The following is a 55,160-nucleotide window of genomic DNA, read 5'->3' as shown; positions in this document are numbered from 1 at the left end:
TGGTGTTTTCCCGGAAATTGGTGCGCTCGACCAGCAGCTTCAAGCCTCGCCACGCCGATTCCAGACTCTGGAATTGCGGGTGGTGAAGAATCTCATCCATTTGTTGGCTGAGTTTGCCGTCGATGGCGGCAATCATCCGGTCGACCAGGGCTTTCTTTACCGGTTCTTGGGCGTTGTGCGGTTGGAGCAACTCGGCGATGAAGGCCGACACGCCACGCTTGGCGATGTCGTAGGCTTCGTCATCCGGAGTCAGCTGGGTTTCGGCGATGATGCGGTCGAGAATGCCGGGTTCGGTGGTGCTGCGACTGGTGGCTGCGGCGGCACGAGTGCTCATGATGTTCTTCCTTGTCGGTGAATTCAGACGTCCGGGTCTTGTTGGGCCAGGCCCAGTTCGGCGAGCACGTGCTCACGTGAGTCGTCGGCGGCGAGCACGCTTTCAATCGCCTTGCGGAACGCCGGGGCATTACCCAACGGGCCTTTCAGGGCCACCAGCGCATCGCGCAATTCCATCAGCTTCTGCAGCTCTGGCACCTGGGCGACCAGGCTCGCTGGGTTGAAGTCCTTCATCGAATTGATGCGCAGCTGCACAGCCAGGTCGGCATCGCTGTGCTCGTCTTGCAGGCGATTGGGTACCGCGAAACTCAGGCCCAGCTCCTGTTTGGCGAGGACTTCATCGAAGCTGTTCTGGTCGATGCTGATCGGCTTGCGCTCCTCCAGCTTGCGGTCATCGGCGCGCTGGGTGAAATCGCCGAGCACCAGCAGTTTCAACGGCAGTTCGACTTCCTCCTGAACATTGCCGGTGGCGGGTTTGAAGGTGACGTTGATGCGTTCCTTGGGGGCTACCACGCCTTCTTTGGCCATGGGTGTTTCTCCTTGACGGTTAATCCAGCACCACTTCGAGATCGAGGTGGCACAACCTGCGGTAGATCTGTTCCTTGTGCTCGCGCACTGTGGGGTTTTGCGTCAGTAATTCGCAGCAGCTGTGCAGCAGGCGCAGAACCTGCAGCGCCAGCTCGGGCTCCCAGACGGCGAGGTTGTGTGCCTCCAGCGTCTGGTCGAGCAGCTCGAGTTGGGCTTTTGCCAGTTCATATTTCTTCGCGCTGAAGCACAGGCGCGCCAGGTTGAGCTGCCAGTGGAAACGCTCGCGGCTATCGCGGGCTTGGGCGAGGCCTACTTTGAGCTGTTGCACCGCGGCTTTCAGGCCACGCTGGCGCAGCACGGACAGGCTGTCCTGCAATCCACTTTCCCAGGCGGCTGCCGCGTGATTGGTGCCGGCGTTGGCTGGGACGCCGGGATTGTCGCGGGCCGCTGGTTGCAGATGAGGAAGTACCTGGCTGCTCAGCCAGGCGCGGGTCTCGGCGCTGGCGAACGGGCTGCCGTCATGAAAGTGCAGGGCTTCCAAGCCGCTAAGGCGCTGCAGAAAGAACGCCAGCTGGGTCTCCACTTCACGCATCGCCTGGTGGGCATCCAGCGCTTGCAGGCACTGCCAGACCAGATACTGGCCATCCAGCCAGAACGGCGCGCGGGCGATGCTGGTTTCCAGATCGAGCAGCAAGTCGGCATACAGGCCTTGCTGCAGACGGTCGCGGTAATCGGCCAGCTTGTCGGCGGGCACGCCACGCAGGGCAGTGATGTGTTCGTTGTTGCGTTCCGGCAGCCCTTCGATCGGCAGCCAGAGCAGCGTGCGGGACAGCTTCAAGGCGCGCAGGTCGCAGGCCTGCTGTTTGAGCCAATAGAGGCACAGCGGACGGGCTTGCTCCTGCAAGTGGCGCAATTGCTTGTGGGCGGCTTTTTCACTGTCCAGCGGCGTACCGGGCGAGAGCAGTTGGCTGGCGACGTGCTTGACCTCGGCCAGCGCGGCGCCGACCGAACCCGGCTCCGGCTGGCCTCTGCTGGCGCGCTGGAGGAGATCATCGAGACGTCGACAGAGCGGCAACAACAGTGGTGCTTCGTCGCCGAGTTGGCTGGACAGGCAGGCTTCCAGTCCAAACAGTTGTTCGGCCAGTTGGCGAAACAGCGGCAGTTGCTCGGCGATCGGTACGGATGCGCCTAGCGCCTGCTCCACGCGGGGGATCAGCCAGGCGATGGCGGCACTACGCGTACGGGATTTAAGTGGGTGCAGGTTAGGCCAATACTCGACGCAGAGGTGGCGTAGCAGGCTCAAGCCGGCATGCAGGCCGGCGAAGGATTCGCGTTGGTACAGGCCCCAGACCAACCAGCTGGCGACGCGCAAATCTTTGGATTGCTGGCTGAGCAATTGCTCGCAACCTTCACGCAGCTTTTGCCAATCGATCAGCGTCGTGGCGTGTAGCGACGTGGCTTTATTCAGTTCGTTTTCGAGCCACTCATATTCGGCGGAATAGCGAACATCCATCCCGGAAAAGTTATCCGGGCTGATCGGGAGATTGGCTATTTCGAGATAACGAGTTGCCAGCTTGTTTGAATAGGTCATTCCATGACTCGATTAATAAGTTTCAACTCTTTAGCTGCGTATATATGCAGCTATCAGACTATCGCTTTGAGTTGAGCAACTTATTGCGCACTTCCATGTGCAACTACTGGCGCAGGTTCCATATTGCGCTGGGCATGCTAGTGAGGGCTTTGCAGGGCAACAATACCCAGAAGGGTAATGACCGGAAAACAACAAGGGGATGCTTAGTTTGTTTTGGTACGTGAGTTCTGAATTATTGAGAGGTTTATCGACTTATGATTCTTAGAGTTAATTAATGTCGTCAAATTTCTGTCGGGTGATTTATTAACTTCAATTAACGCAATAGCGTTATTAATGTTGATAACTGCTGCGCACACTTGGATTTAATAAATCCGAAGTTCTGTCTCAATTCACCAGTGGCTCGGCCCATAAGGTGAAGGCCAGGCTTTTTTGTTCGCCGGGTCGCAGGTGCAGCGCATCGTCGAGGACATTGGCGGTTTCGATACACAGCATGCGCTGCCAAGCGTCTGGAGCGAACTGGGACAGGCGCAGGGACTTGTCGATCCATGGGTTCCATACCACCGCCGAGCGCGAACCACTGCTCTGCAGGTGGACCCGGCGCTGCCAGGCCGGATCGACGATGCTCAGTCGATCGGGGATATCCAGGTAGATGCGGTCGGTCTCGCCTTCGAATATCACCTCGCCGTGCTGGGTGCGTTCCTGCCAGTCGTGCAGGGTTTCGATGTAGTGCGTACCGGCCAGCCCGTCGAGTTGCACCTGGCGGATGTCGCTGACGGCGAAATAGCTGTGTAGGGCCTGGGTCAGAACGACCGACTGATGGCCACGGTTGTGACTGCTGAGGCTGATGTGCAGGCGTTCGTCGAGGTGAATGTGCAGGTGCAGGTCGACGTTATGCGGCCAGTTCGGCCAGCCTTGCTGGGGCTGAAGAAGGGCGAACTGTAGATTGACAGCATCCTGGCTGGCATCGATCTCCAGCAGTTGCCAGTCGAGCGCACGGGCCAGGCCGTGGGCCGGGGCGGGGTCGTTACCGAGGTACAGGGCCTGTACGGCCTGTGGGTTACGCGCCAGATCACCGAACCATGGCCAGCACACCGGTATTCCGCCACGTACCGATTGGCCCTGATGATAGCTCGCCTGCTCGCTGAGCCAGATCAACGGCTGGTCGCCATTGCGCCGATAGCTCAGCACCTGCGCGCCTTGCTGGGCGATCAGCAGTTCGGCGCTGGAGGTCCGCACTCGCCAGCAGACCAGTTCATCCAGCTCGATGCGTTCGACTTGCGGGGCGTGGGTGGCGGTATTCATGGCGGAATGCTCCGGGCGGCTGATAGTGTATTGGACCTCAGCTTCGGCCGTAGGCCAACCGGTGGAGTTTCGGAGCGCGAAAAAAACAACGCCGGCAAGCGCCGGCGTTGGTGAGAACAGGTGTTCAGCCGCGGCGCGGTGGAACCGGGCGAGTGCGGCCACTGCCATCGATGGCGACGAACACGAATATCGCCTCGGTGACTTTGCGCCATTCGCTGGACAGCGGGTCGTCGCTCCACACTTCCACGAGCATCTGGATCGAGCTGCGCCCGACTTGCACCGTCTGGGTATAGAAGGACAGCTGCGCGCCTACCGCCACCGGCACCAGGAAGGCCATGCGGTCGATGGCTACGGTGGATACGCGACCACCGGCGACTTTGCTGGCCATGGCGCTGCCGGCGAGATCCATCTGAGAGACCAGCCAACCGCCATAAATGTCGCCGAAACCATTGGTTTCCCGCGGCAGGGCGATGATTTGCAGGGCCAGGTCGCCTTGCGGAGTAAGGTTTTCGTCTTCGATGTCGATCATGCCGAAGGGCCTCGGACCCGTTGTTATTAGTACTTGGGCAGATTGTCGGGTATACGGGCAAAGGCGCGAGAGTGTCGCCACTGCACAAATAAACTATCCCCGGCCGCTCTAGCTCGCGTACTACCCCGACTCGGGCGGCTTTCAGGGCGCAGTATATCGAGGCTTGTGCCGGGCGACGACCATTGCCGGGCAGATTCGCCGGCACGGGCCGCGGCTGTGCGCTGGGAAGCAATTTGCTATCGTGCCGCACCTGCTGTTTTCACCTCCCTGACGAGAGCTCCGCCGCCATGTCCTCCGTGTTTATCAGCGCTGCCCCTGATGCTCGGCCGCTGACCCGCAACGACTACAAAACTTTGTCGCTGTCCGCCCTCGGGGGCGCGTTGGAGTTCTACGATTTCGTTATCTTCGTGTTCTTCGCCGCCGTAGTCGGCAAGCTGTTTTTCCCCGCCGACATGCCCGAGTGGCTGCGCCAGATGCAGACCTTCGGGATATTCGCCGCGGGTTATCTGGCCCGGCCGCTGGGCGGCATCGTTATGGCCCATTTCGGCGATCTGCTCGGTCGCAAGCGCATGTTCACCTTGAGCATTTTCCTGATGGCGGTGCCGACCCTGCTGATGGGGCTGCTGCCGACCTATGCGCAGATCGGCATTTGGGCACCGATCATTCTGTTGTTGTTGCGCGTGGTCCAGGGCGCGGCGATTGGCGGTGAGGTGCCGGGCGCCTGGGTGTTCGTCTCCGAGCATGTGCCGGCGCGGCACATCGGTTACGCCTGTGGCACGTTGACCTCGGGACTGACCGCGGGGATTCTGCTCGGCTCGCTGATGGCCACCCTGATCAACACCGTGTATTCCGCCGAAGAGGTGCTGGCCTGGGCCTGGCGTTTGCCGTTCCTGCTCGGCGGCGTATTCGGCCTGCTCGCCGTGTACTTGCGCCAGTGGCTGCATGAGACGCCGGTGTTCGCCGAGTTGCAGCTACGCAAGGAGTTGGCCGCGGAACTGCCGCTGAAGACCGTGATTCGCGAGCACCGTGGCGCGGTGGTGCTGTCGATGCTGCTGACCTGGGTGCTCACCGCCGGAATCGTGGTGGTGATCCTGATGACGCCGACGCTACTGCAAAGCCAGTACGGCTTCACGGCGGCGACGGCGTTGAAGGCCAACAGCCTGGCCATCGTGTTTCTCAGTATTGGCTGTGTGGCCGCCGGGGTGCTGGCCGATCGCTTCGGCGCCGGTCGTGTGCTGGTGTTCGGTGGTCTATTGCTGGCGGCGGTTTCCTGGACCTTCTACAGCAGTCTCAAGGCGCACCCGGACTGGTTGTTCCCGCTGTATGCGCTGACCGGTCTGTGCGTCGGCATGATCGGCGCGGTGCCTTACGTCATGGTCAAGGCCTTCCCGGCAGTGGTGCGGTTTTCCGGGCTGTCGTTTTCCTACAACCTGGCCTACGCGATCTTCGGCGGCCTGACGCCGATCCTGGTGGCACTGCTGCTCAAGGCCGATCCGCTTGGTCCGGCCTATTACGTGGTGGCGTTGTGCGGGATGGGGCTGTTGACTGGCCTGTATCTGATGCGTCGCGGGCGCTGAAGCCCGCCCAGAAGCCCCTCCAGCCGTGGCGCTAACGCCCGGTAAGCTGCCTTAAAGCCCGCCTCTGTGCGGGCTTTTTCATGAGTGATGGCCATTCATCCAATTGTCACATTGCGGTCATAGAGTGTTCATGCGGCCTGCAGATACTTGGCCCCGTTCCATCACTACACCCTAATCCTTGCTAGGAGTAAGGCATGAAACTGAAGCGTTTGATGGCGGCCCTGACTTTCGTCGCCGCTGGCGTCGCCACCGCAAGCGCGGTTGCCGCTGTAGACCCCTCCATCCCGGCTTACACCAAGACCACGGGCGTTTCCGGCAACCTGTCCAGCGTCGGTTCCGACACCCTGGCCAACCTGATGACGCTGTGGGCCGAGTCGTACAAGCGCGAATACCCGAACGTCAACATCCAGATCCAGGCGGCCGGTTCCTCCACCGCGCCACCCGCGCTGACCGAAGGCACGGCCAACCTCGGGCCGATGAGCCGCAAGATGAAAGACGTCGAGCTGCAAGCCTTCGAAGAGAAATACGGCTACAAGCCGACCGCCATTCCGGTGGCCGTCGATGCGCTGGCGGTATTCGTGCACAAGGACAACCCGATCAAGGGTCTGACCATGCAGCAGGTCGACGCGATCTTCTCCGCCACCCGCCTGTGCGGGGCCAAGAGCGGCGTCAAAACCTGGGGTGACCTGGGCGTGACCGGCGACCTGGCGGCCAAGCCGATCCAGCTGTTTGGGCGTAACTCGGTATCTGGCACTTACGGCTACTTCAAGGAAGAAGCCTTGTGCAAAGGCGACTTCAAGGCCAACGTCAACGAGCAGCCGGGCTCCGCCTCGGTGGTGCAGTCGATCAGCTCCTCGCTGAACGGCATCGGCTACTCGGGCATCGGCTACAAGACCGCCAGCGTGCGCACCGTGCCGCTGGCCAAGAAAGAAGGTGGCGAGTTCGTCGAAGACAACGAGCAGAACGCCCTGAACGGCACCTACCCGTTGGCGCGCTTCCTCTACGTCTACGTCAACAAGGCGCCGAACAAGCCGCTGGCTCCGCTGGAAGCCGAGTTCGTCAAGCTGGTGCTGTCGCAGACTGGTCAGCAGGTCGTGGTCAAGGATGGTTACATCCCGCTGCCCGCCAAAGTGGTTGAAAAAGCCCGTCAGGAACTCGGTCTGTAAGCCGAATTCGTGCGCCGCTGACGCCCGCCCAGGGGATTTCCCGTGGGTGGGCGTCAGCATGTCATCTCGCTGTAATTTTTTTGTCATATGGAGCCGCTAGGGTGTGCCTATGAACGATCTGGCCAACTCCCCCATGAATGCGAACTCGCTGCCTGCGCAAATTGATTTCAATACGCCTGAGCTCAAGCGCAAACGCTCCCTACGTGCCTTCAAGGACCGCCTGACCCGCTGGTATGTGCTGGTCGGTGGGTTGGCGGTGCTCGCCGCCATCACCTTGATTTTTTTCTATCTCGCCTACGTCGTGCTGCCGCTGTTCCAGGGCGCCGAACTGACTGCCCGCAAGGTGCAGAGCCCGGCGTGGCTGCAGCAGGCGGCCGCGCCGTTACTGTTGACTATCGAAGAGCAGAACCAGGTCGGTATGCGCGTCGCGGCCAACGGCGAGGTGGTGTTCTTCGCCGCCAAAACCGGGGAACAACTCAAGCGTATCGAGTTGCCGCTGCCGAGCGGCGTGCGGATCAGTTCGATCGGCCAGGACCTGCCGGGCAGCAATTTGCTGGTGCTCGGCCTGTCCAATGGTTCGGCGCTGGTCATGCGCCACGCTTACAAGGTCACCTACCCGGACAACCGCAAGACCATCAGTCCGCAGATCAGCTACCCCTACGGTCAGGAGCCGTTGCGTCTCGATGAGCAGGGCGGCGCACTGGAGCATGTCAGCCTCAACCTGAATGGCGAGCGGTTGCTGCTGACCGGCTCGAGCGGCAAGCAGCTGTACCTGCTGGCGCTGAATCAGGAAGAAAACATGCTCACCGGCGAAATGCGCGTCGAGCAAGAGCGCATTTCTCTGCCGCAGATCGCCGAGCCGATCAAGGCGCTGTACGTCGATCCGCGCCAGCAATGGCTGTACGTGATCAACGGCCGTGCCCAGGCAGACGTGTTCGACCTGCGCAGCAACAGCCTCAACGGCCGCTACAAGCTACTCGAAGATGCCTCCGCGCAGGTCACTGCCAGCACCCAGCTGCTCGGCGGCATCTCGCTGCTGATCGGCGATTCCAAGGGCGGCATCGCCCAGTGGTTCATGGCCCGCGATACGGACGGCGAACCGCGCTTCCAGCACATCCGCGACTTCGCCCTGGGCGATAGCGCGATCACCCAGATCAAGGCCGAAGAACGCCGCAAGGGCTTTATCGCCAGCAACGCCGACGGCGAGCTGGGGGTGTTTCACAGTACCGCGCAGCGCACCCTGCTGATCGATCCAGAAGTGGCCAAGAATGCCAGCCTGCTGACCCTGTCGCCGCGCGCCAACCGCGTGCTGGTCGAGAGCGATCAGCAATTCAAGCCCTTCATCCTGCGCAACCCGCACCCGGAAGTGTCGTGGAGCGCGCTGTGGAGCAAGGTCTGGTACGAGAGCTACGACGAGCCCAAATACATCTGGCAATCCACCGCCGCCAATGCCGAGTTCGAACCCAAGCTGAGCCTCGCGCCGCTGGCGTTCGGCACCCTCAAGGCGGCGTTCTACGCCATGCTGCTGGCTGCGCCGCTGGCCATCGCCGCGGCGATCTACACCGCTTACTTCATGGCCCCGCGCATGCGTCGCAAGGTCAAACCGGTGATCGAGCTGATGGAGGCGATGCCCACGGTGATTCTCGGCTTCTTCGCCGGGCTGTTCCTCGCCCCGTATGTCGAAGGCCATTTGCCGGGCATCTTCAGCCTGTTGCTACTCACCCCGCTGGCCATCCTGCTGGCCGGTTTCCTCTGGACCCGCCTGCCCGAGTCGTTGCGCCTGCGGGTGCCGGAGGGCTGGGAAAGCGCTCTGCTGATCCCGGTGGTCATCGGCGTCGGTTGGTTCGCCCTGGGCATCAGCTCGCATCTGGAGGCCTGGTTCTTCGGCGGCGACATGCGCCTGTGGATCAGCAACGACCTGGGTATCACCTACGACCAGCGCAACGCCCTGATCGTCGGCCTGGCGATGGGTTTTGCGGTGATCCCGAACATCTATTCGATCGCCGAGGACGCCGTGTTCAGCGTGCCGAAGAGCCTGACCCTAGGTTCCCTGGCGCTCGGCGCGACGCCCTGGCAGACCCTCACGCGGGTGGTGATCCTCACCGCCAGCCCGGGGATTTTCTCGGCGCTGATGATCGGCATGGGCCGCGCGGTTGGCGAGACCATGATCGTGCTGATGGCCACCGGCAACACCCCGGTGATGGAGATGAACCTGTTCGAAGGCATGCGCACCCTGGCGGCCAACGTCGCGGTGGAGATGCCCGAATCGGAAGTCGGCGGCTCGCACTACCGGGTGCTGTTCCTCGCCGCCTTGGTGCTGCTGATGTTCACCTTCGTGATGAACACCCTGGCCGAGCTGATTCGTCAACGCCTGCGGAAAAACTATGCGTCCCTGTAAAACATGGCCTGCCCAGCAGGCCCATCTGCTGACCCTCACCCCTCGGGGGAGAGGGTGCCCGCAGGGCAGGAGCGGGGCAGGCGGTCATCGCGTACTGGCCGTGACCCTCTCCCCCAGCCCCTCTCCCGCAAGCGGGAGAGGGGAGCAAGCAGGCTTCCTCACCCGTGTGGGGAAAGACACGCAAAGCGGCAGCGGAAAGACGTTGGGAACGACCCAAAAAGGTTCTGAATTGTGAAACAGATTTCCCTGAAAGGTTGGTTCAAGAGTGGCGCCCCGGGCATCTGGCTGAGCGGCGGCGCGGTGTCGATCGCGGTGATCATGACCCTCGGCCTGCTCGCCGTGATTGCCGTGCGTGGCCTCGGCCACTTCTGGCCAGCCGATCTGGTGCAGACGCGCTACGAGGTGCCTGGGCAGGCGGCGGTGCTGATGGTCGGCGAGGAAGTGCAACGCGAGGAAGTGCCGCGTGAGCGTCTGAAAAGCGCCGGTTTGCCGGTACCCGCCGAAGGCAGCGAGTTCATGACCCGCGAGCTGTTCAAAGTCGGCAACCGCGACGTCTACGGCAGCGATTTCACCTGGGTGGTCGGCGAGTGGCTGCACGAGCAGAGCACCCCGGCCGAGTTGGTGACCCTGGAACGCCGCGAGTGGGGCAACTTCTACGGCAGCCTGGTCAGCGTCAAAGAGCACGGCAAGGTGATCGCCGAAGGCGCGGCCGCGATGCCGGAACTGCAGACGCGTCTGCAGCGCATCGAGGAGTTGTACGCCCAGGTCAGTCGCCTGGAAAAAAGCGATATCGGCGCGATCAACCATGGCCTCGAGCGCCTGCGTCTGCAGACCCGCAAGCTCGAGTTGGACCATCAGCTGACGGATGCCGCGCAGGCCGATATCGCCGCCGAGCGCGCCGAGCTGGAGGCCCGCTACAAGGTCCTGGAGGCCGAACTGGTTGGCCTGCATGAAGCATTCAACCGCGACAGCGTGGTGATGCGCGAGTCGACCGGCAAGGAAGTCGAGGTCAGCCTCGGCAAAGTCGTGCATGCCTATCAGCCGAACAGCATGTCGGTGTTCACCAAGCTCGGCTTCTACTTCAAGAAGCTCTGGGAATTCCTCAGCGACGACCCGCGTGAGGCGAATACCGAAGGCGGCATCTTCCCGGCGATTTTCGGCACGGTGATGATGACCCTGATCATGGCGGTGATCGTCACCCCGTTCGGCGTGCTGGCCGCCGTGTACCTGCGCGAATACGCCAAGCAGGGCCTGCTGACGCGGATCATCCGCATCGCCGTGAACAACCTCGCCGGCGTGCCGGCGATCGTCTACGGGGTGTTCGGCCTGGGCTTCTTCGTCTACGTGCTGGGCGGTTCGCTGGACCGGCTGTTCTTCCCCGAAGCGCTGCCGGCGCCAACCTTTGGTACGCCTGGTCTGTTGTGGGCCTCGCTGACCCTGGCGCTGCTCGCCGTGCCGGTGGTGATCGTCGCCACCGAAGAAGGCCTGGCGCGGATTCCGCGCACGGTGCGCGAAGGCTCGCTGGCGCTGGGTGCGACCAAGGCCGAGACGCTGTGGAAGATCGTCCTGCCGATGGCCAGCCCGGCGATCATGACCGGCATGATCCTCGCCGTGGCCCGCGCCGCCGGTGAAGTGGCGCCGCTGATGCTGGTCGGCGTGGTCAAGCTGGCGCCGAGCCTGCCGGTGGATGGCAACTACCCGTATCTGCACCTCGACCAGAAGATCATGCACCTGGGCTTCCATATTTATGACGTCGGTTTCCAGAGCCCTAACGTCGAGGCCGCACGGCCGCTGGTGTACGCCACCGCGCTGCTGCTGGTGCTGGTGATCGCCGTGCTCAACCTGTCGGCCGTGGCGATCCGCAACCACCTGCGCGAGAAGTACAAGGCGCTGGACAACTAATCCTACGGCCGCCGCGAGCCCGCCTCACGGCCACCGAGAAACACTGAATTTCACGTGGAGCACATCATGCACACCGACACTCATACCCACGGCCTGGACATGGCCGCCCTCGGCCGTACCAAGCAGAGCTTGCGCCTGGCCGAGGAAAGCGTGGCGCTGGAAGTGCCCGGGCTGAACCTGTTCTACGGCGACAAGCAGGCGCTCTACGACGTCGCGATGAACATCCCCAAGCAGCGCGTCACCGCGTTCATCGGTCCGTCCGGTTGCGGCAAGTCGACCCTGCTGCGCTGCTTCAACCGGATGAACGATCTGGTCGACGGTTGCCGTGTCGACGGTGCGATCAACCTCGACGGCCACAACATCTATCGTAAGGGCGAGGACGTCGCCGAGTTGCGCCGCCGGGTCGGCATGGTGTTCCAGAAGCCCAACCCGTTCCCCAAGAGCATCTACGAGAACGTCGCCTACGGCCTGCGCATCCAGGGCGTGAACCAGAAACGCCTGCTCGATGAAACCGTCGAATGGGCGCTGAAAAGCGCGGCGCTGTGGAACGAGGTCAAGGACCGCCTGCACGATTCGGCGCTCGGCCTGTCCGGCGGCCAGCAGCAGCGTCTGGTGATTGCCCGGACCATCGCCGTATCGCCGGAAGTGCTGCTGCTCGACGAACCCTGCTCGGCGCTCGACCCGATCTCCACCCTCAAGGTCGAAGAGCTGATCTACGAGCTGAAAAGCAAGTACACCATCGTCATCGTCACCCACAATATGCAGCAGGCGGCGCGGGTTTCCGACTACACGGCGTTTATGTACATGGGCAAACTGATCGAGTACGGCGACACCGACACGCTGTTCACCAATCCGGCGAAGAAGCAGACCGAGGACTACATCACCGGTCGCTACGGCTAACGCGGACAGTCCCCTCTCCCGCTGGCGGGAGAGGGTTAGGGAGAGGGTGGCGCGTTCAGGCCCTCTCCCCCGGCCCCTCTCCCACTCTTCATCAACAAAGAGTGGGAGAGGGGAAGACAAAACCCGGCTCAGGATTATCAGATGATCAACAAAGACAGCCTCACCCATCACATTTCCCAGCAGTTCAACGCCGAACTGGAGGACGTGCGCAGCCACCTCCTGGCGATGGGCGGGCTGGTCGAGAAGCAGGTCAACGACGCGGTGACCGCACTGATCGACGCCGACTCCGGGTTGGCCCAGCAGGTCCGTGAAGTCGACGACCGGATCAACCAGATGGAGCGCAACATCGACGAGGAATGCCTGCGCATCCTCGCCCGCCGTCAACCGGCCGCCTCCGACCTGCGCCTGATCATCAGCATTTCCAAGTCGGTGATCGACCTCGAGCGGATCGGCGACGAGGCGACCAAAATCGCCAAGCGCGCGATCCTCCTCACCGAGGAAGGCGAGTCGCCGCGCGGCTACGTCGAAGTCCGCCATATCGGTGAACAGGTGCGCAACATGGTCCGCGAGGCGCTCGACGCTTTCGCCCGTTTCGACGCCGACCTGGCGCTGTCGGTGGCGCAGTACGACAAGACCATCGACCGCGAGTACAAGACCGCGCTGCGCGAACTGGTCACCTACATGATGGAAGATCCGCGCTCGATCTCCCGCGTGCTCAACGTGATCTGGGCGCTGCGTTCGCTGGAGCGTATCGGCGATCATGCGCGCAACATCGCCGAACTGGTGATCTACCTGGTGCGCGGCACCGACGTTCGCCATCTGGGCCTGACCCGCATGAAGGAAGAAGTGCAGGGCGACCGGGGCAAGGACGACAGCGGGGTCTGAGCCCCGAGCCGGCCGCCAGCACGGTTGGCCATCGGCCACTGACGAGGGCTATGCTTGCGGCGGTTCTGTAGGAGTAGCCGATGAGCAAGGTCAGTGTTCTGGTGGTGGATGACGCGCCGTTTATTCGCGATCTGGTCAAGAAAAGTCTGCGCAGCCATTTCCCCGGCATCGTCCTCGATGAGGCGGTGAATGGCCGCAAGGCCCAGCAGTTGCTCGCCCGGCAGGCCTTCGACCTGATCCTCTGCGATTGGGAAATGCCGGAAATGAGCGGCCTCGAACTGCTCGCCTGGTGCCGCCAGCAAGACGCGCTGAAGACCACGCCGTTCATCATGGTCACCAGTCGCGGCGACAAGGAAAACGTCGTCCAGGCCATCCAGGCCGGGGTGTCCGACTACATCGGCAAACCTTTCTCCAGCGAGCAGCTGACCAGCAAAGTGGCCAAGGCCCTGAGCCGCGCCGGCAAACTCGCGGGTTTGCAGAGCCAGGCCACCAAGCCGGCCGTCACCTCGGCGTTTGCCAACGACTCCTTGGCGGCTCTGACCGGTGGCAAGGCGGAGGTGATTGCGCCTGTCGCCGCGCGGGCTCCTGCCGTTGCCAGCAGCGCGCCGGCCGGCGGGCCCGCCGCCGCATCGAAAGCGGCCGCACAAGGCAATCGCGGGCAAGGCCAGCTGCGTTTACCGGGCGGCAGCCTGCCGTGCGTGATCAAGGCGCTGAGCTTGAAAGAGGCGCTGTTGCTGGTGAAGCGTGGCGAACCGTTGCCGCAGGTGCTGGAAAGCGCCGTGCTCGATCTGCAGCAAGGCGACAGCGGCGAAGACGTCGCCCGCCTCAATGGTTATCTGCACGCGGTCGCCGCCTTCGAGCCGAAGCCGGACAGCGAATGGCTGCAGCTGACCCTGCGCTTCGTCGATAAAGACCCACAGAAACTCGATTATCTGTCGCGGCTGATCGCCCGCGGCACTACGCAACGGCATTTCGTCCCCGGCGCGTAGGCGGGGAGTGAACGGCGTCTCGCTGCGCGCACCGGCCGACGATCGGCGACTCCCCGGCGGACGGCGGCACTGCTAGTCTTGGCCGCACACAAAAACATAAAGACGCCGCCGGGCCGTGATGCTGGGCCGGGCAGGTCGTCGCCGACAACAACAACGATAATGGGTGGGTGGGATCATGCTGGGGCGCATATTCCTGATACTGGGCGGGCTGGTCATGGCCGCGCCGGCGATGGCGTTGACCATCTACAAATACACCGACGCCAATGGCGTGGTGACCTACACCGACAAGGCCGTGCGCGGCGCGCAGGAATTCGTGTTCCGTGAGCGCATGGTCGAACGCCTGGAAAACCAGGTGAAGCTGGAAACCAAGAAGCACGCCGCCGGCGAGACCTTGCTGGTGCGTAACGATTTACACGCACCGGTGGAAGTCGAGTTGCGTCTGACCAAGCTGGATAACGTGGTCGGTGCGCCGGCCCAGCCGATCCGCTGGGTGCTGCCGCCGCGCAGCACCATTCGCCTGGCCACCCTGGCGCCGCACAATGCCGACAAACCGCTGCGCTACACGCCCAAGCTGCGCTATGCGCTGGGCGATCCGCGCCTGCAGCCGCAGGCCTTCTCCTATCCGCTGCCTTGGCGCGGCGGGCCGTTTCGCCTGACCCAGGGCGCCAACGGCAAGTACAGCCATTTCACCCCCAAGGGCCGCTACGCCATGGACATCGCCATGCCCGAGGGCACGCCGATCGTCGCGGCGCGCGCGGGCATGGTGGTGAGTTCCGAGAATCGCCAGAGTGGGCGCGGCAATAACCCGTCCGGCAACTATGTGCGGATTCTCCACGACGACGGCACCATGGGCGTGTACCTGCACCTGATGCGCGGTTCGGTGCTGGTCAGCGAAGGTCAGCGGATCAGCATTGGCACGCCGCTAGCGCGGTCCGGCAACACCGGCAACAGCACCGGTCCGCACCTGCACTTCGTGGTGCAACGCAACATGGGCCTGGCCCTGGAATCGATTCCCTTCGACTTCAATCAGCCGGTCGACGGCCAGCCCAACTTCGCCATCGGCGGGGATTGAGCGGGGAGTTTCTGCTCTCGTTCAGGGCGCGGGACACCCTTCGTCGGCTGGTCGCCGCGGGTTCGCCAAGTGATTTATGGTGAGTCCTGCAGGCGCGTCGCTGTCTGTTGAAAACATCCACGCCGAACCATCGGGTCTATGCCGACACGAAGTGTGAACCGATGGGGATTTCAGCCGGGAGGTTCAAGTCATGAACATGCACTTCACCAATCCGCATTGTGTACACCGCGAGTACCGCATCAGCGCCGCGGTCGTCGAGCATCCAGGCATTCCCACGCCCTGGGCGGCCGGTTGCCTGATCACCACGCCGGAAGGGCAGACCACCAAGCGCATCCTCCTGCCACTGCAATACGAGTTTCTCGCCGAACAGGACAGCGCCGAGCGCGCCTCGCTGGCGCACGGCAAATGGCTGGTGGATCAGCATCTCGATCACGGCCGGGAATTCAGCTAGGGCGCGTGAACATAGCCCGGATGGATTCCGGGCTATGGCCGGCAAGATGGCTCAGTCGAGCTTGAGGACCTTGGCGAGGATGATCTTCGGCCCCTTCATCTTCTTGACGATGATGCGCAGACCTTCGACCTCCAGCACTTCTTCCTCTTCCGGCACCCGCTTGAGGGTTTCATAGACTAGCCCGGCGAGGGTTTCCGCTTCGATATGGTCGAGGTCGACGCTGAGCAGGCGCTCGACCTTGAACAGCGGGGTGTCGCCGCGCACCAGCAGTTTGCCCGGCTGGTAGGCGAGGATGCCGCGCTCGGCCTTGCGATGCTCGTCCTGAATGTCGCCGACCAGGGCTTCCAGCACGTCTTCCATGGTCAGGTAGCCGATGACTTTACCGTCCGCCTCCTCGACCACGGCGAAGTGCGAGCCGCCCTGGCGGAACTGCTCGAGCAGGCTGGACAGCGGCATGTGCCGGCTGACTCGCTCCAGCGGATGCATCAGCTCGCTCAGTTTGAGGGACGAGGGCAGCATTTCCAGCAGCGACAGGTGCAGCAGCAGATCCTTGATGTGCAGGACGCCGACAAACTCGCCGCTGGCCTCGTCGTACACCGGGTAGCGGCTGTATTTGTGCCGGCGGAACACGCTGAAGACCTGATCCAAGGTCGCGTTCAGCTCCAGGTAGACCAGGTCTTCACGGGAGTTGGCCCAGTCGACCACTTCCAGTTCGCCGAGCTCCACCGCCGAGGCCAGCACGCGCATGTCCTGGTCGCTGGGATTGCTGGCGCGGCTGGAATGCAGGATCAGCTTGAGTTCGTCACGGCTGTAATGGTGTTCGTGATGCGGTCCCGGCTCGCCTTGGCCGGCAATGCGCAGGATGGCGTTGGCACTGGCGTTGAGCAGGTAGATGGCCGGGTACATCAGCCAGTAGAACAGGTACAGCGGCGCCGCCGTCCACAGCGACAGCAGCTCGGGTTTGCGGATCGCCCAGGACTTGGGTGCCAGCTCGCCGACCACGATATGCAGGTAGGAAATGATGAAGAACGCGGTGAAGAAGGCGATGCCGTGGAGCAGCTGCGGCGAATCCACGCCCAGCCCTTCGAGCAGCGGCTTGAGCAGGTGCGCGAAGGCCGGTTCGCCGACCCAGCCGAGGCCCAGCGAGGCCAGGGTGATGCCCAGCTGGCAAGCCGACAGATAGGCGTCCAGCTGGTTGTGCACGGTGCGCAGGATATGTCCGCGCCAGCCATGTTTCTCGGCGATGGCTTCGACCTTGGTCGAGCGCAGCTTGACCATGGCGAATTCGGCGGCAACGAAGAAACCGTTGAGCAGCACCAGAAACAGGGCGAAGAGAATGAGGCCGAAATCGGCGAAGTAGGAGAGGAAACTGGTACTACTGGAAGGGTCCATTGGGATTTTGCTTGGCTAATGACCGGACAAGGGTGCAGCGTGACTCGTGACTTTGCAAGCTACGGGCCATCTAGCGGCGGACCAGTTGTGTAACTGGAAAATGACAGGTGAAAGTGCTGCCTTGGCCCGGCTCGCTGCTGATTTGCAGGTGGCCACGGTGGCGCAGCAGCACATGTTTGACGATGGCCAGGCCCAGCCCGGTGCCGCCGGTGTGCGCGGCGCGGCTGCCATCGACGCGGTAGAAGCGCTCGGTCAGCCGCGGCAGATGCTTGGCTTCGATGCCCGGGCCGTTATCGCTGACGCTGAGGTAGGCGCCGCGCTCGTCGGCCCACCAGCGGATGCGGATCTGCCCCTCGGCGGGGGTGTATTTCACCGCGTTGAAAATCAGGTTGGAAAACGCGCTGCGCAGTTCGACTTCACTGCCTTTGAGGCGGATCGCTGGATCGGCTTCCAGGCTCAGGCGGTGATTGCGGCCGGCGGACAGCGCGCGCGCATCGGCCTGGATCGACAGCAGCAGCAGGTCGACTGTGACCGGCAAGTTGTCCGACGGGTAATCGGCGGCTTCCAGCTTGGCCAGCAGCAGCAAATCGTTGAGCAGGTTCTGCATGCGCAGGCCTTGTTGCTGCATTTGCTGCAGGGCTCGGAGCCAGCGCGGATTGAGCTGTTCGGCGTTGTCGACGAGGGTTTCCAGGTAGCCGCTGATCACCGTCAGCGGCGTGCGCAGTTCGTGGGAGACGTTGGTGACGAAATCCTTACGCATCTGTTCCAGCTGATGCACCCGGGTGACGTCGCGCACCACCATCACATGTTCGCCATGCCCGTAGGGCGTGAGCTGCAGCTGCAGGCGCAGCTGTTCGTTGACCGGCGAGGGCAGTTCCAGCGGCTCGGGATGCTGGCGCTGCTCGAAATACTCCTTGAAGCGCGGGTGGCGGACCAGGTTGGTGACTGGCTGGTTGACGTCTTGCGGGGTCTTCAGGCCGAGCAGGGTTTGCGCGGCGCGGTTCCACCATTCCAGATTGCCATCGGCGTCGAGCATGACCACCGCGTCCTTGAGCGCGGCGGTTGATTCCTGCGCGCGGTCGATCACCGCCTGCAGGCCGTCACGCTCGCCCTGCGCGCGGCGTTGCAGACGATACAGGCTGTCGAAGACTTCGCCCCACAGCCCGCTGCAATGCGGCGGTGCTTGGTCGGTTTGATGGTGCAGCCAGTGCTGCAGGCGCAGCAGCTGCCAGAGCGTCCAGCCGAGAAAGGCGCCGAAGCCCACGGCCAGCGCCCAGGCATATTCGCCACTGAGCAAGCCGACCAGCAGGCAGGCGCTAATCAGCAGTAACAGTTGGCGTATGACTACGCCGCGCCAATCTTGATTCACTGGGAAAACGTGTCCTTGTGGAGCGGCACAGAAGCGGGATCAGCTTTTGGTGGAGAAACGATAGCCGGTCCCACGGACCGTCTGCACCAGATTCTCGTAAACCTCGCCGAGTGCCTTGCGCAGGCGACGGATATGCACGTCCACGGTGCGTTCCTCGACATACACGTTGCCGCCCCAGACCTGATCGAGCAGCTGGCCACGGGTATAGGCGCGCTCCTGGTGGGTCATGAAGAACTGCAGCAGACGGTATTCGGTGGGGCCCATTTCCGCCGGCTTGCCGTCAATGGTCACCCGGTGGCTGATCGGGTCGAGTAGCAGGCCGCCGACTTCGATCGGCGTTTCGCTGTCGCTTGGGCCAGCGCGGCGCAATACGGCCTTCAGGCGGGCGACCAGCTCGCGCGGCGAGAACGGCTTGGTGATGTAGTCGTCGGCGCCGACTTCCAGGCCCTGGATCTTGTTGTCCTCTTCGCCCTTGGCGGTGAGCATGATGATCGGGATGTCGCCGGTCAGCTCGTCGCGCTTCAAACGCCGCGCCAGTTCGATGCCCGAGGTGCCGGGTAGCATCCAGTCGAGCAGAATCAGGTCGGGCTTGCGGTCGATGATGATGGCGTGGGCCTGCTGGGTGTTTTCCGCCTCCAGGCAGTCGTACCCGGCCATTTCCAGCGCCACGGCGATCATTTCGCGAATCGGCGCTTCGTCGTCGACGATGAGGATGTTTTTGCCAACCATGCAAACCTCGAGAGCTATTCCTGTTGCAGGGCATTAGATAACGGAATTATTGCAGTGATGTGACATGCGGTGCGAATCCGCGTGACCGCGCAGGTCAGTGGACTATGCTCACAAGCAGCCCGGCACCTGGCCGGGCCATCCAGTCTGGAGCGCCATGCCTGGCGGTCGCCTCCAGGCCTGCCCTGTCGAGGCTATCGTGCCGTCGGATCGCCTCTGTTGATGCGGAGGAACTTGAGATGCGCAAACCCTTCCTGCTGGCGGCCTTTGCCGGCGCACTGCTGACCCTTCCCACCCTGGCCCTGGCCGACGAGCCAGCCACCACCAAGAACGGCATGCTGGTCGATGCTCAAGGCATGACCCTGTACGCCTATGACAAGGACAGCGCCGGCAAATCGGCCTGCAACGGCCAGTGCGCGGCCAATTGGCCACCGCTAGCGGCCGCGGCTGGCGCCAAGGGCGATGGAGCCTGGACGGTGATCAAGCGTGACGATGGCAGTGCGCAATGGGCATATGCCGGCAAGCCGCTGTACACCTTCGTGCAGGACAAGCAGGCCGGCGATATCACCGGCGACGGCAAGATGGGCGTGTGGCATATCGCCAAGCCGTAGGATGGGTCGAGGAGCGTAGCGACGATACCCATCGCGGCGTTGATGGGTATCGCAGGCTCAACCTGCGCGGCCCGACCCATCCTACGGACTGCGCGGGGCGCCGGCCGGACTCAGCGCAGCGCGTAGTCGGCGACGATGCCGATAAAGATTGCCAGTCCGGCCCAGTGGTTGTGCAGAAACGCCTGGAAGCACAGCTGCGGATCGCGTGTGCGGGTGCTCCAGAACTCCCAGGCGAAACAGCCCGCCGCGACCAGCAGGCCGAGGTAAAAGCCCAGGCCGAGCTCGAAACGGCTGCCGGCCAGCAGCAAACAGAACAGCGCCAGGCCCTGCAGGGTGAGGATGATCAGCCGGTCGGCGTCGCCGAACAGGATCGCGGTGGACTTCACCCCGATCTTCAAATCGTCCTCGCGGTCGGTCATCGCGTAGTAGGTGTCGTAGGCCACGGTCCACAGCAGATTGGCGATGTACAGCAACCAGGCCGCCGCCGGCAATTCGCCGGTCTCGGCGGTGAAAGCCATCGGCATGCCCCAGGAAAACGCCGCGCCGAGCACCACCTGTGGATAGAAGGTGTAGCGCTTCATAAACGGATAACAGGCCGCCAGCGCCAGGCCGCCGAACGACAGCCAGATGGTCGTGGCGTTGGTGAACAGCACCAGCAGGAAGCTCAGCGCGACCAGCACGGCAAACAGGATCAGCGCCTCGCGCGGCTTGATCACGCCGCTGGCCAGCGGCCGCGCGCGGGTGCGATCGACGTGGCCATCGAAGTTGCGATCGGCGTAATCGTTGATCACGCAGCCGGCGGCGCGCATGAGGATCACCCCGATCACGAAGATCAACACGAGCTTGACGCTCGGCGTGCCCTGGCCGGCGATCCACAGCGCCCACAGGGTCGGCCAGAGCAGCAGATAGATGCCGATCGGCTTGTCCATGCGCGTTAGCTGGATGAAGTCCCAGGCGCGCGGATGCAGACGGTTCAGCGATTTCAGCAGGCGGGTGTACATCGGGCGCGTCTCCAGGCGGGTTGCGCGGGATTATACGGTCGCGAGCTGCGGCGATTGCAGCCAGCACGTGACTGCTTTTGTGTAGGAGCGAATTCATTCGCGATGCTTATCACTCTCCGAGCATCGCGAATGAATTCGCTCCTACGGCTGTGCAGTTTCGAACTGTTGCCAGAGCGTCGGCAGAAAGACTTCGGCGACCAGCACGCCCAGGGCTCCGCGGCTGAAGCACGAGCGCCGCGCCCACAGGCCTTCGGCACGCACCTCGGCGGGTAACCAGGTGGCCGGGTAGCGGCACACCTCGATGGGTCCGCGGGCGAAGGCGCGGTCGCTGAACAGTAACTCGCCGAGCGAGCGACTGCCGAGCAGGCTGAGGTCGAAACCCGAGCCTTCCAGCGCTTCTCGCGCCGCCACGCTCCGGGCGAACACCCAAGGCTCCCCGCGGCCGCGCAAATACACCTCGCGCACCCAGCCGAGGCTCTCGATGGCGACGCCCAGCGCCTGGCATTCGTCGGCGCGTAGCACCTGCCAACCTTCGCTGAGCGGGGTGACGCTGAACTGTTCGGCAGACAGCTCGGTAAGCCGACGAGTCAGCGAGCCTTCATCGAACAACCAGTCGCGCAGCAGGGCGCCGGGCTGTGGATGTAGGTGGCTGGCGCTGAGCCAGCGCGGGGTGTGGGCAAGGACGGCGTGCGGCACGGAAGCGGCTATCTGAGCGGATACGAGGCGGCGAGCTTAGCATGATTGCCCGTTCGTCCCGGCGCCCCGCCAAAGGTTGGGGTGCGCCGGATGGCACTTGCGTCGGCGCCGATGGATCAGTACAAAGCGCGCAGAGCCGGACGGCATTATTTCTGCATCGATCGTCTGGCCGTCAGCCTGAGAACCGAGGTAGTTCGCGATGAAGAAGTGGCAGTGTGTGGTCTGTGGCCTGATTTACGACGAAAGCCAGGGTTGGCCGGACGAAGGCATCGTCGCCGGGACCGCTTGGCAGGACGTGCCGGAAGACTGGCTGTGCCCGGACTGCGGCGTCAGCAAGGGCGACTTCGAGATGATCGAGATCGCCTGATAAGAATATGTACGGAAACGGCGGCCAATGGCCGCCGTTTTCATTTATCTCCCAGTTATGGGGTGAGCGAACCCTGAGATATGGGGCTTTTTGTTTTATCCCCTCGCCCCGCTGGGGAGAGGGCTGGAGCAATCTGGCCAACGCCTTTACCGACATGACTCCCTCTCCCCCAGCCCCTCTCCCATGAATGGGAGAGGGGAGCCAGAACAGCTCGCCGTTCAGCCCTTACCCAATTGGCTGTAGCTCTCGAACGCCTGATCGTAAAAGCGCTCTAGGCGCTCGCCGATCGGCCCGCCTCGATGTGGGCCGGAGAGCGCCGCTCAGCCCTCGGACGCGCCTGCCCTAACCAAGGTCGGGTCGCCCCGTGCGATCATTGGCGCAGCCGGCCAAATCCGTTAGGGTCCGATTAGCATCCGCACCGCGAGGTCAATATGCGCAAGTGGCAATGCGTGGTCTGCGGCTTCATTTATGACGAAGCCGCCGGTCTGCCGGAGGAAGGCATCGCACCCGGAACCGCCTGGGAAGACATCCCCGCCGACTGGGTATGCCCGGATTGCGGCGCCGGCAAAATCGATTTCGAGATGATCGAAATCGCCTGACACCCCGCTTCCCCAAAATTCTGCCGACGGCTCGCGGGCCGTCGCCTCGTGTCAACGTTTGGAGTCCGCAATGAGTGCACCCGTAGTGATCATCGGTACCGGCCTGGCCGGCTACAACCTGGCCAAGGAATTTCGCAAGCTGGATGGCGACACGCCGCTGCTGCTGATCACCGCCGATGACGGCCGCTCCTATTCCAAGCCGATGCTGTCCACCGGCTTTGGCAAGAACAAGGACGCCGATGGCCTGGCCATGGCCGAGCCGGGCGCGATGGCCGAACAGCTCAAGGCCGAGGTGCGCACCCACACGCGCATCACCGGCATCGATCCGGGCCACCAGCGCCTATGGATCGGCGAGGAAGCCGTGGCCTACCGCGATCTGGTGCTGGCCTGGGGCGCGGAAACCATCCGTGTGCCGGTCGAGGGCGATGCTGGTGACGCCATCTTCCCGATCAACGATCTCGAAGACTACGCACGCTTTCGCGCCGCGGCGGCGGGCAAGCAACGCGTGTTGCTGCTGGGCGCCGGGCTGATCGGCTGCGAGTTCGCCAATGACTTAAGCCTTGGCGGCTATCAGGTCGAACTGGTGGCGCCGTGCGAACAGGTCATGCCCGGCCTGCTGCATCCGGCCGCCGCCGCGGCGGTGCAAGCCGGGCTGGAAGGGCTCGGCGCGCGCTTTCATCTCGGCCCGGTGCTGGCCAGTCTGCAGCGTCACGGTGACAGCCTGCAGGCGCATCTATCCGATGGCAGCCTGGTCGACTGCGACGTGGTGGTCTCGGCGGTCGGCCTGCGGCCGCGCACCGAACTGGCTGCCGCCGCCGGGTTGGCGGTGAACCGCGGCGTAGTAGTCGATCGACAGCTACAGACTTCACACGCCAACGTCTATGCGCTCGGCGACTGCGCCGAGGTCGACGGCCTTAATCTGCTCTATGTCATGCCGCTGATGGGCTGTGCCCGCGCGCTGGCGCAAACCTTGGCCGGTACGCCGACCGCCGTCACCTATGGGCCGATGCCGGTGCTGGTGAAAACCCCGGCCTGCCCGCTGGTGGTTTCGCCGCCGCCGCGCGGCATGAGCGGCGAGTGGACGGTGGAAGGTAGCGGCGCCGATATCAAGGCGCTGTGCCGGGATGGGACCGGGCGCCTGCTCGGTTATGCGTTAACCGGTACGGCCGTACAGGAAAAATTGGCGCTCAATAAGGAACTCCCAGGCTTATTGGCATAAATGTCTTGCGTTCTGTCATTTAAGCCCTTGTGAACGACCGTCAAAACGGCTCTAGCGTACTGGCGCCGGACCTTATCGCGTGCCATTCTCCCTCGGTCTGCCGCAGCGCAGAGCTGTTGCGGCGCCTTCGGCGCTGTTCGGGAAGAGCAGCACAGACACACAACAACAACAAAACGTCAAAGAGGCTTCTATGCGCAAACCGGAACTCGCCGCAGCAATCGCCGACAAGGCTGATCTCACCAAAGATCAGGCCAGTCGCGTCCTTAATGCAGTACTCGAAGAAATCACCAACGCGCTGAACCGCAAGGACAGCGTCACCCTGGTTGGCTTCGGTACTTTCGTGCAGCGCCATCGCGGCGCTCGCACCGGCAAAAACCCGCAAACCGGTGCGCCGGTGAAAATCAAAGCCAGCAATACCGTGGCCTTCAAGCCAGGCAAATCGTTGAAAGACGCGGTCAACTGATCGGCGTTGCGGCACCCGGAGCCAGCCGGCTCCGGTGCTGTCCAATCGGCCGTTTCGCACCCATCGAAGGCTGGCTGTAGTCCCTCCCGTAAATCGCTACAATGCGCCGCTTTTCTCTCCCCCCGCCGAGGTCGTGCGCATGAAATTCCGCTTTCTACTCTGGATGCTGGGCCGCCTGATGGCTAAAGCCAGCCGGGCCAATCCTGCCTTTCAACAACAGTTGGCCGGTAAGGACCTGATCTTTCAGCTGCATACCCTGGACGGCAAAGTCGCCCGCCACTTCATCGTCAAAGACCAGCGTCTGGTCAGCCAGCGCGGCCCGGCCAGCGCTCCGGCCTTCGCCATCGGTTTCAAGGATGCGGCCTACGGGTTCGCCACCATGAATGCCAAGAACAAGCAGTTGGCCTTCATGCAAGGTATCCAGAACAAGGACATCCAGATTCAGGGCAACCCGGCTTTGGTGATCTGGTTCCAGGGCCTGACCAAGTTCCTCGTGCCGAAGAAGAAAAGCGCTGAGAAAAAGGCGGCCTGATCGCCAATTCGCCCGGCGCCCGCTAGTCGGCGTCCGGGCCTTTTGGTTAGGCTGGCGGCAATCATTCATGGATGTTTGCCCATGCGCTCGCTGATCGCCCTCCCGCTGCTCCTTTACGCGCTATTCGCCCACGCTGAACCGGCCAAACCGGGCAGTCTCCAGCAAGCCTTTGAACTGTCCGGCATCGACTTGCTGTGCGCACAAGCGGCGCCGATGATTCAGCGTGGCCTGCCGGCTGAGCGACATCCAGCGATTGCCACGTTGTTCGCTGCCGAGCCGTTGTGCGCCGAGCTGGCGAGCCAAGTGGCCGCGCAGCTGGATGCGACGGAGGTGCGGCAAGTCGAAGCGTTGTTGAGCAGCCCGTTGGCGCAGCGTTTTACCGCCGCGGAGCGGGCCGTCGGCGAGCCGGGCGGCGCCCAGGCACTGGCCGAGTACCGCGAGCAGTTGAAGAACAAGCCGCCGTTGCTGGCGCGCTTGGAGCTGGTCCGGCGCGTCGATCGAGCCGCGCACACCAGTGAGCTGGCCACCCTGCTGCGTTACGAGACCGGCAAAACCCAGGCGCTAGTGGCGATCAAGGCGCGTGGCGACAACCTCAGCGAGCAGGCGCTCGGCGAGCAGACCGCCAAGCAGGCACAGGCGCTGCAGGCCTCCAGCGCCGAGGCGGTGCATTCGTTCATGCTGTATGCCTATCGGCAGATGCCCAGCGACGCGGTGCAGGATTACGCCACCCTGTATGTGCAGGAGCCAGTGCGCCGCTTGCTCGCGGCCAGCCTCGCGGCCTTGCCGAAGCTATTCGCCGAGCGCCGCGCCGCCATTAAGTAGGACTAAATCAAGACCAATAAAAAGCGCCGCTTACCAGGCTGGTAAGCGGCGTTTTTGTTGGCGCTGAGCGGTGGGCTCAATGCACGTGGAAGTGCTGGTGCTGGCTGGCCAGCTCGCGCAGCGCGGTTTCGGCGTTCTGCACTTTGTCCAAGGCTTCCTCGGCCTTCTCGCGGCTGATGCCGAGGTCCTCATACAGGCTGTCCGGGATTGGCAGTTGCGGGCCGCTGCCGATCCCACGGTTACGCAGCAGGCTGACGGTCAGACAGACCAGATTCGGGTAGGCGGATTGCGGGCCGCGGTAATCCGGGTCGTGCTGAAAGCGCAAGGCGCAGGCCAGTTCTTCCGGCATGTCCCAGTGGCGCATCAGCCAGGCGCCGATCTGTTCGCGGCTGATGCCCAGCAGGTACTGCTCGATGTAACTGTGCGACACATGCGGGTTGACCTCCACATGCCGGCAGATCAGCGAGAAGTGTGGCGGGAACACATGGGCCAGGACCAGGTAGCCGAAGTTGTGCAGGAGTCCGGCGAGATAGGTCAGACCGCTTTCCGGGCGCAGCGCACGTGGCATGGCGCGGGTCAGGCCTTCGATCAGCGCGGCGGAGTAAATCGCCTGCTGCCAGTAAGGGGTGTCCTGTTGCGGGTGATCCTTGGGCAGGTTGAGGGTCTTGCCCAGCGCCAAGCCCAAGGCCAGGTTGATCACCAGATCGAAACCGAGCACGCGGACGATGGCGTCTTCCACCGAGCGGATCTTGCCGGGCGCCGCGTAGTAGGGTGAGGCAGCCCAGCTGACCACTTGCGCGGCGAGCGCCGGGTCGGTTTCTACCACACCGGTGATGTCGTCCACGGTGGCGTTGGGGTCGACGCGCAGCTTGATGATGCGCTGGGCGGTTTCCGGCAGGGGTGGAATCTCGATGGTTTCTTCCAGGCGTTGCTGAATGCGGCGCGCGGTGAAGGCCTGCACCGCCTGGTTGATTTCGTTGCGGTCGTCATGCGGACGATCGAGGTTGCGACGGATGCTCTCCAGCGGTTCGCCGAAACGCGCGGTACTGGCGTTACTCAGCAGACCGCGGAACGTCTCGCTGGCGATTTCCAGCAGCACCCCTGGTTGCCCGGATTCGATCAGCAACTGCGCTTCCTGCAGCAGGCGCTCGTCATACAGGCAGGGTACGCCGAGCAGCGGTGGTAGCGCCGGCAAACGCTCAAGCTTGTATTTGGCGAGCAGGTGCTCCTGGCGATCCGGTTTGACTGCTACCAGCGTGCGTCCGGTCAGTTCCGCCAGGCGGTTCAGATCGAGCAGCTGACTCTGCGGATAGAGCACCAACAGGGTGCCGACCGCATCTTCGAGCAGCACCGCTTGGACCCGCCGCGCGACTGCCAGCCTCGGCTGCTCGTGACGCACCTGGTACAGTACGCCAAGCTTCTCCAACTGTTGAAGAATCACGGCTGGCGCCTGCGGCGTGGGGTCGGTGGCGTGAGCGACTTCAGTCATGTAGGGCGTTCCGGCTGCGGATCAGTGGTCGTGAGCATAACGCTGGGGCTTTCCAGCGGCCAGCGTGGCGGAGTGATCATACTTGGCCATATTGCTGGCCATGGCGCAGCCAGCGTTCCAGCAGTGGGCTGACATGCTGCGGCCAGCGTGCCAGTAGCGCCTGAGCAGCGTCGCGCACGGCCGGTAGCAGGTCGGCGTCGCGCATCAGATCGGCGACCTTGAACTGCAACAGGCCGGTCTGGCGGGTGCCGAGCATCTCACCGGGGCCGCGCAGTTCCAGATCCTTTTCGGCGATCAAGAAGCCGTCGCAGGTCTCGCGCATGATGCCCAGGCGTTCGCGGCCCAGTTGCGACAGCGGCGGATGATAAAGCAGCACGCAGTGACTGGCGGCGCTGCCACGCCCGACCCGGCCACGCAGCTGATGCAGCTGGGCCAGCCCGAGACGCTCGGGGTTTTCGATGATCATCAGGCTGGCATTGGGCACATCGACGCCGACCTCGATCACCGTGGTGGCGACCAGCAGTTGCAGGTGTCCCTGCTTGAACTCATCCATCACCGCAGCCTTCTCGGCCGGCTTCATGCGCCCGTGGATGAGACCCACGCGCAGGCCGTCGAGGGCGGCGGACAAGTCCTCGTAGGTGGTCTCGGCGGCTTGGCAGGTAAGTTCTTCGGACTCCTCGATCAGCGTGCACACCCAATAGGCCTGGCGGCCTTCGCGGCAGGCCAGGCGCACCCGTTCGATCACTTCCAGGCGGCGGCTATCGGCGATCACCAGGGTATTCACCGGCGTGCGGCCGGGCGGCAGTTCGTCGAGGATCGAGGTGTCCAGGTCGGCATAGGCGCTCATCGCCAGGGTCCGCGGAATGGGCGTGGCGGTCATGATCAGCTGGTGCGGGCATTGCCGACCGTCGATACCCTTCTGGCGCAGAGCCAGGCGTTGTTGCACGCCGAAGCGGTGCTGCTCGTCGATGATCGCCAGGGCTAGGCGCGCGAAGCGCACTTCCTCCTGGAACAGCGCATGGGTGCCAACCACCATCGGCGTACCGGCGGCGATGCGCTCCAGCGCTGCGGTGCGGGCCTTGCCCTTGAGCTTGCCGGCCAACCAGGCGACCTCGATGCCCAGCGGTTCGAGCCAGCGCGAGAAATTCAGGAAGTGCTGCTCGGCGAGAATCTCGGTCGGCGCCATCAGCGCGACCTGATAACCGGCCTCTAAGGCCTGTAGCGCGGCGAGTGCGGCGACCACCGTCTTGCCGGCGCCGACATCACCCTGCACCAGGCGCAGCATCGGTTCGTCCTGGCTGAGGTCGTAGGCGATTTCCGCACCGACCCGGTGCTGCGCGCCGGTCGGCTGAAAGCCAAGATTGAGCAGGAACTGCTGCGGCAGGCGCGTGGCCAGCGGTAAGCGCGGCGCTTGCTGGGCGCGCACCGATTCGCGCAGACGTTGCAGCGACAGCTGATGGGTCAATAATTCCTCGAAGGCCAGGCGGTGCTGGGCCCAATGGCGGCCCTCGGCCAACTCCTCCAGATCGGCATCCGGCGGTGGTCGGTGCAGGTAGCGCAGGGCTTCGTCGAGTGGGCCGAGGTGGTAATCGCGGGCCAGTTCGGCTGGCAGCCAGTCGGGCAAGCTGTTCGGCCCGAGACGCGCCAGCGCCTGGCTGCTGAGCTGGCGCAGGCGCTGCTGGGTGAGGCCTTCGGTAGTCGGGTAGATGGGCGTCAGGGTCTGCTCGACGGGGGTGGCGTCGCCATCGTTGAGCGCGCGGTATTCCGGATGGTAGATCTCCAGCCCCGACGCGCCGGGACGCGCTTCGCCATAGCAGCGTAGCTGCGTGCCGCGCTTGAGGTTGTCTTTCTGCGCTTGGCTGAAGTGGTAGAAGCGCAGGCTGAGCGTGCCGCTGCCGTCCTGCAGGCGCACCAGCAGGCTGCGGCGGCGGCCCATGACCACGTCGGCGCCGGCTACCACGCCTTCGATCACCGCGTCCTGGCCGGGGCGCAAGGCGCCGATTGGCACGATGCGGGTGCGATCCTGGTAGCGCAGTGGCAGATGGAACAGCACATCCTGCAGGGTTTCCAGGCCGACCTTGGCGAGCTTTTCCGCCAACGCCGCGCCAACGCCCTTGAGGGCGGTGACCGAAATCTGCGCCAACTCGGTCATGCGGGCAGGGCTACATCCTGCGGACGGGCAGCTACCGAGCACAGGCGGATCGAGTCGGCCAATACTTCGATGGCCTTGGGCCGCGGGAAGCTGGCGCGCCAGGCGATGGCCACCGTGCGAAACGGCACCGGCGCGGTCAACGGGCGCACCTCGAAGATGCCCGGTGCGTAGTGGTGGCTGTCCACTGCCGACAGCGGCAGGATCGAGATGCCCATGCCGGAGGCGACCATGTGGCGGATGGTTTCCAGCGAGCTGGATTCCACGGTGGTGTGCTGGTTGCCTTCGTCACCGTGCTTGCGCAGGGTCGGGCAGGCTTCCAGCACCTGGTCGCGGAAGCAGTGGCCCTCGCCGAGCAGCAGCAGGCTCTTGTCGTTGAGCTGCGCGCTGTCGATGGTCTCCTTCTGGCCCCAGGGGTGGCCGGCGGGTAGCAACACCTGGAACGGCTCGTCATACAGCGTCATGGTCAACACGTCGGCTTCCTGGAACGGCAGGGCGATGATGATCGCGTCCAGCTCGCCGTTGCGCAGCTTGTCGCGCAGCACGTGGGTGAAGTTCTCTTCGATGTACAACGGCATCTGCGGAGCGACACGGTGCAGCTGCGGAATCAGATGCGGGAACAGGTACGGGCCGACGGTATAGATGGCGCCGACCTTGAGGGGCGCGGCCAGCTGGTTCTTGCCGGCCTGGGCCAGTTCACGGATGCCTTGCGCCTGCTCAAGCACCTTCTGTGCCTGAATGATGATGCCTTCACCGACCGGAGTGATGCGCACTGCACTCTTGCTGCGTTCGAAAATCAGCACGCCGAGCTCGTCTTCGAGCTTTTTCACCCCCACCGACAGGGTCGGCTGGCTGACGTGACAGCGTTCGGCGGCACGACCGAAATGCTGTTCCTGGGCCAGGGTGACGATGTAGCGCAGTTCGGTGAGGGTCATAGGTAAATTCCATGAGAGTGCCTGCAATCATAGCGGTTGCACTCTAGGGAACCAACAGGCGGATTAGGGCCTGCTAACGCTACTGACGCGAGCCGCGTTGCAGCGAGAAATGGCCCCCGGTTAGGCGCAGGACGCAGGTAATGGTCATTCCCTTGGCAAGTCCTGCAACGACAGCGGGGGCCATTTCCCGCGCAACCCTGCGGGACGGGCCTGTTTTTGCGCGATGCTGCGTTTCTCGATGCTTATTTGGAATGCCAAACCTTGCATCTCGCGCCTTGCCTCGCGCAAAAACAGGCTCCGGCGCGGCCGTGTCAGTAGCGTTAACAGGCCCTAGTGTCTGCGCCCCAGCGACGGGGCGCAGCGATCAGCGGCGTCGATCCAGCGAATAAACGAAGGGCGCGACGACTTCCAGGCTATTACCATCGAGCAGCTCGGCCGGTGGCTTGGGCAGCGGCTGGGCGCGGCGAATCATTGCCAGGGTAGCGCGATCCAGCGACGCGCTGCCGGAGGTGCCGGCCAACTCGACGGCCAGCACATTGCCGTTGCCATCGACGCTGAAGCGCACCCGCGTAGTGCCCTCGAAGCCGCGGCGGCGGGCATCGTCGGGATAGCGCTTGTAGCGAGCCAGGTGGGCGAGCAGCTTGCTCTGCCAGGTCACCTTGGCTTGCGAGGGCGCGCTCACCGCAGCCAACTGCTGGGCTGCTGGCTTGCTGTCGGTTTCCGCGGCTGGGGCCGGCGGCGTATCTTGCGGTGGCTGTTCCGGCTGCGGCTTGGGCTCGACCGGTTTCGGCGGTTTGGGCGTCGGTGGCTTGGGTTTCGGCTTGGGTTTGGGCGGCGTGAGGGCCAGCTTGGGCTTCGGCGCTTCGATCAGCTTGGGCTGCGGTTCGGGCTCGACCACTTCCGGTGGCGGAGGTGGCGCGGGCTTGGGCGCAGCCGGCGGCAGCGGCTCCAGCTCGATGAGCATGGCCGCCGGCGGCAACTCGACGGGCGCGGCTTGTGGGTGCCAGTACAGCGCCCACAGCGCCAGGCCGAAGTGCAAGGCGAGCACGACTATCAGGCTGACGCCATAGCGCGACAGCTTGTGTAAACGTTCGCTCATTGCTGGCCGACCGTCTCGAGCCCGACCAGGCCAATTTTCAGATAACCGGCGCCGCGCAGGGCATCCATGGCTTCCATCAGGTTGGCGTAGTTCACTTCCTTGTCGCCGCGCACGAAGATGGTTTTCTCCTTGTCGGCGTTGGTCAGCTTGTCCAGCACGCTGCCCAGCTGCGCTTTGTCGACCTGGACATTATCGAGAAACAGGCTGCTATCGTCCTTGATGCTCAGGTAGATCGGTTTGTCCGGGCGCGGCGTCGGTTTGGCGGTGGAGGCCGGCAGATCGACCTTGATGTCGACGGTGGCGAGTGGCGCGGCGACCATGAAGATGATCAGCAGCACCAACATGACGTCGATAAAGGGCGTGACGTTGATTTCGTGGGATTCGACGAGATCATCGCCCCCATCATTCAGATGCAGTCCCATGGTTTACCCCATCTTCACCACGTGTGGCTGACTCTGTCCGCGCTCGGCCGGCAATTGGTCGAGATCGCGGCTGACCAGCAGCAGCACCTGGGCCGAGGCATCTGCCACCTGGGCCTTGTAGCCGGTGATGGAGCGGGCAAAGACGTTGTAGATGACTACCGCCGGAATTGCCGCGACCAGGCCTAGCGCGGTTGCCAGCAAGGCTTCGGCGATGCCTGGGGCAACGACGGCCAGGTTGGTGGTTTGCGATTTGGCGATGCCGATGAAGCTGTTCATGATCCCCCAGACGGTACCGAACAGGCCGACGAAGGGCGCGGTCGAGCCGATGGTGGCGAGCACGCCGGTACCCTGACTCATGTTGCGACCGCTGGCGGCGACCAGGCGTTCGAGGCGGAAGCTGACGCGTTCCTTGATGCCTTCTTTCTCGCGGGTATTGGCGGACAACTTCACTTCTTCGAGCGCATCTTGAATCAGCAGATGGGCCAGACTGCCGGGCTCATTGGCGCTCTCGCCGGCTTCCCTGAGCGTGCGGGCCTGTTTCAGCGTCCGCAGTTCGCGGTACAGACGGCGCTTGGCGCGCAGCAATTCGAAGCCTTTGCCGATCCAGATGGTCCAGGTCGCGACCGAGGCGAGCGCCAGGCCGATCATCACCAGTTTCACCACGATGTCGGCGTTCTGGTACATGCCCCAGGGCGACAGATCATGAGCCAGCGCCTGTTCCGCGGCGACCACTTCCTGCTGCTCGGCGGCGGCCATGGCGGCGTCGGGAGTGCTCGGGTCGCTGGCCAGGGGCGCGGTCGCCGGCTCGGTCGGCGCAGCACTCGTGGCGCTGACGGCTGGGATGGTGGCCGGGATGGCGGAGGTGGCTTCGTCAGCGAACGCCAGTGGGGTCAGAAATACGCTGAGCAGCACCGCGACGACACCGCTGCGAAGGCGCGACTGGCGCTGAAGGCGGAGAGGCTGGGCGATGGATTGGATTGAGTTCATGCTGGCCGGACCTGAGAGAAATAGACGGCTTGGCCATCGCGCCGGCGAGGCGGAATGGCAAAAGGGCCGGTATTATTGCAAGTAATTCTTGTTAACAAAAGTAATACAGTATCTTTTTGCAGCGGTTTTTCTCCCCGATCCGATTGCCAGCCCCCGTGCTAAAGCGTTTTAAGGGCTCGACAGGCGGTGTGCAGAATTTCTCCACGGTTCAGCGATATGGGTATTTTTCCTTACTTGATGAAGGCGACAGGCGTCGCGGAGTGGTTTATGGCGAAACAACCCTGTGTGTTGATTGCCGGTTGCGGCGATGTCGGCGGCCGGCTAGCCGTACGGCTCTTGAATCAAGGCTGGACAGTGCACGGCCTGCGCCGCGAGATAACGGCGCTGCCGGCGGGTGTGTTGCCGGTGACCGCTGATCTGGCTGAAGCGCGCTGTCCAGATAGCTGGCCGGCTGGGCCTATCGACTACCTGGTGTATTGCGCGGCCGCCAGCGGCCACGACGAGGCCGGTTACCGGCGCGCGTATGTCGATGGCCTGGCGCATGTCCTCGCCTGGCTGGCTGAGCACGGGCAACGTCCGCAGCGCCTGCTGTTCGTCTCCAGCAGTGGCGTGTATGGCCAGCAGTTGGGCGAGTGGGTGGATGAAGGGTCGCCGGCGACGGCCGCTGACTTTTCCGCGGTGATCATGCGCGAAGCCGAGCAGCTGGCACTCGATAGCGGCATCCCAGCCAGCGTGCTGCGCCTGACCGGGATCTACGGGCCAGGGCGCAACTGGCTGCTCAATCAGGTGCGCCAGGGCTATCGCGTGGCCAGCGAGCCACCGCTGTATGCCAACCGCATCCACGCCGACGATGCCGCCGGCTTGTTGGCCTTCTTGTTGAGCGCCGATGCGCGCGGGGTGGCGTTGCAGGATATCTATCTCGGCGTGGACGATGCGCCGGCGCCGCTGCACGAGGTGGTCGCTTGGTTGCGCGCACAGCTCGGCGTCAGCGAAGAGGCGCAGGCGGCGAGTATCCGGCGCACGGGCAGTAAGCGCTGTAGCAATGCCTGCGCCCGCGCATTGGGCTGGGCGCCCAGTTATCCGAGCTACCGGGAAGGCTATGCGGCGCTGCTCGCGGAGCAGTGAAGCGAGGTGGATGCCGACGCCGCTGGCACGGGTGCGGCGGCGTCAGGTCAGCCAAAGCGTGCGGGCGTGGCCCTTTTGCCGCTGCTGCGGTTCAGTTGCGGTGCAGGCGCCAGACCAGCTGGCCGGGGCGGTAGTCAGGCATTTCATTGGCGGCCGCCTGATTGAGGGCTTCGAAGACCCGCAGATCGGCACCTTCGCGTTCAAACAACCAGGAGCGGCCCTGCTCGCCGAGTTGCAGCCAGATGCCATCGTGCGCGCCGCTCATGGCTGCGCAATCGCCGGCCAGGCACAACGCGTAGCGGTCTGCACCGGGCAGGCCTTCAACCTGACCGTCGGGATGAAAGCGCACCAAGCCATCCCGGCCGGAACCTTCGGTGATCGTCCAGGTGCCGCCGAGGTAGGCGGCGTACAGACTGTGCTCGAAGCTGCTGCCTTGCGGCGCGTTCGGCGCGACGACGCGGGTGGCGCGCACGAAGCGCTGTTGCGGGCTGGAGGCGCTTTGGACCTGGACCAGCTGGTCGTCTTCGAGGTTCAGGCGCTCATGGAAGTCGCCATAGAAATCGACTTGCCAGCCGCTGGCTGGATCGCCGTGCAGTTGGCCCTCATCGAGTTCGAAGCCGTTGCTGGCGATTGCTACCTGACGCTGTGTGTCGATCTGCCATTCCAGATTGGGGCCGTAGGCGAGCAGCGCCTCGCGTAACGGGCCGCCCTCGGCGGCGTCGTCGATAGCGGCCTGGTTGATCCAGATGCCGCTGGGGTCTTGCGGGGCGCTGGCGCAGCCGCCGAGCAAGGTGGCGCTAAGCAGCAGCGCGCAGAGATGACGCATAACCCAATCCTTGTCGATGCGAGAAAGGGCGGAGCACGGGCTCCGCCCAAAGGCTTACTCGAGAACCAGAATGCCGTCCATTTCCACCTGTGCGCCGCGCGGTAGAGCGGCCACGCCGATGGCCGCACGAGCCGGGTACGGCTGCTCGAAATAGCGGCTCATGACGTCGTTGACGGTGGCGAAGTGGGAGAGGTCGGTGAGGAAAATGTTCAGCTTGACCAAGTTGCTCATGTAGCCGCCGGAAGCCTCGATCACCGCTTTGAGGTTCTCGAACACCTGCACGGTCTGCGCTTCAAAGCCTTCCACCAGTTCCATGGTCTGCGGATTCAGCGGGATTTGTCCGGACAGATAGACAGTGTTGCCGGCGCGAATGGCCTGGGAATAGGTGCCGATTGCCGCAGGGGCCTTGGGGCTGGTGATGACGATCTTGCTCATGGGAACTCCTTGTGGGGTGCCGGGAAAAGGCGCTGCAGCGGTTGGCGCTGCGGTGCCATGAAGAAGGGGGAGGCTAGGCGCGAGCGCGGGCGATGCGGATGACGCCGATCAGGCCGCGGAGTTTCTTGATCACCCGAGCCAGATGCACGCGGTCATGCACGCTGACCACCAACTGGACCACGCTGATGCGGCCGTCGCGCTCGTCCATGCTGATTTTTTCGATGTTGCCGTCGGCAGCGTTGACGCTGCTGGCGAGCAGCGCGATCAGGCCGCGCTGGTGCTCCAGTTCGACGCGCAGCTCGACATTGAATTCGCCGGTGACATCTTTGGCCCAGGACAGCTGGATGCATTTTTCCGGGCTGTGGCGGATCTCACTGATGTTCTTGCAGGTGTCCAGGTGCACGACCATGCCTTTGCCGGCCGACAGGTGGCCGACGATCGGATCACCCGGAATCGGCGTACAGCACTTGGCATAGCTCATCACCAGGCCTTCGGTACCGCGAATCGCCAGCGGCCCTTGGCTGTCCGGCAATTGCTCGCCGCTATCGGCCAGTAGTCGACGGGCGACTACATAGGCCATGCGGTTGCCCAGGCCGATGTCTTCGAGCAGGTCTTCGATGACTTCCAGATGGTATTCGCCGAGCACCAGTTTCACCCGGGCGGCGGGAATTTTTTCCAGATGACTGCTAAAGCCGGTGAGGACTTTGTTCAGCAGTCGTTCACCGAGGGCGATCGACTCCGAACGGCGCTGCTGCTTGAGGGCATGACGGATATGCGTGCGCGCCTTGCCGGTGACCACGAAATTCAGCCAGGCCGGGTTCGGCCGGGCGCCCGGCGCGGTGACGATTTCCACCGTCGAACCGCTTTCCAGGGCCTGTGACAGTGGCGCCAGGCGCCGATTGATGCGGCAGGCGATGCACGAGTTGCCGACGTCGGTGTGCACCGCATAGGCGAAGTCGACCGCGGTGGAGCCTTTCGGCAGCTCCATGATCCGGCCCTTGGGCGTGAACACGTAGACCTCGTCGGGGAACAGGTCGATCTTCACGCTCTCGATGAATTCCAGCGAGTTGCCGGCGCGTTGCTGCAGCTCGAGGATGCCCTTGACCCACTGGCGGGCGCGCGCGTGGTTGCCCTTCTGCGCGTCGTCCTCGCTGGACTTGTACAGCCAGTGCGCGGCGATGCCGTGGTTGGCCATCTCTTCCATCTCGCGGGTGCGGATCTGGATCTCGATGGGCACGCCGTGCATGCCGAACAGGGTGGTGTGCAGCGACTGGTAGCCGTTGGCCTTGGGGATCGCGATGTAGTCCTTGAAGCGCCCGGGCAGCGGCTTGTACAGGTTGTGCACGGCGCCGAGCACGCGGTAGCAGGTGTCGACTTTGTCGACGATGATGCGGAAGGCGTAGACGTCCATGATCTCGTTGAACGCCCGGCGCTTGCCGCGCATCTTCTTGTAGATGCTGTAGAGGTGCTTCTCGCGGCCGATCACCTCGCCGCTCATGCCTTCGCGGGTCAGGCAGTGGGTCAGCGATTCCTCGATCTTGTTGACGATTTCCTTGCGGTTGCCGCGCGCGCCACGCACCGCAGCACGGATGCGCGCCGAGCGCATCGGGTGCATGGCCTTGAAGCCGAGGTCTTCGAACTCCACGCGCATGCTGTGCATGCCCAGGCGGTTGGCGATCGGCGCGTAGATCTCCAGGGTTTCCTTGGCGATCCGTCGGCTCTTCTCGTGCGGCATGGCATCGAGGGTGCGCATGTTGTGCAGGCGGTCGGCGAGCTTGACCAGAATCACGCGGATGTCGCGGGCCATGGCCATGGCCATCTTCTGGAAGTTCTCGGCCTGCGCCTCGGCCTTGGTCTGGAAGTCCATCTGGGTCAGCTTGCTGACTCCGTCGACCAGCTCGGCGACGGTCTCGCCGAACTGCGCGCTGAGGGCTTCCTTGGCGATGCCGGTGTCCTCGATGACGTCATGCAGCATCGCGGCCATCAGGCTCTGATGGTCCATGTGCATGTCGGCGAGGATATTGGCAACGGCCAGCGGATGGGTGACGTAGGCTTCGCCGCTACGACGGCGTTGGCCGTCGTGGGCTTGTTCGGCGTAGAAGTACGCGCGGCGGACCAGATTGACCTGGTCATTGCCGAGGTAGGTCGAAAGTTGATCGGCGAGGGCGTCTATGTTCGGCATGGGTTCACCCCTTGCCGACTTGGCTCCTGCGTCGCGACACTTCGACCAGGCATAGGCTTACAGGGCCTCGTTGGCCTCTTCCTCGAAATTACCGAACAGCGGTTCGTCATCGACGATTTCGTCTTGGGCGATGACATCGTAATCAACCAGGCCGGCCGCGATTTCACGCAGGGCGACGACGGTTGGTTTGTCGTTTTCCCAAGCTACCTTGGGCTCTTTGCCGCCGGTGGCCAGTTGACGGGAACGCTTGGTGGCGAGCATGACCAGCTCGAAGCGGTTATCGACGTTGTCCAGGCAGTCTTCAACGGTAACGCGGGCCATGGTGTTCCTCTAGCGACATAAATGAGCAAAAAACCGTACCCGAATGGGCGGGCGGACTAGATAGTCTAAAAAATAGCCAGCATTTAGGGAAGAGCGGATTTTCCTCCACCCTCCTTTGGTTAGGCCAGCAGCTCGCTCAGCAAGCCGGCGTGGCGCTGTTGCTGACTACTTTGATGCAGTTGGTTGGCGCGGAAAATCGCCTTCAAGTCGGTCAGCGCGTGGGCGAAGTCGTCATTGATCACCACGTAGTCGTACTCGACGTAATGGCTCATCTCGCTGACCGCTTCACGCATCCGCCGCTCGATCACGTCGCTGCTGTCCTGGCCGCGGTTGGTCAGGCGATGACGTAGCGCCTCCTGAGTCGGCGGCAGGATGAAAATCGATTTCGACTGCGGCATCAGCTTGCGCACCTGTTGGGCGCCTTGCCAGTCGATCTCCAGAATCAGGTCGTAGCCTTCGCCGAGGGTTTGCTCCAGCCAGCGCTGCGAGGTGCCGTAGAGATTGCCGAAGACTTCCGCATGCTCAAGGAACTCGCCGCGCTCGAGCATGCCGAGGAAGGCCGCATGGTCGACAAAGTGGTAGTTGACCCCGTCCGCCTCACCCGGGCGCATGGCGCGCGTGGTGTGCGAAACGGAGACGCGGATTTGCGCAACGGTATCGATCAGGGCTTTGACCAGGCTGGTCTTGCCCGCGCCGGAAGGGGCGGAAATGATGTACAGCGTGCCGGTGGGGGCGTTCATAGCGGGTCTGCCTTACTCGATGTTCTGGACTTGTTCGCGCATTTGTTCGATCAGCACCTTGAGGTTGACCGCGGCCTGAGTGCTGCGTGGGTCGAAGGCTTTCGAGCCGAGGGTGTTGGCTTCGCGATTGAGTTCCTGCATCAGGAAGTCCAGGCGCCGGCCTGCAGCGCCGCCGGCTTTGAGCACCCGGCGCACCTCGCTGACGTGGGTGCTGAGGCGGTCCAGCTCTTCGGCGACGTCGCTTTTCTGTGCCAGCAACACGAGCTCTTGTTCCAGGCGTTGCGGATCCAGCTCAGCCTTCATCTCGGTGAAGCGATCCAGAATCTTCTGCCGCTGACCGGCGAGCATCTGTGGCACCAGGACGCGTAGATTGGCGACTTCGGCGCCAATGCTATCCAGGCGCTCGCTGAGTAGTTTGGCCAATTCCGCGCCTTCGCGGGCGCGCCCGGCCTTCAGCTCGTCGAGCGCCTGTACGAAGAGTTCCAAGGCGGCTTTATTCAGCGCCTGCGGGTCGGCGGAGTCGGCCACCAATACGCCCGGCCAGGCCAGCACTTCCAGGGGATTGAGGGCGGCGGGCTGCTTGATCAGGGCGGCGACACTCTCGGCGGCGGCGACGATCTGCGCGGCGCGCTCGCGATCGACTTGCAGCGCCTGGCCGGCGCTGTCCTCGGCAAAACGCAAGGTGCACTCCACTTTGCCGCGCGAGAGGCCTTGGCGCAGCGCTTCGCGCACCGCGCCCTCGAGATCACGGAAGGCATCCGGCAGGCGCAGGTGCGGCTCCAGATAGCGGTGGTTAACCGAGCGCAGTTCCCAGCTCAGGGTGCCGTGGTTACCAGCCCGCTCGACGCGGGCGAAGGCCGTCATGCTGTGCACCATGGGGAATACCTCGCGAATGGAAGACGGAACGGAAGGCGCAGGATTGTAGCGCAGAGCGCCCACCGCTCCAATTTGCCGTGTCGCCCTGGCTGGGCCGCCCTATAATGCCGAGCAGATTCCCGTCCTTTACTAGGTAACCCCGATGAAACGTCCAAGTGGCCGCGCCGCTGATCAGCTGCGCCCGATCTCTATCACCCGCAACTACACCAAGCACGCCGAGGGTTCGGTGTTGGTCGAGTTCGGCGATACCAAAGTGATCTGCACGGTCAGCGTCGAAAACGGCGTGCCGCGTTTTCTCAAGGGCCAAGGCCAGGGTTGGTTGACTGCCGAGTACGGCATGTTGCCGCGTGCTACCGGCGAGCGTAACCAGCGCGAGGCCAGCCGTGGCAAGCAAGGCGGGCGCACCTTGGAAATCCAGCGTTTGATCGGTCGTTCGCTACGTGCCGCCCTGGATATGTCCAAGCTTGGCGAAATCACCTTGTATGTCGACTGCGACGTGATCCAGGCCGACGGTGGTACCCGTACCGCCTCGATCACCGGGGCAATGGTGGCGCTGGTCGATGCGCTGCGTGTGGTCAAAAAGCGTGGCGGCCTGAAAGGTGGCGACCCGCTCAAGCAGATGATCGCCGCGGTATCGGTAGGCATGTACCAGGGTGAGCCGGTGCTGGATCTGGATTATCTGGAAGACTCCGCCGCCGAAACCGATCTCAACGTGGTGATGACCGATGCCGGTGGTTTCATCGAAGTCCAGGGCACTGCCGAAGGCGCGCCATTCCAGCCCGCCGACTTGAATGCCATGCTCGCCTTGGCGCAGAAGGGCCTGATCGAGCTGGTCGAACTGCAGAACACCGCCCTCGCCGATTGATCAACTGCACGCATGGAGAGCCATATGACCGATAACCAGATGCCGCTGCCAACGCCCAGTCAGCCCGCGCGTCAGTGGGCGATGCTGTGCCACTTCGCGGCTTTTTTGGGCCTGCTGGTGCCGTTCGGCAATCTGTTCGGTCCGCTGATTCTCTGGCAGATCAAAAAAGACGCCGATCCGTTCATCGATGCTCAGGGCAAGGAAGCGCTGAACTTCCAGATCACCGTCAGCATCGCTGCTTTGGTGTGCATTCTGCTGATGCTGGTGGTGATCGGCTTCGTGCTGCTCGGCGTGCTGGGCGTGGGTGCCCTGGTGCTGACCATCATTGGCGGGGTGAAGGCCAACGAGGGTCAGGATTATCGTTACCCGTTCTGCTGGCGCTTGCTCAAGTAAGCGCGGCAGACACGAAAAGCCGGCGCGATGCCGGCTTTTTCATGTCTGCTAGTTGGTGCTCAGACCGTCAGCGTCCAGTCGTAGTCGACAATCAGCGGCGCATGCTGGGAGAAGCGTGGCTGACGCGGCAGGCGCGCTCCGCGTACGAAGCGGCGCAGGCCCGGAGTCAGTAGTTGATAGTCGAAACGCCAGCCGAGATTGAGCAATTCGGCCTGTTCGTTGTCCGGCCACCAGCTGAATTGCTCGCCTTCGCGGTTGATTTCACGCAGCGCATCGACGTAGCCCATGGTCCCGACCACTTCGTCCAGCCAGGCACGCTCAGGCGCCAGGAAGCCCGGTGACTGTTGGCAATCGCGCCAGTTCTTCACATCCATCTTCTGGTGCGCCACATACAGCGAACCGCTGTAGATGTACTCACGGCGCTTGCGCCGCTGCTTATCCAGATAATGAGTGAAGTCGTCCATGAACTTGAATTTATGATTCAAGCTCTCGTCGCCGTTCTGTCCGGAAGGCAGCAGCACGCTGGCAATGCTGACCTTGTCGAAGTCGGCCTGCAGATAACGCCCATAGCGATCGGCACTCTCGAAACCCAGTCCGCTGATCACCGCTTTGGGCTGCAGGCGCGAATAGAGCGCCACGCCCCCTTGGTCGGGCACTTCCGCTTCGCAGGCGTACAGAAAATAACCATCCAGCTGGAGGGCTGGGTCGTCCAGTTCAAAGGCGGATGCGCGGGTGTCTTGCAGGCAGATGACGTCGGCATTCTGGGCTTGCAGCCAGCTGAGAAGTCCTCGCTCGACGGCAGCTTGAATACCATTCACGTTGACACTAATGATCCGCATAAATGGCCCCCAAAAACACGTGCGTGTATGATACCCGAGCTCACTTCAATTAGCTAAATCCGTGCCGTTCGGGGCTTTTTTCATGCAAGCGTACCAGCGCGATTTCATCCGATTTGCCATCGAACGCGGAGTCCTGCGTTTCGGTCAGTTCACCCTCAAGTCCGGACGCACCAGTCCCTATTTTTTCAATGCCGGGTTGTTCAATAGCGGCGCCGCTCTGGCGCGGCTGGGGCAGTTCTATGCCGCGGCAGTAGTCGACAGCGGGATCGATTTCGATGTGTTGTTCGGGCCGGCCTATAAAGGCATTCCGTTAGCGGCGAGCACTGCCGTGGCGTTGGCCGACAAGCATGGTCGCGACCTGCCATGGTGCTTCAATCGTAAGGAAGCCAAGGCTCATGGCGAAGGTGGCACGCTGGTCGGCGCGCCGCTGCAAGGTCGGGTGCTGATCGTCGACGATGTGATCACCGCCGGCACGGCGATCCGCGAGGTCATGCAAATCATTCAAGACCAGGGTGCGCAAGCCGCTGGTGTGCTGATCGCCTTGAACCGCCAGGAGCGCGGCCAAGGCGAGCTGTCGGCCATCCAGGAAGTCGAGCGTGATTTCAAAATGCCAGTAGTGAGTATTGTGTCGCTCGAACAAGTACTGGAATATCTCGCGGGGGATGCTGCACTGAACGAATATCTACCCGCGGTGCAGGCCTATCGCGATCAGTACGGGATATAACAACGACAAGGTTTCGCCTTAATGCTCAAGCTGGCTTCGCTGCGCGTCGTGCTGTTGCTGGGTTCGTTATTGCCATTCGCCGCCCAAGCGACCGAGTTGTATCGCTACGTCAACGATAAAGGCGTGACTGTGCTTGATCGTCAGGGTGTGCCGCCGCAGTACATCGGCGGGGGTTATGAGGTCCTCAACGATCAGGGCCGAGTCGTCAAAGTCGTACCGCCGGCGCCAAGCCGCGAAGAGATGCAGCGGCAACTGGCCGAAAAGGCTAGGGCCAGTTCGGATGCGCAGTTGCTACGGCTGTATAGCACGCTGGACGATGTCGATCGGGCCAAGGGCCGCAAGCTCGCCGAGCTGGATGGGGTGATCGGCGTGGCCCGCGGCAATCTGCAGTCGCTGCGCACCCAGCAAGCCAGCCTGCAGAGCCAGGCCGCCGATCAGGAGCGCGCCGGGCGCCAAGTGCCCGAGCATCTGGTCGCACAAATTGGCAACCTGAAGGCGGAGCAGGTGCACGCCGAGCAGGACATCAAACGCTATGAAAACGCGCGCAAACAGGCGGAAGCCAGTTTTGGCGCCGACCGTGCGCGGCTGGCCAAGCTGCTCGGCGTTCAACCGTAACGCTATTGCGGATCGCGGCGCACTGCGGGCCCAGTACCTTCGCGCCAGCCGTGCGGTAGCGGGCCTGCGCTTTGGTCGATGGCGACCATAGGCAGCATCTAGAAATTACTCTGGAACATGCGGTGGCGACTTTCGCCCAGCGCACGCGTGTGTGTGGCTGGAGCGAAAGTCGGCAGGCTTAATGGTTAGCGTTGCTTGCGGTTACAGATCAGGGTGCCGACGCCGCTGTCGGTGAAGATCTCCAGCAGCACCGCATGCGGCACGCGGCCGTCGATGATATGTGCGCTGGTGACACCGCCCTGGACGGCTTCCAGGGCGCAACGGATCTTCGGCAGCATGCCGCCGTAAATCGTGCCGTCGGCGATCAGCCCGTCCACCTGCTCGGTAGTCAGGCCGGTCAGCACCTGACCTTGCTTGTCCATCAGGCCGGCGATGTTGGTCAGTAGCATGAGCTTTTCCGCGCGCAAGGCCTCGGCGACCTTACCGGCGACCAGGTCGGCGTTGATGTTGTACGACTCGCCCTCGGCGCCGACCCCGATGGGCGCGATCACCGGAATGAAGTCGCCCTTGACCAGCATGTTCAGCAGGTCGGTGTTGACCCCGACGACTTCGCCAACGTGGCCGATGTCGATGATTTCCGGCTGGGTCATCTCCGGGGTCTGGCGGCTGACGGTGAGCTTCTTGGCGCGGATCAACTCGGCATCCTTGCCGGTCAGGCCGATGGCGCTGCCGCCGTGGCGGTTGATCAGATTGACGATGTCTTTGTTGACCTGGCCGCCGAGAACCATCTCCACCACATCCATGGTCTGCGCATCGGTAACGCGCATGCCGTCGATGAAATGGCTTTCAATCGACAGGCGCTTGAGCAGATCGCCGATCTGCGGGCCGCCGCCATGGACGACCACCGGATTGATGCCGACGGCTTTCATCAGCACGATATCGCGGGCGAAGCCTTCCTTCAGCTCATCGCTCTCCATGGCGTTACCGCCGTACTTGATCACCAGGGTCTTGCCCACGAAGCGGCGGATATACGGCAGCGCCTCGGACAGTACTTTGGCGATGTTGGTGGCGGCGTCACGGTTAAGGGTCATGCGGAGCTCCAGTGCAGCAAATTGCGGTCAGAACGGCAGAGTGAGGTCGGGGGCGACGAGGTTCAGCTGGGCGCGGAAGATCGCCTGGATGCGTTCCAGTTCTTCGGCGGTGTCGCCTTCGAAACGCAGCACCAGCACCGGCGTGGTGTTGGAGGCGCGCACCAGGCCCCAGCCCTTGGGGTAGTCGACGCGCACACCGTCCAGGGTGGTGATGCTGCCTTCGCCCCACTGACCGCCGCTTTGCAGCGCATCGATCAGGCTGAATTTGCTTTCTTCGGTGACCTGGATATTGATTTCCGGGGTCGACACGTCGACCGGGAAGGCCGAGAACACGTGCTCGGCGTCGCGCTTGTCGAGGCTGAGGATTTCCAGCAGACGTGCGGCGCTATAGATGCCATCGTCGAAGCCGAACCAGCGCTCCTTGAAGAAGATATGGCCACTCATCTCGCCGGCCAGCAGCGCGCCATTTTCCTTCATCTTTTTCTTGATCAGCGAGTGGCCGGTCTTCCACATCACCGGGCGGCCGCCGTAGCCGCTGATCAGCGCGCCGAGGCGACGGGTACATTTGACGTCGAAGATCACGTCGGCACCCGGATTGCGCGACACCACATCCTTGGCGAACAGCATCATCAGGCGGTCGGGATAGATGATGGTGCCGGTGTTGGTGACCACGCCGACGCGGTCGCCATCACCATCGAAGGCCAGGCCGAGGTCGGCCTTCTCTTCTTTGACCTTGGCGATCAGGTCGACCAGGTTTTCCGGCTTGCCCGGGTCGGGGTGGTGATTGGGGAAGTTACCGTCGACCTCGCAGAACAGCGGAATCACTGTGCAACCCAGCGCCTCGATCAGCTGCGGGGCGATCACGCCGGCGGCGCCGTTGCCGCAGTCGACCACCACCTTAAGCGGCTTGGCCAGGGCGATGTCATCGCGGATCTGCTTGAAGTAGCGATCGAGAATCTCGACCTGCTCGACGCTGCCCTGGCCGCTGGGCAGGTCGTTGTTGTCGATGCGTTGGCGCAATGCCTGGATCTGTTCGTTGGCCAGGGTATCGCCGGCGATCATGATCTTGAAACCGTTGTAATCCGGTGGGTTGTGGCTGCCGGTGAGCATCACTCCAGACTTGCCGGCCAGCACATTGGCCGCGTAATACAGCACCGGGGTCGGCACCATGCCGATATCGCTGACCTCGCAGCCGGCTTCGACCAGGCCCTGGATCAGCGCCTGCACCAGCTCGGGGCCGGACAGGCGGCCGTCGCGGCCGACCGACACATTCGGTTCACCCTGGGCGAGGCTCTCCGCGCCAACGGCACGGCCGACCCAATAGGCGGTTTCGCGGGTCAGGGTCTCACCGACCACGCCACGGATGTCGTAGGCGCGGAAAATGCTGGCGGGCAATTTGGGGGCGGCAATTGCGTGGTCACTCATGGCGGGGGCTTGCTCCAATCCCAGGAGATCCTGGTCTTCGTCGAGGATGTCGATATCGAGAATATCGGTGTCTTGAAACAGCGGGTCGACCAACTCACTGGCTTTGGTCGGACCCGCGCCGTTGGGGCTGTCGGTCGGGCTGGCAGATTTGCCGTTGCCGTTGCCATTGCTGGCGTGGTTGGGTGCCGCCGGGCGCGGCAAGCGCGCCAGGGACTGAGCCAGACCGTTCAGTTCGGGCAGGCGCAGGCTGAAGGCTTTGACGGCTTTACCGCTGGAGAGTTCGCGCAGCATCTGCCCGAGTTGCTCCACATCGTCGCGCAGGCGGCGGCGTTGGCCGCGCTGTTGCAGGGCCAGACCGACCAGGGCGCCAACCAGCACCAGCAGCGTGGCAATGCCCAGCAGCAGCGGCGAAAGGCTACCTTGTTGGAGGTTCGGGCCGCCGGCGAAGCTGAGCTTCCAGTTCGGGTTGCCGCTCTCGAAGGCTTGCGCCGCGCCGGTGACAGGATCGCCGCGCTGGGCCAGGAGCTGCGCCGGGCTATTGCCGAACTGCTGCACCAGTTGCAGCTGGCCGACTTCGCTGGGCAGCGGCGGCAGACTGGCGAGCAGGCGTTGCAGGTCGAAAACCAATAGCAGCGTGCCCTGCAGCGGAGCCTCGTCGCCCATGCGCAGCGGCGCGACGCTGTAGATCAGCCAGCGCTGGTCGCTCTTGTAGGCCTCTGGCGCAGGAATTTGGCCGTTCTCCACCCGCCGTAGCAGGTCGAGCGCGGCGAAATTCACCGGCCCTGCGCCACTGGCGTCCTGGCTAGCTTGGCCGGGCAGGTTGATATGCGCGTCGATCACCCCATCCCAATAGCTGAGACTGCGCTCGGCGGCGCGAATCTGCGTGCTGTCCTGGCTCTGCAAGGCTTCCTGCAGCCGTGGGTTGCGCGCAGCGGCAAAGGTGTCGGCACGCAGTTGCTTGATGGCCTGTTGCAGGGCAGTTGCCTGGCTAGTGCCCCAGGCATCGGCCAGTTGCTGGCGTTGCGCCTGCTGCTGACTATGCAGGCCGCCGAACCACAGCAACGCCGCGGCGGCGAGCAGGCCGGCGATGGGGGCGGCGAGGCTCGGCAGCAGGGCCAGTAGATGGCTTTTGTCGTCGTTGCCGGCGGTGCGAGGCGCGCTGGTCAGCAGCTGACTCTCGGCAGCCTGATCCTTGGCGGGGCGCTTGAAGAGTTTCACGGTAGATCTCCTCGGCAATTCATCCTGAACGGTGGAGGCGCTTCAATGGCTGCCGGAGTGACCGAAACCGCCAGCGCCGCGCTGGCTTTCGTCGAACTCGTCGACCAGTTCGAAATGGGCCTGCACCACCGGGACCAGGATCAGCTGGGCGATCCGCTCGCCGACGGCGATCTGGAACGTGCTCTGTCCGCGGTTCCAGCAGGACACCATCAGCTCGCCCTGGTAATCGGAGTCGATCAGGCCGACCAGGTTGCCGAGCACGATGCCGTGCTTGTGGCCGAGGCCAGAGCGCGGCAGGACCAGTGCCGCCAGGCCTGGATCGGCGATGTAGATCGACAGGCCGGTCGGAATCAGCAGGGTCTGGCCCGGCTCAAGGGTGGTGTCTTCCTGGAGCATGGCGCGCAGGTCGAGGCCGGCGGAGCCCGGAGTGGCGTATTGCGGCAGCGGGAAATCGCGGCCGAGGCGCGCGTCGAGAATCTTGGCTTGCAGTGAGTGCATGGGGTCTCAGGCCTGGTTGAGGCGGTCGGCGATGAAGGCGATCAGCTGGCGGGCGATCTTGCCCTTGCTGGTCTGGGCGAAGCTAGTCTGCCGCTGTTCGCGATCAATGATGGTGATGGCGTTCTCTTCGCTGTTGAAGCCGATGGTGGGGTTGGCCACATCGTTAGCGACGATCAGGTCGAGGTTTTTGTCACGCAGCTTGCGCGAGGCGTAGTCGAGCAGATTTTCGGTTTCGGCGGCGAAACCCACGCTGAACGGACGGTCGTCGCGACCGGCGAGGGTGGCGAGGATGTCCGGGTTGCGCACCATCTGCAGGAACAGGCCGTCGCCGGTGCTCGGGTCTTTCTTCAATTTGTGTTGGGCGACCACTTCCGGACGGTAGTCGGCTACCGCGGCGGCAGCGATCAGTAGGTCGCAGGGCATCGCGGCTTCGCAGGCGGCGAGCATGTCGCGGGCGCTGACCACGTCGATCCGGTTGACCCGGTCGGGTGTCGGCAAATACACCGGGCCACTCACCAGGGTCACTCGCGCACCAGCTTCGGCGGCGGCTTCGGCGAGGGCAAAACCCATCTTGCCGGAGCTGTGGTTGGTGATATAGCGCACCGGGTCGATGTTTTCCTGGGTCGGCCCGGCAGTGATCAGTACGTGCTTGCCGTCCAGCGCCTGGCGCTGGAAGCAGTCGGCGGCGAGCTGGGCCAGGTCGTCGGCTTCGAGCATGCGACCGAGGCCGACGTCGCCGCAGGCCTGGCTGCCGGAGGCTGGGCCGAACACGCGCAGACCGCGGCTGGCGAGCAGCTCGAGGTTGGCCTGGGTCGCCGGGTCGCGCCACATCGCCTGATTCATCGCTGGGGCGAGGGCCACGGTGGCGTCGGTGGCCAGCACCAGGGTGGTCAGCAGATCGTCGGCGTTGCCCTGTGCCAGACGCGCCAGCAGTTCAGCCGTGGCCGGAGCGATCAGGACCAGATCGGCCCAGCGCGCCAACTCGATGTGACCCATGCCGGCCTCGGCCTCGGGATCGAGCAGCTCGAGGTGCACGGGATGGCCGGACAGCGCCTGTAGGGTCAGCGGGGTGATGAATTCACGACCGCCGCGGGTCATGACCACACGAACTTCGGCGCCTTGATCGCGCAGACGGCGGACCAACTCGGCACTCTTGTAGGCAGCGATACCGCCACCCACGCCCAGGACGATGCGTTTCCGATACAGCCGCTGCATTAGAACTGCCTTACACAGAGTTAATGGAGTCATCGCGCACGCTGCCCGCCCTGGCTGGTCGTGGCGCAAAAAAGAGGGCTACGATAGCACAGCGCCCGCACCGGAACAGCGGGCCAGCTCGACAGGGAGAGGGTATGAGCATTCGTGATTGGCCTGCGGCGGAACGCCCGCGGGAGAAGCTTTTGCAGCACGGCGCGGGCACCTTGAGCGACGCCGAATTGCTGGCGATTTTCCTGCGCACGGGAGTCACCGGCAAGAGTGCGGTGGATCTGGCGCGTCACCTGCTGAACGATTTCGGCAGCTTACGGGCCTTGCTCGAGGCGGATTTAGCCTCGTTCAGCCAGCATCTGGGGCTCGGTCCCGCCAAGTTCGCCCAGTTGCAGGCAGTGCTGGAAATGGCCCGCCGTCATCTCGCCGAGCGCTTGCGCCGCGACTCGGCGCTGGAAAGTCCGCAGGCGGTGCGCGATTACCTGAAAGCCCAGCTGCGCCACGAAGCGCATGAAGTGTTCGGCTGCCTGTTTCTCGACAGCAAGCATCGCGTGTTGGCCTTCGAGGCGTTGTTTCGCGGCACGGTCGACGGCGCCAGCGTGTATCCGCGTCAGGTGGTCAAGCGCGCTCTGGCGCACAACGCGGCGGCGGTGATTCTTACCCATAACCATCCTTCGGGAGTCGCCGAGCCGAGTCAGGCGGATCGCGTGCTGACTCAGCGGCTGAAAGAGGCGTTGGGTTACGTCGATGTGCGGGTACTCGACCACTTTATCGTCGGCGACGGCGAGCCGTTGTCGATGGCTGAGCTGGGTTGGTTGTAGCAACGGGCGGCTGCCCATCAGTGCTCCGTCGCCCGCGCGGTATCAGCGTTGCAAGCTGACGTTGGTGAAGTCCTGGCGACCGAAAGGGCTGACCTGATAGCCGCTGACTTCCTTGCGCGCCAGCACCGCTGCGCGTGGGTGAGCCAGTGGCAGCCACAGCGCCTGCTGCTGGATGATCGCCTGCGCCTCCTTATATAAGCGGCTGCGTTCCGCCTGGTCGGTGCTGCGCTTGCCGGCATCGATCAGGCGATCCAGGGCGGGGTCGCAATAACGCGCGAAATTGGTCCCCGCTTGCACTGCAGCACAGGAAAACTGCGGGGTGAGGAAGTTGTCCGGATCGCCATTGTCGCCGGCCCAGCCCATGAACAGCAGATCGTGCTCGCCAGCTTTGGCGCGGCGGATCAACTCGCCCCATTCGACCACGCGAATCTCCGCCTGGATGCCGACTTCGGCCAGATCGGCCTGCAGCAACTGCGCGCCGAGGCTGGGGTTGGGATTCAGCAGGCTGCTCGAGGGCCGCGTCCACAGCGTGGTCTTGAAGCCATCGGCCAACCCGGCCTTGGCCAGCAGCGCACGGGCCTGCTGCGGGTCATGGGTGTAGCCGGGCAATTCGCTGGCGTAGCTCCAGGTGTTCGGCGGGTAGGGGCCGCTGGCGGGGCTGGCGCTGTCCTCGAAGAGCGCCTTGAGGTAGCTGGTCTTGTCGAAGGCGAGGTTGATCGCCTGGCGCACTTCCGGGTTGTCCAGCGGCGCATGCTGGCTGTTGAGGGCGACGAAGGCGGTCATGAACGCCGGTGTGTCGAGCACCTGCAGGCTCGGATCGCTGGCGGCGGCGCGGGCGTCCAGCGGCTTGGGCGACAGGGCGATATGGCACTCGCCGCGGCGCAGCTTCTGCAGGCGCACGTTGGCGTCCGGGGTGATGGCAAACACCAGTGCATCGACCGCCGGTTTGCCGGCGAAGTAATCGGAATTGGCGCTGTAGCGCACCAGCGCATCCTTCTGGAAGCGCTTGAGGATGAACGGCCCGGTGCCGACTGGCTGGCTGTTGAGCTTCTCCGGTGTGCTGGCCTTGAGCAGCTGGTCGGCGTATTCGGCGGAGTAGATCGAGGCGAAGCCCATGCTCAGCGTGGCGAGAAAGGTCGCATCCGGATGCGTCAGAGTGAAGCGCACGGTTAGCGGGTCGGGCGCCTCGATCTGCTTGATCAGCGCCGGCAACTGCATCGACTGGGCGTGTGGGTAGCCGCTCGGCGCGGTCTTGTACCAGGCGTGGCTTGGCTCGAGCATGCGTTGAAAACTGAACAGTACGTCATCGGCATTCAGATCGCGGTTGGGACTGAACCACGCGGTGCGCTGGAATTTCACCCCGGGGCGCAGTTTGAAGCTGTAGCGCAGGCCGTCGGGCGAGACTTCCCAGCTTTGCGCCAGGCTCGGGCGCAGCTCGCCGCTGCCAGCATCGAAGTCGACCAGCCGATTCATCAAGACGTCAGCCGAGGCATTGGTGGTGGTCAGCGAGTTGTACTGCACCACATCGAAGCCTTCCGGACTGGCTTCGGTGCAAACGCTGAGGGTGGTTGCGGCCTGGGCCAGCAGCGGGGCGAACAACAATGGCAAGGCTGCAAGACGCATGCGGAGCTCCTAGACGGTCGGCGAGCGCGGAAAGGGATTTACCCTAGACCATGGCGGCGAGCGGTACAACGGTGGAGACTGACGGGCGGTCGAGCGTCGAAATATGCCTTGAGCGCGCGGCATGGTGGGGTTACCGATTGTCGGCAGGGCGGTTCAGGGCATCACCAAACTTGTTGATAGGGGGGCTTTCTGGTATAAAGCAGCGCTCTTTTCTAGGGGCCCGGTTCCTTCGCCTGTAGGTGTGGCCGGTAAGACCTCGATGAAACGCGGCGCAGAGCGCCAACTGACTTTGAGTTTAAGCGGCCAACCCATGCCGGGTTGGGCATGTGGTTTTAGAGGGCTGAGGCATGTCGAGAGTCTGTCAAGTTACCGGTAAGGGTCCGGTAACCGGGAATAACGTTTCCCATGCGAACAACAAAACCCGTCGTCGTTTCCTGCCGAACCTGCAGCATCACCGCTTTTGGGTCGAGTCCGAGAACCGCTTCGTCCGTCTGCGCCTGACCGCCAAGGGCATGCGCATCATCGACAAGCGTGGTATTGATGTCGTGCTGGCTGAGCTGCGCGCTCGCGGCGAAAAGGTTTAAGGAGCAATCATGCGCGAACTGATCCGTTTGGTGTCCAGTGCCGGTACCGGCCACTTCTACACCACCGACAAGAACAAACGTACTACTCCGGACAAGATCGAGATCAAGAAATTTGATCCGACCATCCGTAAGCACGTGATGTACAAGGAAGCCAAGATCAAGTAATTGATCGGCGCCTTGCAAAAAAACCCGCCTTTTCGGCGGGTTTTTTTTGCCTGCGATTCTTCAGGCAAGAAAAGGCCCGCACTGGGCGGGCCGAAAGATCACGCTTGGAGTGCGTTAGATCAAGCGGGGTTTTGCTCGAAAATTACATAGACCTTGCGACAGGCTTCGAGCACTTCCCAGGTGCCGCTGAAGCCGGCGGGGATGACGAAGCGGTCGCCGGTCTGCAAGGTCTTGGCGTTGCCGGCGCTGTCGCGCAGCACCGATACGCCGCTGAGAATCTCGCAGTATTCGTGCTCGCTGTAATTCACCGTCCATTGGCCGACCGCGCCCTCCCAGATGCCCGAGCTGAACTGCCCGCACGGGCTGCTGTAGTGGTTGCGCACGCTTTGCTGCGGATCGCCGGCGAGGATCTTTTCGGCGGCCGGCTGATAGTGCTCGGTGGCGGTTGTGGCGCTGGCGAAATCAACGATGTGCTGAATGTTCATGGCGGGGTGCGCTGTGATCGAGAGGTGACGGGATGGCCCGCAGAAGGGCGGTTGGCGGCAGTCTATGTTTAATAAAACGAACAAGACAAGGCCGTTTGCCCAGCTTATGTCAAAAATATTGAAAATAGGCCAACCCCGGTTTAGTGTTGGGGCACCTCGGCCAGATCGGCCGAATTGCAGGTGCACGGCCGCTGTGCTGGATAGTTTTTCGGCCTTGCCAGATCGTCGCCAGAACAAGAGGAGCAGCATATGACCAGTTTGACCCGTGCCGATTGGGAGCAGCGCGCCGAGGCGCTGAAGATCGAGGGCCGCGCCTACATCCAAGGTGAATACACAGCTGCTGCCTCTGGGGCGACGTTCGATTGCATCAGTCCGGTTGATGGCCGGATGCTGGGTCAAATAGCCAGTTGCGACAGCGCCGACGCCGAGCGCGCGGTCAGCGCCGCGCGGGCGGCCTTCGATTCCGGTGTCTGGTCGCGGTTGGCGCCGGTCAAGCGCAAGAAGGTGATGCTGCGCTTCGCCGACCTGCTGCTGGCCAATGCCCAAGAGCTGGCCTTGCTGGAAACCCTCGACATGGGTAAGCCGATCAACGACGCCCTGCATATCGACGTCAACAGTGCCGCCAACTCGCTGCGCTGGAGTGGCGAGGCGATCGACAAGATCTACGACGAGGTGGCTGCTACCCCGCACGACGAGCTGGGTCTGGTGACCCGCGAGGCGATCGGCGTGGTCGCCGCCATCGTGCCGTGGAATTTCCCGCTGGTGATGAGCTGCTGGAAGCTCGGCCCGGCGCTGGCCTGCGGTAACTCGGTGATCCTCAAACCATCGGAAAAATCACCGCTGACCGCCATCCGCATCGCCCAGCTGGCCACCGAAGCCGGCCTTCCCAAGGGCGTATTCAACGTCCTGCCGGGCTATGGGCACACTGTCGGCAAGGCGCTGGCGCTGCATATGGACGTCGACTGCCTGGTGTTCACCGGCTCGACCAAGATTGCCAAGCAGCTGATGATCTATGCCGGCGAATCGAACATGAAGCGCGTCTGGCTGGAAGCCGGCGGCAAGAGCCCGAATATCGTGTTTGCCGACGCGCCGGACTTGAAAGCCGCCGCCGAGGCTGCGGCCGGCGCCATCGCCTTCAACCAGGGCGAAGTCTGCACCGCCGGTTCGCGGCTGCTGGTTGAGCGCTCGATTAAGGAGCAGTTCCTGCCCATGGTCATTGAGGCGCTGAAAGGCTGGAAACCGGGCAACCCGCTGGACCCGCAAACCAATGTCGGTGCGCTGGTCGACACCCAGCAGATGAACACCGTGCTGGCCTATATCGAATCGGGGCATAGCGATGGCGCCACGCTGGTGGTCGGCGGCAAGCGCACTCTGGAGGAAACCGGCGGCGTCTATGTCGAGCCGACCATCTTCGACGGGGTGAGCAATGCGATGAAGATCGCCCGCGAGGAAATTTTCGGCCCGGTGCTGTCGGTGATCACTTTCGAGGACGCCGAGGAAGCCGTGCGCATCGCCAACGACACGCCCTATGGCCTGGCTGCGGCGGTGTGGACCAGCAATATCTCCAAGGCCCACTTGACCGCCAAGGCGCTGCGCGCCGGTAGCGTGTGGGTCAACCAATACGACGGTGGTGACATGACCGCGCCGTTCGGTGGCTTCAAGCAGTCCGGCAACGGCCGTGACAAGTCGCTGCATGCGTTCGACAAGTACACCGAACTGAAGGCCACCTGGATCAAGTTGTGATTGTCGAACGATTTCCGGGTCGTCGGCCATACGGCGTTGAACCGCCGCTTTGAATGCTCACGTACCTGAGTACGCTGCGCTTCAAAGCGACGGTTCGCCTTGTCTGGCCTTAGCCCCGGAGATCTCGATCGGTGGCAGGTTCGGTCGAGGTGGGCCGGGCAATATTGTTTGAGTTCCGCCCTTCGGGGCCGGCTCATGTGAGCCATACCTGCGGCCGGGTTTCCTGAGAACCTGTTTACGATCTCGCGAGCTAGAGCCAGACAAGGCGAAATCAGGCGAGGACGAGGAGTTTACAAGTTGTAAACGACAAGTCCGAGTGTGATTTCAACGCCGTATGGCCGACGCGCAGCAGATCGTAAACAGGTTCTGAGGGAGCCCGGCCGTTTTGCATTGTTGGAGCACGTCATGCGTTGGGGAACCTATTTCGCCGTTTGCGCTTCGGTGATCAGCATCGGCCTGGCCCTCGGGGTGACTATGCCGTTGGTGTCGCTGCGTCTGGAGGGCTGGGGCTACGACAACTTCGCCATTGGGGTGATGGCGGCCACACCGGCGGTTGGCGTGTTGCTCGGCGCCCTGGTCACCGGCCGGCTGGCCGCGCGGATCGGCACCACGGCGCTGATGCAGCTATGCCTGCTGGCCAGCGCGCTGTCGGTGGTGTTGCTGGCGCTGGTGCAGAGTTACCCGATCTGGCTGGTGCTGCGTCTGCTGATCGGCGTGGCGCTGACCGTGGTATTCATCCTCGGCGAGAGCTGGATCAACCAACTGGCCGTGGAGAAATGGCGCGGCCGTTTGGTAGCCCTGTATGGCACCGGCTATGCGCTGAGCCAGCTGTCCGGGCCGTTGCTCCTGAGTGCGCTGGGCACCGCCGGCAATCAGGCGTTCTGGACCGGCACCGGGCTGCTGATCGGTGGCTCGCTGGTGCTGCTGGGCCGGCGTGGCGCGCCGCAGGTGGACGCGCAGAGCGCCTCGGGGCGCGGCTTGCGGGCGTTCTGCCGGAACATGCCGGCGGTCGCCTGGGCGGTGGCACTGTTCGCTGCCTTCGAGGCGATGATGCTGACCCTGCTGCCGATCTACGGCCTGCGTCAGGGCTTCACCCAGGAAGTCGCCTTGCTGATGGCCAGCGTGGTGGTGATCGGCGATGCGGCGCTGCAACTGCCAATCGGCTGGCTGGCCGACCGGATGTCGCGGAGTAGCTTGTTCCGTGGCTGCGGCCTGGCGTTGCTGGTCTCCAGCCTGGCGATTCCGTTGAGCCTGCATACGCCGCTGATGTGGCCGGTGCTGGTGCTGTTCGGCGCGAGTGCCGGCGGCTTGTTCACCCTGGCGCTGATCCTCATCGGCGAGCGTTTTCGCGATGATCAACTGGTGCGCGCCAATGCCCACGTCGCGCAGCTATGGGGGATCGGTTGCCTGATTGGGCCGCTGGCGACCGGCGTGCTCAGCCAGTGGGTCAGCGGCCACGCGCTGCCCTGGCTGATGGCGGCGGGCGCGGCGGGATTCGTCTGGCTGGTCTGGCGGCAGGACGATGCGGCCATGGCGGCGCCGGCCGAGACGCTCGGCGACTAGAGCATCGGTCGCCGTTTACAACGGATTGGCGTTGCCCAGCGCATCCTTCAAGCGATACCAGAGCATGCCCAGGGCCAGCAGTGGCGAGCGCAACAGCTTGCCGCCCGGGAAGGTCATGTGCGGCACCTTGGCGAACAGGTCAAAACCGCGGCTTTCCTGGCCGGCGATGGCTTCGGCGAGCAGTCGTCCGGCCAGGTGGGTGGCGTTCAAGCCATGGCCGGCATAGGCCTGCGCGTAGAACACGTTGGGCTGACTGTGCAGGCGGCCGATTTGCGGCAGGCGGTTGGCGCCGATGCCGA

At 63.4% G+C, this 55,160-nt stretch carries 56 protein-coding genes (2 of these 56 cut by a window edge); 26 read left to right on the top strand and 30 right to left on the bottom strand.

Translation table 11 applies throughout. The features are described 5' to 3' along the window. From tssC to NVV93_RS19645, 5 genes are all read right to left on the bottom strand, one after another. Positions 1–334: the 5' portion of a type VI secretion system contractile sheath large subunit gene (gene tssC, locus NVV93_RS19665; RefSeq protein ID WP_258252335.1), read on the bottom strand. Its footprint begins 1,142 nt before the window's first position; the window shows 334 of its 1,476 coding nt (coding positions 1–334); the start codon lies at positions 332–334; its stop codon lies off the left edge, out of view. A 23-nt stretch (positions 335–357) separates the two neighbouring features. Next, positions 358–861, bottom strand: coding sequence for a type VI secretion system contractile sheath small subunit (tssB, locus tag NVV93_RS19660; RefSeq protein WP_258252334.1), 504 nt, complete (start codon positions 859–861; stop codon positions 358–360). A gap of 19 nt (positions 862–880) precedes the next feature. Next, positions 881–2,452 (bottom strand): type VI secretion system protein TssA, encoded by a 1,572-nt coding sequence (gene tssA / locus NVV93_RS19655; RefSeq protein ID WP_258252333.1) that lies wholly within the window; start codon positions 2,450–2,452, stop codon positions 881–883. A 384-nt stretch (positions 2,453–2,836) separates the two neighbouring features. Next, positions 2,837–3,754 (bottom strand): D-hexose-6-phosphate mutarotase, encoded by a 918-nt coding sequence (locus tag NVV93_RS19650; protein WP_258252332.1) that lies wholly within the window; start codon positions 3,752–3,754, stop codon positions 2,837–2,839. A 124-nt stretch (positions 3,755–3,878) separates the two neighbouring features. After that, the gene (locus NVV93_RS19645; RefSeq protein WP_258252331.1) at positions 3,879–4,283 is read right to left on the bottom strand and encodes an acyl-CoA thioesterase; all 405 of its coding nucleotides are present in this window, start codon (positions 4,281–4,283) and stop codon (positions 3,879–3,881) included. A 287-nt stretch (positions 4,284–4,570) separates the two neighbouring features. Here NVV93_RS19645 and NVV93_RS19640 point away from each other — a divergent pair, with 287 nt between their 5' ends. The 9 genes from NVV93_RS19640 to NVV93_RS19600 all read left to right on the top strand — a co-directional run bounded on the left by NVV93_RS19640 (position 4,571) and on the right by NVV93_RS19600 (position 15,623). Continuing rightward, positions 4,571–5,860 (top strand): MFS transporter, encoded by a 1,290-nt coding sequence (locus tag NVV93_RS19640; protein WP_258252330.1) that lies wholly within the window; start codon positions 4,571–4,573, stop codon positions 5,858–5,860. Between the two features lie 194 nt (positions 5,861–6,054). Continuing rightward, on the top strand, positions 6,055–7,026 hold the full coding sequence (locus NVV93_RS19635; RefSeq protein WP_258252329.1) for a phosphate ABC transporter substrate-binding protein PstS: 972 nt from the start codon (positions 6,055–6,057) through the stop codon (positions 7,024–7,026). Positions 7,027–7,387: 361 nt separating this feature from the next. Then, positions 7,388–9,424, top strand: coding sequence for an ABC transporter permease subunit (locus NVV93_RS19630; RefSeq protein WP_258254429.1), 2,037 nt, complete (start codon positions 7,388–7,390; stop codon positions 9,422–9,424). A gap of 231 nt (positions 9,425–9,655) precedes the next feature. After that, positions 9,656–11,326, top strand: coding sequence for a phosphate ABC transporter permease PstA (pstA, locus tag NVV93_RS19625; RefSeq protein WP_258252328.1), 1,671 nt, complete (start codon positions 9,656–9,658; stop codon positions 11,324–11,326). A gap of 66 nt (positions 11,327–11,392) precedes the next feature. Further along, complete coding sequence (gene pstB / locus NVV93_RS19620) at positions 11,393–12,226, top strand: phosphate ABC transporter ATP-binding protein PstB (protein WP_258252327.1); 834 nt, start codon at positions 11,393–11,395, stop codon at positions 12,224–12,226. 141 nt (positions 12,227–12,367) lie between these two features. Continuing rightward, positions 12,368–13,111, top strand: a complete 744-nt coding sequence (gene phoU, locus NVV93_RS19615; RefSeq protein ID WP_258252326.1) for a phosphate signaling complex protein PhoU — start codon at positions 12,368–12,370, stop codon at positions 13,109–13,111. Between the two features lie 80 nt (positions 13,112–13,191). Continuing rightward, entirely contained in the window at positions 13,192–14,100 is a 909-nt protein-coding gene (locus NVV93_RS19610; RefSeq protein WP_258252325.1) for a response regulator, read from the top strand. Between the two features lie 175 nt (positions 14,101–14,275). After that, the gene (locus tag NVV93_RS19605; RefSeq protein ID WP_258252324.1) at positions 14,276–15,172 is read left to right on the top strand and encodes a peptidoglycan DD-metalloendopeptidase family protein; all 897 of its coding nucleotides are present in this window, start codon (positions 14,276–14,278) and stop codon (positions 15,170–15,172) included. A gap of 190 nt (positions 15,173–15,362) precedes the next feature. Then, on the top strand, positions 15,363–15,623 hold the full coding sequence (locus tag NVV93_RS19600; RefSeq protein ID WP_258252323.1) for a hypothetical protein: 261 nt from the start codon (positions 15,363–15,365) through the stop codon (positions 15,621–15,623). Positions 15,624–15,674: 51 nt separating this feature from the next. Here the strand turns inward: NVV93_RS19600 and NVV93_RS19595 are convergent, their stop codons facing one another. The 3 genes from NVV93_RS19595 to phoB form a co-directional block, all read right to left on the bottom strand. After that, positions 15,675–17,015 carry a hemolysin family protein gene (locus NVV93_RS19595; RefSeq protein WP_258252322.1) on the bottom strand — a complete coding sequence of 447 codons (1,341 nt, stop codon included), beginning with the start codon at positions 17,013–17,015 and terminating at the stop codon, positions 15,675–15,677. 70 nt (positions 17,016–17,085) lie between these two features. Next, entirely contained in the window at positions 17,086–18,384 is a 1,299-nt protein-coding gene (gene phoR / locus NVV93_RS19590) for a phosphate regulon sensor histidine kinase PhoR (RefSeq protein WP_258252321.1), read from the bottom strand. A gap of 39 nt (positions 18,385–18,423) precedes the next feature. After that, a complete protein-coding gene (phoB, locus tag NVV93_RS19585; RefSeq protein ID WP_258252320.1) occupies positions 18,424–19,113 on the bottom strand; it encodes a phosphate regulon transcriptional regulator PhoB in 690 nt (229 codons plus the stop codon). A gap of 236 nt (positions 19,114–19,349) precedes the next feature. Here phoB and NVV93_RS19580 point away from each other — a divergent pair, with 236 nt between their 5' ends. Next, entirely contained in the window at positions 19,350–19,721 is a 372-nt protein-coding gene (locus NVV93_RS19580) for a hypothetical protein (RefSeq protein ID WP_258252319.1), read from the top strand. A 110-nt stretch (positions 19,722–19,831) separates the two neighbouring features. On the opposite strand, the gene ubiA is transcribed toward NVV93_RS19580, so the two are convergent. Both ubiA and NVV93_RS19570 read right to left on the bottom strand, forming a co-directional pair. Next, complete coding sequence (ubiA, locus tag NVV93_RS19575) at positions 19,832–20,722, bottom strand: 4-hydroxybenzoate octaprenyltransferase (protein WP_258252318.1); 891 nt, start codon at positions 20,720–20,722, stop codon at positions 19,832–19,834. Between the two features lie 141 nt (positions 20,723–20,863). Further along, complete coding sequence (locus tag NVV93_RS19570; protein WP_258252317.1) at positions 20,864–21,418, bottom strand: chorismate lyase; 555 nt, start codon at positions 21,416–21,418, stop codon at positions 20,864–20,866. Between the two features lie 199 nt (positions 21,419–21,617). Between NVV93_RS19570 and NVV93_RS19565 the strand changes: the two genes are divergently transcribed. The 6 genes from NVV93_RS19565 to NVV93_RS19540 all read left to right on the top strand — a co-directional run bounded on the left by NVV93_RS19565 (position 21,618) and on the right by NVV93_RS19540 (position 25,420). After that, a complete protein-coding gene (locus NVV93_RS19565; RefSeq protein ID WP_258252316.1) occupies positions 21,618–21,785 on the top strand; it encodes a rubredoxin in 168 nt (55 codons plus the stop codon). 431 nt (positions 21,786–22,216) lie between these two features. Next, positions 22,217–22,384, top strand: a complete 168-nt coding sequence (locus NVV93_RS19560; protein WP_258252315.1) for a rubredoxin — start codon at positions 22,217–22,219, stop codon at positions 22,382–22,384. Between the two features lie 70 nt (positions 22,385–22,454). Continuing rightward, on the top strand, positions 22,455–23,603 hold the full coding sequence (locus tag NVV93_RS19555) for an FAD-dependent oxidoreductase (RefSeq protein ID WP_258252314.1): 1,149 nt from the start codon (positions 22,455–22,457) through the stop codon (positions 23,601–23,603). A gap of 190 nt (positions 23,604–23,793) precedes the next feature. Beyond that, the gene (locus tag NVV93_RS19550) at positions 23,794–24,066 is read left to right on the top strand and encodes an HU family DNA-binding protein (protein WP_258252313.1); all 273 of its coding nucleotides are present in this window, start codon (positions 23,794–23,796) and stop codon (positions 24,064–24,066) included. A gap of 139 nt (positions 24,067–24,205) precedes the next feature. Continuing rightward, a complete protein-coding gene (locus NVV93_RS19545; protein ID WP_258252312.1) occupies positions 24,206–24,598 on the top strand; it encodes a helicase in 393 nt (130 codons plus the stop codon). 81 nt (positions 24,599–24,679) lie between these two features. Further along, positions 24,680–25,420 (top strand): hypothetical protein, encoded by a 741-nt coding sequence (locus NVV93_RS19540; protein WP_258252311.1) that lies wholly within the window; start codon positions 24,680–24,682, stop codon positions 25,418–25,420. 76 nt (positions 25,421–25,496) lie between these two features. Here the strand turns inward: NVV93_RS19540 and NVV93_RS19535 are convergent, their stop codons facing one another. The 6 genes from NVV93_RS19535 to exbB all read right to left on the bottom strand — a co-directional run bounded on the left by NVV93_RS19535 (position 25,497) and on the right by exbB (position 32,501). Further along, complete coding sequence (locus NVV93_RS19535; protein ID WP_258252310.1) at positions 25,497–26,909, bottom strand: aminoacyl-tRNA deacylase and HDOD domain-containing protein; 1,413 nt, start codon at positions 26,907–26,909, stop codon at positions 25,497–25,499. A gap of 76 nt (positions 26,910–26,985) precedes the next feature. Further along, complete coding sequence (recG, locus tag NVV93_RS19530; RefSeq protein WP_258252309.1) at positions 26,986–29,061, bottom strand: ATP-dependent DNA helicase RecG; 2,076 nt, start codon at positions 29,059–29,061, stop codon at positions 26,986–26,988. Then, positions 29,058–29,993 (bottom strand): hydrogen peroxide-inducible genes activator, encoded by a 936-nt coding sequence (locus tag NVV93_RS19525; RefSeq protein WP_258252308.1) that lies wholly within the window; start codon positions 29,991–29,993, stop codon positions 29,058–29,060. The genes recG and NVV93_RS19525 overlap by 4 nt, the downstream gene beginning before the upstream one ends. A gap of 364 nt (positions 29,994–30,357) precedes the next feature. Further along, entirely contained in the window at positions 30,358–31,092 is a 735-nt protein-coding gene (locus NVV93_RS19520; protein WP_258252307.1) for an energy transducer TonB, read from the bottom strand. Further along, positions 31,089–31,514 carry a TonB system transport protein ExbD gene (exbD, locus tag NVV93_RS19515; RefSeq protein WP_258252306.1) on the bottom strand — a complete coding sequence of 142 codons (426 nt, stop codon included), beginning with the start codon at positions 31,512–31,514 and terminating at the stop codon, positions 31,089–31,091. The genes NVV93_RS19520 and exbD overlap by 4 nt, the downstream gene beginning before the upstream one ends. A gap of 3 nt (positions 31,515–31,517) precedes the next feature. Continuing rightward, positions 31,518–32,501 carry a tonB-system energizer ExbB gene (gene exbB / locus NVV93_RS19510; protein WP_258252305.1) on the bottom strand — a complete coding sequence of 328 codons (984 nt, stop codon included), beginning with the start codon at positions 32,499–32,501 and terminating at the stop codon, positions 31,518–31,520. 267 nt (positions 32,502–32,768) lie between these two features. On the opposite strand from exbB, the gene NVV93_RS19505 reads away from it, so the two are divergent. Then, positions 32,769–33,626, top strand: a complete 858-nt coding sequence (locus NVV93_RS19505; RefSeq protein WP_258252304.1) for an SDR family oxidoreductase — start codon at positions 32,769–32,771, stop codon at positions 33,624–33,626. 91 nt (positions 33,627–33,717) lie between these two features. Here the strand turns inward: NVV93_RS19505 and NVV93_RS19500 are convergent, their stop codons facing one another. From NVV93_RS19500 to NVV93_RS19475, 6 genes are all read right to left on the bottom strand, one after another. Continuing rightward, positions 33,718–34,452, bottom strand: coding sequence for a hypothetical protein (locus tag NVV93_RS19500; protein ID WP_258252303.1), 735 nt, complete (start codon positions 34,450–34,452; stop codon positions 33,718–33,720). A 54-nt stretch (positions 34,453–34,506) separates the two neighbouring features. Continuing rightward, positions 34,507–34,887: a RidA family protein gene (locus NVV93_RS19495; RefSeq protein ID WP_258252302.1), complete on the bottom strand. Its 381-nt coding sequence runs from the start codon at positions 34,885–34,887 to the stop codon at positions 34,507–34,509. Between the two features lie 73 nt (positions 34,888–34,960). Then, a complete protein-coding gene (gene spoT / locus NVV93_RS19490; protein ID WP_258252301.1) occupies positions 34,961–37,069 on the bottom strand; it encodes a bifunctional GTP diphosphokinase/guanosine-3',5'-bis pyrophosphate 3'-pyrophosphohydrolase in 2,109 nt (702 codons plus the stop codon). A gap of 57 nt (positions 37,070–37,126) precedes the next feature. Next, positions 37,127–37,390: a DNA-directed RNA polymerase subunit omega gene (rpoZ, locus tag NVV93_RS19485; protein WP_258252300.1), complete on the bottom strand. Its 264-nt coding sequence runs from the start codon at positions 37,388–37,390 to the stop codon at positions 37,127–37,129. A gap of 119 nt (positions 37,391–37,509) precedes the next feature. Beyond that, positions 37,510–38,130, bottom strand: coding sequence for a guanylate kinase (gene gmk / locus NVV93_RS19480; RefSeq protein ID WP_258252299.1), 621 nt, complete (start codon positions 38,128–38,130; stop codon positions 37,510–37,512). A gap of 12 nt (positions 38,131–38,142) precedes the next feature. Next, positions 38,143–39,006, bottom strand: a complete 864-nt coding sequence (locus NVV93_RS19475; protein ID WP_258252298.1) for a YicC/YloC family endoribonuclease — start codon at positions 39,004–39,006, stop codon at positions 38,143–38,145. A gap of 142 nt (positions 39,007–39,148) precedes the next feature. On the opposite strand from NVV93_RS19475, the gene rph reads away from it, so the two are divergent. Then, positions 39,149–39,871, top strand: a complete 723-nt coding sequence (rph, locus tag NVV93_RS19470) for a ribonuclease PH (RefSeq protein ID WP_258252297.1) — start codon at positions 39,149–39,151, stop codon at positions 39,869–39,871. Positions 39,872–39,895: 24 nt separating this feature from the next. Continuing rightward, positions 39,896–40,264, top strand: coding sequence for a DUF4870 domain-containing protein (locus NVV93_RS19465; protein WP_258252296.1), 369 nt, complete (start codon positions 39,896–39,898; stop codon positions 40,262–40,264). Positions 40,265–40,323: 59 nt separating this feature from the next. Here the strand turns inward: NVV93_RS19465 and NVV93_RS19460 are convergent, their stop codons facing one another. Beyond that, on the bottom strand, positions 40,324–41,103 hold the full coding sequence (locus NVV93_RS19460; protein WP_258252295.1) for an exodeoxyribonuclease III: 780 nt from the start codon (positions 41,101–41,103) through the stop codon (positions 40,324–40,326). An 82-nt stretch (positions 41,104–41,185) separates the two neighbouring features. Between NVV93_RS19460 and pyrE the strand changes: the two genes are divergently transcribed. Further along, complete coding sequence (pyrE, locus tag NVV93_RS19455) at positions 41,186–41,827, top strand: orotate phosphoribosyltransferase (RefSeq protein ID WP_258252294.1); 642 nt, start codon at positions 41,186–41,188, stop codon at positions 41,825–41,827. Between the two features lie 21 nt (positions 41,828–41,848). Beyond that, entirely contained in the window at positions 41,849–42,442 is a 594-nt protein-coding gene (locus NVV93_RS19450) for a DUF4124 domain-containing protein (RefSeq protein WP_258252293.1), read from the top strand. Between the two features lie 185 nt (positions 42,443–42,627). Here NVV93_RS19450 and argB read toward each other — a convergent pair whose 3' ends face one another. The 4 genes from argB to coaBC form a co-directional block, all read right to left on the bottom strand. Next, positions 42,628–43,533, bottom strand: a complete 906-nt coding sequence (gene argB, locus NVV93_RS19445; protein WP_258252292.1) for an acetylglutamate kinase — start codon at positions 43,531–43,533, stop codon at positions 42,628–42,630. A gap of 27 nt (positions 43,534–43,560) precedes the next feature. Continuing rightward, the gene (gene algC / locus NVV93_RS19440) at positions 43,561–44,958 is read right to left on the bottom strand and encodes a phosphomannomutase/phosphoglucomutase (RefSeq protein ID WP_258254428.1); all 1,398 of its coding nucleotides are present in this window, start codon (positions 44,956–44,958) and stop codon (positions 43,561–43,563) included. Between the two features lie 1,260 nt (positions 44,959–46,218). Next, positions 46,219–46,674, bottom strand: a complete 456-nt coding sequence (dut, locus tag NVV93_RS19435; RefSeq protein ID WP_258252291.1) for a dUTP diphosphatase — start codon at positions 46,672–46,674, stop codon at positions 46,219–46,221. Positions 46,675–46,680: 6 nt separating this feature from the next. Beyond that, a complete protein-coding gene (gene coaBC / locus NVV93_RS19430; RefSeq protein WP_258252290.1) occupies positions 46,681–47,889 on the bottom strand; it encodes a bifunctional phosphopantothenoylcysteine decarboxylase/phosphopantothenate--cysteine ligase CoaBC in 1,209 nt (402 codons plus the stop codon). Between the two features lie 134 nt (positions 47,890–48,023). On the opposite strand from coaBC, the gene radC reads away from it, so the two are divergent. Beyond that, positions 48,024–48,698, top strand: coding sequence for a DNA repair protein RadC (radC, locus tag NVV93_RS19425; protein ID WP_258252289.1), 675 nt, complete (start codon positions 48,024–48,026; stop codon positions 48,696–48,698). 42 nt (positions 48,699–48,740) lie between these two features. Here radC and NVV93_RS19420 read toward each other — a convergent pair whose 3' ends face one another. Next, on the bottom strand, positions 48,741–50,321 hold the full coding sequence (locus NVV93_RS19420) for an ABC transporter substrate-binding protein (RefSeq protein ID WP_258252288.1): 1,581 nt from the start codon (positions 50,319–50,321) through the stop codon (positions 48,741–48,743). Between the two features lie 347 nt (positions 50,322–50,668). Between NVV93_RS19420 and rpmB the strand changes: the two genes are divergently transcribed. Then, positions 50,669–50,905, top strand: coding sequence for a 50S ribosomal protein L28 (gene rpmB, locus NVV93_RS19415; RefSeq protein WP_258252287.1), 237 nt, complete (start codon positions 50,669–50,671; stop codon positions 50,903–50,905). Between the two features lie 9 nt (positions 50,906–50,914). After that, positions 50,915–51,070, top strand: coding sequence for a 50S ribosomal protein L33 (gene rpmG, locus NVV93_RS19410; protein WP_108108871.1), 156 nt, complete (start codon positions 50,915–50,917; stop codon positions 51,068–51,070). Positions 51,071–51,189: 119 nt separating this feature from the next. Here rpmG and NVV93_RS19405 read toward each other — a convergent pair whose 3' ends face one another. Beyond that, complete coding sequence (locus NVV93_RS19405) at positions 51,190–51,555, bottom strand: cupin domain-containing protein (protein ID WP_258252286.1); 366 nt, start codon at positions 51,553–51,555, stop codon at positions 51,190–51,192. A 249-nt stretch (positions 51,556–51,804) separates the two neighbouring features. Here NVV93_RS19405 and NVV93_RS19400 point away from each other — a divergent pair, with 249 nt between their 5' ends. After that, positions 51,805–53,298, top strand: coding sequence for an aldehyde dehydrogenase (locus NVV93_RS19400; RefSeq protein ID WP_258252285.1), 1,494 nt, complete (start codon positions 51,805–51,807; stop codon positions 53,296–53,298). A gap of 405 nt (positions 53,299–53,703) precedes the next feature. After that, the gene (locus NVV93_RS19395) at positions 53,704–54,861 is read left to right on the top strand and encodes an MFS transporter (RefSeq protein ID WP_258252284.1); all 1,158 of its coding nucleotides are present in this window, start codon (positions 53,704–53,706) and stop codon (positions 54,859–54,861) included. Between the two features lie 15 nt (positions 54,862–54,876). Here NVV93_RS19395 and NVV93_RS19390 read toward each other — a convergent pair whose 3' ends face one another. Further along, positions 54,877–55,160, bottom strand: the 3' portion of a protein-coding gene (locus NVV93_RS19390) for an FAD-binding oxidoreductase (RefSeq protein WP_258252283.1). 1,048 nt of this gene lie beyond the right edge of the window; only the last 284 of its 1,332 coding nucleotides appear in the window; the start codon falls outside the window, past its right edge; the stop codon is at positions 54,877–54,879.

The sequence above is a fragment of the Pseudomonas sp. LS44 genome, assembly GCF_024730785.1.
GTDB lineage: Bacteria > Pseudomonadota > Gammaproteobacteria > Pseudomonadales > Pseudomonadaceae > Aquipseudomonas.
The sequence above is the reverse complement of the archived record's forward strand: the minus strand, read 5'-3'. Positions and strand labels throughout refer to the sequence as shown.

Excerpts from the sequence above, each read along its gene's own strand:
- NVV93_RS19465 (WP_258252296.1), top strand. The coding sequence starts at position 39,896 with ATGACCGATAACCAGATGCCGCTGCCAACGCCCAGTCAGCCCGCGCGT.
- NVV93_RS19555 (WP_258252314.1), top strand. The coding sequence starts at position 22,455 with ATGAGTGCACCCGTAGTGATCATCGGTACCGGCCTGGCCGGCTACAAC.
- NVV93_RS19520 (WP_258252307.1), bottom strand. The coding sequence starts at position 31,092 with ATGAGCGAACGTTTACACAAGCTGTCGCGCTATGGCGTCAGCCTGATA.
- exbD (WP_258252306.1), bottom strand. The coding sequence starts at position 31,514 with ATGGGACTGCATCTGAATGATGGGGGCGATGATCTCGTCGAATCCCAC.
- NVV93_RS19540 (WP_258252311.1), top strand. The coding sequence starts at position 24,680 with ATGCGCTCGCTGATCGCCCTCCCGCTGCTCCTTTACGCGCTATTCGCC.
- NVV93_RS19645 (WP_258252331.1), bottom strand. The coding sequence starts at position 4,283 with ATGATCGACATCGAAGACGAAAACCTTACTCCGCAAGGCGACCTGGCC.
- NVV93_RS19545 (WP_258252312.1), top strand. The coding sequence starts at position 24,206 with ATGAAATTCCGCTTTCTACTCTGGATGCTGGGCCGCCTGATGGCTAAA.
- radC (WP_258252289.1), top strand. The coding sequence starts at position 48,024 with ATGAGCATTCGTGATTGGCCTGCGGCGGAACGCCCGCGGGAGAAGCTT.
- NVV93_RS19505 (WP_258252304.1), top strand. The coding sequence starts at position 32,769 with ATGGCGAAACAACCCTGTGTGTTGATTGCCGGTTGCGGCGATGTCGGC.
- NVV93_RS19420 (WP_258252288.1), bottom strand. The coding sequence starts at position 50,321 with ATGCGTCTTGCAGCCTTGCCATTGTTGTTCGCCCCGCTGCTGGCCCAG.
- NVV93_RS19405 (WP_258252286.1), bottom strand. The coding sequence starts at position 51,555 with ATGAACATTCAGCACATCGTTGATTTCGCCAGCGCCACAACCGCCACC.
- NVV93_RS19635 (WP_258252329.1), top strand. The coding sequence starts at position 6,055 with ATGAAACTGAAGCGTTTGATGGCGGCCCTGACTTTCGTCGCCGCTGGC.
- NVV93_RS19550 (WP_258252313.1), top strand. The coding sequence starts at position 23,794 with ATGCGCAAACCGGAACTCGCCGCAGCAATCGCCGACAAGGCTGATCTC.
- NVV93_RS19560 (WP_258252315.1), top strand. The coding sequence starts at position 22,217 with ATGCGCAAGTGGCAATGCGTGGTCTGCGGCTTCATTTATGACGAAGCC.
- NVV93_RS19450 (WP_258252293.1), top strand. The coding sequence starts at position 41,849 with ATGCTCAAGCTGGCTTCGCTGCGCGTCGTGCTGTTGCTGGGTTCGTTA.
- pyrE (WP_258252294.1), top strand. The coding sequence starts at position 41,186 with ATGCAAGCGTACCAGCGCGATTTCATCCGATTTGCCATCGAACGCGGA.
- phoB (WP_258252320.1), bottom strand. The coding sequence starts at position 19,113 with ATGGTTGGCAAAAACATCCTCATCGTCGACGACGAAGCGCCGATTCGC.
- phoU (WP_258252326.1), top strand. The coding sequence starts at position 12,368 with ATGATCAACAAAGACAGCCTCACCCATCACATTTCCCAGCAGTTCAAC.
- NVV93_RS19495 (WP_258252302.1), bottom strand. The coding sequence starts at position 34,887 with ATGAGCAAGATCGTCATCACCAGCCCCAAGGCCCCTGCGGCAATCGGC.
- NVV93_RS19395 (WP_258252284.1), top strand. The coding sequence starts at position 53,704 with ATGCGTTGGGGAACCTATTTCGCCGTTTGCGCTTCGGTGATCAGCATC.
- rpoZ (WP_258252300.1), bottom strand. The coding sequence starts at position 37,390 with ATGGCCCGCGTTACCGTTGAAGACTGCCTGGACAACGTCGATAACCGC.
- NVV93_RS19580 (WP_258252319.1), top strand. The coding sequence starts at position 19,350 with ATGCGCAAACCCTTCCTGCTGGCGGCCTTTGCCGGCGCACTGCTGACC.
- coaBC (WP_258252290.1), bottom strand. The coding sequence starts at position 47,889 with ATGCAGCGGCTGTATCGGAAACGCATCGTCCTGGGCGTGGGTGGCGGT.
- algC (WP_258254428.1), bottom strand. The coding sequence starts at position 44,958 with ATGAGTGACCACGCAATTGCCGCCCCCAAATTGCCCGCCAGCATTTTC.
- NVV93_RS19595 (WP_258252322.1), bottom strand. The coding sequence starts at position 17,015 with ATGGACCCTTCCAGTAGTACCAGTTTCCTCTCCTACTTCGCCGATTTC.
- NVV93_RS19605 (WP_258252324.1), top strand. The coding sequence starts at position 14,276 with ATGCTGGGGCGCATATTCCTGATACTGGGCGGGCTGGTCATGGCCGCG.
- dut (WP_258252291.1), bottom strand. The coding sequence starts at position 46,674 with ATGCACTCACTGCAAGCCAAGATTCTCGACGCGCGCCTCGGCCGCGAT.
- NVV93_RS19400 (WP_258252285.1), top strand. The coding sequence starts at position 51,805 with ATGACCAGTTTGACCCGTGCCGATTGGGAGCAGCGCGCCGAGGCGCTG.
- ubiA (WP_258252318.1), bottom strand. The coding sequence starts at position 20,722 with ATGTACACCCGCCTGCTGAAATCGCTGAACCGTCTGCATCCGCGCGCC.
- spoT (WP_258252301.1), bottom strand. The coding sequence starts at position 37,069 with ATGCCGAACATAGACGCCCTCGCCGATCAACTTTCGACCTACCTCGGC.
- NVV93_RS19535 (WP_258252310.1), bottom strand. The coding sequence starts at position 26,909 with ATGACTGAAGTCGCTCACGCCACCGACCCCACGCCGCAGGCGCCAGCC.
- argB (WP_258252292.1), bottom strand. The coding sequence starts at position 43,533 with ATGACCCTTAACCGTGACGCCGCCACCAACATCGCCAAAGTACTGTCC.
- NVV93_RS19650 (WP_258252332.1), bottom strand. The coding sequence starts at position 3,754 with ATGAATACCGCCACCCACGCCCCGCAAGTCGAACGCATCGAGCTGGAT.
- rpmB (WP_258252287.1), top strand. The coding sequence starts at position 50,669 with ATGTCGAGAGTCTGTCAAGTTACCGGTAAGGGTCCGGTAACCGGGAAT.
- NVV93_RS19610 (WP_258252325.1), top strand. The coding sequence starts at position 13,192 with ATGAGCAAGGTCAGTGTTCTGGTGGTGGATGACGCGCCGTTTATTCGC.
- NVV93_RS19525 (WP_258252308.1), bottom strand. The coding sequence starts at position 29,993 with ATGACCCTCACCGAACTGCGCTACATCGTCACCCTGGCCCAGGAACAG.
- NVV93_RS19640 (WP_258252330.1), top strand. The coding sequence starts at position 4,571 with ATGTCCTCCGTGTTTATCAGCGCTGCCCCTGATGCTCGGCCGCTGACC.
- gmk (WP_258252299.1), bottom strand. The coding sequence starts at position 38,130 with ATGAACGCCCCCACCGGCACGCTGTACATCATTTCCGCCCCTTCCGGC.
- tssA (WP_258252333.1), bottom strand. The coding sequence starts at position 2,452 with ATGACCTATTCAAACAAGCTGGCAACTCGTTATCTCGAAATAGCCAAT.
- exbB (WP_258252305.1), bottom strand. The coding sequence starts at position 32,501 with ATGAACTCAATCCAATCCATCGCCCAGCCTCTCCGCCTTCAGCGCCAG.
- recG (WP_258252309.1), bottom strand. The coding sequence starts at position 29,061 with ATGACCGAGTTGGCGCAGATTTCGGTCACCGCCCTCAAGGGCGTTGGC.
- tssB (WP_258252334.1), bottom strand. The coding sequence starts at position 861 with ATGGCCAAAGAAGGCGTGGTAGCCCCCAAGGAACGCATCAACGTCACC.
- pstB (WP_258252327.1), top strand. The coding sequence starts at position 11,393 with ATGCACACCGACACTCATACCCACGGCCTGGACATGGCCGCCCTCGGC.
- NVV93_RS19460 (WP_258252295.1), bottom strand. The coding sequence starts at position 41,103 with ATGCGGATCATTAGTGTCAACGTGAATGGTATTCAAGCTGCCGTCGAG.
- rph (WP_258252297.1), top strand. The coding sequence starts at position 39,149 with ATGAAACGTCCAAGTGGCCGCGCCGCTGATCAGCTGCGCCCGATCTCT.
- NVV93_RS19565 (WP_258252316.1), top strand. The coding sequence starts at position 21,618 with ATGAAGAAGTGGCAGTGTGTGGTCTGTGGCCTGATTTACGACGAAAGC.
- NVV93_RS19600 (WP_258252323.1), top strand. The coding sequence starts at position 15,363 with ATGAACATGCACTTCACCAATCCGCATTGTGTACACCGCGAGTACCGC.
- NVV93_RS19500 (WP_258252303.1), bottom strand. The coding sequence starts at position 34,452 with ATGCGTCATCTCTGCGCGCTGCTGCTTAGCGCCACCTTGCTCGGCGGC.
- NVV93_RS19475 (WP_258252298.1), bottom strand. The coding sequence starts at position 39,006 with ATGGTGCACAGCATGACGGCCTTCGCCCGCGTCGAGCGGGCTGGTAAC.
- rpmG (WP_108108871.1), top strand. The coding sequence starts at position 50,915 with ATGCGCGAACTGATCCGTTTGGTGTCCAGTGCCGGTACCGGCCACTTC.